Genomic DNA, 57,671 nt, shown 5'->3' with positions numbered 1-57,671 from the left:
GGACAGTCAGCCGGAGGCCGGTTGCCAGGAAAACGGCATTCGGAATGGCAGGAAACAAGGCGGGGAGGATAGCCGCCAGCCATTCGGATTCGGCGGGCAGGTGTACCATAACTGTTTTGCGGCGGATACCGGCAAAAGGCATCAGCAGGGTAGCGGCCGGTGTAAGCGGCAGAAGGGTGCGACGGATTTGTTCGCCAAAACCCGGCATCGGTTTCGGGCACAGGTTCTGTATAACCGCAGAAACAGCATTCCCGCTGCCCGCCAGCGTCTGGCCGGGACAGAGTATCAACGGGCAAAGCGCCTCATCAGCAAGGGAGACAAGCAACGTTTCCAGCCCGGCGACATCATGCTGTGCCACGGTGTATTCTTTTATCCGGCACCCTTCAACAAGCTTCGGAGCGATAAATCCGGTCAACACCGCAGCGGCCTGCCTGGTAGCAGCGGTTGTATTCTCTGAATGAATAAGGGCAATCTGTACTTGCGGGTTCATGCGATCCGGATACTGAGACACAGGTAATAAAAGACTTTTTTAGCCCCCAAATCTAAAACTTTCCGGAGCAGAAGGAGTTATTATCTTATTAATCTATTTGATCTATCGTTATGAAGAACATACTCATCATTGCCGGTCTGATCCTGGCAATAACGGCTTGCGCACCACGTGTGGCAGTCGACAAGGCAAACGTAAACTTTAACAAATACCGGACTTTTGCGTGGATGGACTCAGATGTAAAGGCCGGGCAGAACCCGCTGTATTATAACGATCTGGCTAGCCAAAACGTTGAAACTGCGGTCAATAAAGTATTAAATGACAAAGGCCTGAAACAGGCAAACCGCCGCCCTGATTTACTGATCGGTTATCACTTCTTTGTGGAAGAGAAAACCCGGACTGTTGCCAACAATACCGGCCCGCTCTACGGACCGTATTACGGCTGGGGCCGTTGGGGCTGGTCTGGCTGGGGGCCATCGTGGTGGGGCTGGGGTGGTCCGCAATACACCCAGGAGCAGTATCAGGCTGGTACGCTGGTTGTCGATATGGTTGATGCGCGCACCAAACAACTGGTTTGGCGGGGTTCTATCCAGGATGCGGTCAGTAATCCGGCACGGATCGGTGAGCAGCTGACCCGTCAGGTAAAAGACATTGTTGAGAAGTTTCCGGACCGCAGCAACAGTTAATGACAAAGGGAGCGTTTGCTCCCTTTTTTTAGGCTAGTTGGCCGTTACAAAACTGTACATCAGATCGGCGACAAACTGGTTGCCGGTATCGTTGAGGTGTACGCGGTCAGTCGTCAGAATACCTTGTTCTTTATTACCGGGGTTATTTTTCAGGTTGTAGTCCAGAAATGCCTTCCGCAGATCGCAGAGGGGCAGATTCCGGCGTTTGGCCAGATCACGGATCAGCTGACTGTACTGGTTCAGGTCGCCGTCCTGCTCATTTGAGAAATCCGTTTTTTCGCCGATAACTGCCGGTGTACACAAAATTACCCTGGCATTGGCGGCCTGCAGTTTCGTAATCAACGCTTCGTAGAAGCCGACAAATTTGTTGGCATCCGTACCGGTACCCGATGTGCGCTTGTGCCAGACATCGTTAACGCCGATGTAGACAAACACCACATCCGGTTGTTTGGCCAGTACATCGTTTTCCATCCGCAGGTACAGGTCATATATTTTGTTTCCGCCGATACCGGCGCCGATCAGCTCATAATCAGACCCTTTTCCTTTTTGTGTCAGCATATCCGTAAGGCGGGTAATATAACCACCCGGCTTAACGGCGGCCTGCGTAATGGAGTCTCCGAAGAAAACAACCCGTTTCGGGCGATTAATAAAGGCAGCTGACACCATAACCAGCGCGATAAGCAAAGCGGCCAAACGCATTAGGCCGGTAAAACGATTCGTCATCATTCGTGAAAAATAGGTATACGAGTTGGTTTTCTTCACAAAAGTAACCGGGTTGGCAAATACTACCGATTACGGAAAGGTATTTGGCTCTTTCAGGGTTTGGGCGTAAATTAGGAACGTATTGAATAACAACCTTTTTAGACCTGAAATCCAATCATCAACTACCTGACGGCATGAACACAAATTCTCCTATTTCCCGTCGTGACTGGCTCCGTTCGAGCGGTCTGCTGGCAGCCAGCCTACCCGCCCTTGCTAACCTGACGCCTGCCATGGCCAATGCCCTGCCATCAACCGAAGCATCGGCGGCAATGCCAATGGTCGATGAGTTCGCTCCGTTGCAGACCGGTGCCATGCCCAAACTGAAAGCCCGGCTGTTTGCCAACGAGAATCCGCTCGGCATTTCTCAGAAAGCGCGGGAAGCCCTCATTAAGGCCATCGATATCGGCAACCGGTATGCCTGGGAAGAGTTTGACGAAATGAAAAAACTGATCGCCGACAAAGAAGGAGTCAAGCCGGAAAATATCATGCTGACACCGGGTTCGTCGGAAGTACTCCTGATTACGGCCATGCACTTTGCGGCTAACAGCGGCACCGTTGTGACGAGCCGCCCGACCTACGACGACCTGCTGGATAAAACGGAAGTGTTTAAAGGCCGGATCGTCAGTGTTCCGCTTACAAAGACCTATCAGTATGATCTGGCCGCGATGAAGGCCAAAATCAACGCCGATACAAAGCTGGCTTACATCTGCAATCCGAATAATCCGACCGGCACCATTGTGCCGCCGGCCGATCTGGCAGCCTTTGCGCAGGAGGTATCACCGACCGTTCCGGTATTTATCGACGAAGCCTACATTGATTTCCTGGAGCCGGGCGACCGGCCGCAGCTCGGTAAGCTCGTAGCTGAAGGTAAAAACGTGATGCTGGCCCGGACCTTCTCAAAAATTCACGGGTTTGCCGGCATTCGTCTGGGATACGTTATTGCGCAGCCGGATATGCTGAAAACACTGGAAAAATACACGACCGGTGAGTTTGGTATCAGCATTGCCACCCTGATGGCCGGTATTGCCAGCTTTAAAGACCTCGACTGGCAGAACCACTGCCGGACCGAAAACGCCAGAGCCCGCGAATATACCACCAAAGCACTGACCGAAATGGGTTACGAAGTGATTCCGTCGTATACCAACTTTATGCTGTTTCCGATCCGGATGAAGCCTAAGACGTTTGAGGGCCAGATGTTTGCCAATGGCGTCGGTATTCAGACCAGAACCTTCGGCGGCCAATCGTGGTGCCGGGTTAGTATCGGGACAATGGACGAAATGAAAACGTTTGTCGATGCGTTTAAAAAAGTAACCTCATAACCTTATGTATTCCGGCAGGTAGCCTTTACGGCGTTCACCTGCCGGAATCTGTTACCTAAGGTCTCTCGATAATTCAGCGCCTTTGTCATTCTGACGCTCAAGGCTCCAGCGCCTGGTATAGGCGGTTTCGAGCCAGGTGTATCCGGATCGACGTAATACTCTGCACGGCAGCCCCATTTCATACTGAAACGCCATCTCCAGTTCGTCAACAGTCATATCCGGAACAATGTCAAAACTGTTCGGCACGGTTAACCGGCTGAGCGCTGAAAGCGGCCGGTCAATGAACGATTTATGTCCGGATTCTACGTCAAGCCGCAGATAGGGGAATAAATCGTTAAACACCTGTTGCAGGTCGCGCCATTTCATGTCTGGATATACTCGTATTGGCTGCATACACTCCTCGTTTTTCCCTCCCTTTGACTCCTCAGGGATACGCCTGATCGTTGATTCAAACTTCGTTTTTTTCCGGAACCCGAAATATGAGTTTTATCAGTCCTTTCTCTGATTTTATGGATGCAGAGTCGTAATTTTGATGGTTTGCGGGCGCATTTTATTACTTTATGACGCTTATCATACCTTCTGAAACACAAACCCTGTAAGTTGCCATGCTCCAGAACGAACCAAATTCATCCGGCTTTTCCAGCGAAATGGACATACTAAATCAGGCCGAAGCGGTGTTTCAATTTGCCACTGAGGGTATGTTGATCACTGACAACAAAGGCCAAATTGTAAAAATCAATCCGAGCGCTGAGCAATTATTCGGGTACGGTCCCGGCGAACTACTGGGTAAGGAGGTCGAAGTTTTAATACCCAATACGCATCAGGCACTTCATCGTAATCATCGTACCGAATTTTTTGCCCATGCCTCACCCCGCCGGATGGGCAAAGGCCGTGACCTGTTTGGCCAGCGGAAAGATGGCTCTGCTTTTCCGATCGAAATCAGCCTGAGTCCTTTCCAGAACTCACAGGGTAGTTTTGTCATCGCGTTTATCATCGATATTACCGTCCGGAAGCAAGCCGAAATTCACCTCCGCGAATACAACAACCGGCTCGAACAGGAGGTAGAAGACCGCACGTTGATTCTGAAAGAAGCTATTCAGAAACTCGAACATACGAAAGAAGAACTGCATCATGCGCTCCAGCGGGAAATGGATCTGAACCGCATGAAATCTAATTTTATCTCGCTGGCTTCGCACGAGTTCCGGACACCGCTTGCCACCGTCCTGTCGTCGCTTTCGCTGGTGGAGAAATACGCAGACATGCAGGAGACCGTCAAGCGCGACAAGCACATCAGCCGTATTCAGTCATCAGTAAAACACCTGAACGATATTCTGAACGATTTTCTGTCGGTTAGCAAACTGGAAGAAGGCAAAGTGGTTTGCCAGCCGGCCTGGACCAGCCTGTCAGCGGTAGTACAGCAGGTGATTCCACAAATGCAGGAAATCGCCAAGCAGGGCCAGACCTTTGCCGTATCGTATACAATCCGGCCGGAGGTCAACACCGATCAGGTTTACATTGATCCGGCTCTGGTACGGAATATTCTGTTCAACCTGCTCTCCAACGCCATTAAGTATTCGCCGCCACAGTCTGCCATAAGCTTACGGGCCGAAATCAGTACGAGTGTATTACGGATTGCCATTCAGGATCAGGGAATTGGTATACCACCCGAAGATCAGGGCCATTTGTTTGAGCGCTTCTTCCGCGCCAGCAATGCGGGTAATATTGCCGGTACGGGCCTTGGCCTCCACATTGTCGGCAGCTACGTACGGCTGATGAACGGCGGGGTTTCGTTTAACAGTCAGGTCAATGAGGGTACCGAATTTATTGTGGAGATTCCTCAGCCCGTTGCCGCTCCGAAACCGGTAGCCGAACCTGTCGACTGAACACACAAAAAAGGGCAGGAGCCATAGATCACCTACCCTTTTCATCTCCTGTTTATCTACATTTGGCTATACAGTCTGGCTGAAGAGTGTCGTCTCCGGCAGATTTTCCCACAGTCTGGCATCAAAAGCCATACAAACGTTGCGGACAAAGGAGCGGCCTTTCGGGGTTACCCGAAGCCGGTATGGTTCTACCTCAACCAGACCATCGGCTTCCAGCTCCTCAATCCGGTGCAGGCCTTCATACACACCTTCTGACTGTAGTGTTTTATCCATCCAGCTCGTCTCAAAACGACACATCAGGTTCAGGATATGTCTGCGGATCACCAGATCGTCTTCGGTCAGCAAATGACCTTTAAAGAACGGAAACTGCCCGTCGCGCAGGCGTTCGTAGTAGGCTTCCACCGATTTGGCATTCTGCACATAGGCTCCCCAGCTGTCGCTGATCGACGATGCGCCTAAACCAATCAGCAGTTTGGTCGGTGTGTCGGTATAGCCCATAAAATTCCGGTGTAACCGGCCATTTTTTTCGGCTTCGGAAAGACTATCTGTCGCCAGCGCAAAGTGATCCATCCCGATTTCCTGGTAGCCTGACAACTCCAGCCAGTTACGGCAGGTTTCATAAATGGCCAGTTTCTTCGACGCATCCGGCAGATCCTGTTCCGAGAAACGGCGTTGCCCGGGCTTTACCCACGGCACGTGCGCGTAACTGTACAGGGCCAGCCGGTCGGGTTTCAGGTTGGTGATATTCATAATGGTCTGGGTCATGGAACAGACACGCTGCTGCGGTAACCCATACACCATATCGATATTTACGGATGTATACCCGATTTCCCGCGCTTTCAGGATCAGGTGTTCAACCTGCTCATAGGTCTGATGGCGGTTGATTAATTCAAGAACGAGCGGATTGGTATCCTGTACGCCGACACTCACCCGACGGAAGCCGAGGTCGTAAAGCGTTTGCAGGTGTTCATCAGTCGTGTTGCCGGGGTGTGCTTCGAAGCTAAAACAGGCTTTTTCGTGAATTTCGGCACCTGCCAGCAGGCCTTCAATAAGCCGGCGCAGGTTTTCGGCGCTGAAAAATGTCGGTGTCCCTCCGCCCAGGTGAAGCTCACGGATTTTAGGGGTCTCACTGAAATGAGACCGGTACATGGCCCATTCCGTCAGGACAGCATAGATGTAAGGTTCTTCCACACGGTGATTAACCGTAATCCGCGTGTTGCAACCGCAATACGTACAGAGACTTTCACAAAAAGGAAGGTGAATATACAGGCTGATCCCATCCGTACTGTTGGTGGCGGCAAATGTATCGGAAACGGTTTGCAGCCACTCCCCGGCAGCAGGTGCGGTTTTATTCCAGTAAGGGACCGTAGGGTAGCTGGTATAACGTGGTCCGGGAACGTTGTATTTCTGAAGTAAGGCGGTATCCATATCTATTGATGCTTAATGGGTAACATCAAAATTAGGCGACACCGCAGGGGCGAACTATGACGAATATCAGGGTGTTGGCTGGCAGATGTCAGCGACAAGGGGATATTGTTATCTGCCAGCCAATCGTTACCTATTCTTTTTTCAGCCGCTCGCGGAGCTGGAAGAGTTCATCGCGCAGGCGGGCTGCTTCCATGAAATCCAGCTCTTTGGCCGCTTTCTCCATTTTTGACTGGGTTTCCTTGATCAGTTGTTCGAGATCATGTTTACCCATATACTGCACAACCGGATCGGCAGCTACCCGAATCTCCTCTGGTTCAACGTAATAGTGCTTATTCAGCGGTTTCACATCGGCCACTTTGGTCTGCCCCATGATCGATTCCCGCGATTTCAGGACGGTGGTTGGCGTTATACCATGTTCTTCGTTATACGCCATCTGTATCACCCGGCGGCGGTTGGTTTCCTCAATGGCTTTCTGCATCGATTTGGTGATCGTATCGGCATACATCAGTACCCGTCCGTTGGCATTCCGTGCAGCACGGCCAATGGTCTGAATCAGCGACCGGATATCACGCAGGAAGCCTTCCTTGTCGGCATCCATGATCGCCACCAGCGATACCTCAGGCAAATCGAGCCCCTCACGCAGCAGGTTTACCCCGACCAGTACATCAAAATTACCCAGACGCAGATCACGGAGGATTTCGACCCGTTCGAGGGTTTTCACTTCGGAGTGGATGTACCGCGTTTTGATACCTACCCGATCCAGGTATTTACTGAGTTCCTCAGCCATCCGCTTGGTCAGAGTCGTAACCAGTACCCGCTCCGATCGTTTCACCCGCGCGTCGATTTCTTCGAGCAGGTCATCAATCTGGTTCAGACTTGGCCGTACCTGAATTTCAGGATCTAATAAGCCTGTCGGGCGGATTAACTGTTCGACCACTACGCCCTCACTCCGCCGCAGTTCATAATCGGCCGGGGTGGCCGATACAAAAATGGTCTGGCCGGCCAGCTCCTCGAATTCCTGAAAGGTCAGTGGCCGGTTATCCAGCGCCGACGGCAACCGGAAACCATAATCTACCAGCGACTCCTTGCGGGAGCGGTCTCCGCCCCACATGGCCCGGATCTGGGGGATCGTTACGTGGCTCTCGTCGATAACCAACAGGTAATCATCGGGGAAGTAGTCGAGCAGGCAGAATGGCCGCTGTCCGGGTTTGCGCTGATCAAAATACCGCGAGTAGTTTTCAATACCGGAGCAATAACCCAGTTCCCGCATCATCTCCAGATCGAACTCGGTTCGTTCCTTGATTCGTCCGGCTTCCATTTCGCGGAAATCCTTTTCAAAATACCGGATTTGAGAGACCAGATCATCCTGAATCTCATAAATGGCGCGGTTGAGCGTATCCCGCCCCGTTACGAACAGGTTCGCCGGGAAAATAGCGACCATTCGTTCATCAGAAATTTTCTTACCGGTCGACGGGTCGATCCGCTGGATGGTTTCAATCTCATCGCCGAAGAAAATAATGCGGTACGCAAAATCGGCATAGGCTACATAGATATCGACCGTATCGCCTTTTACCCGGAAATTTCCGCGCTGAAACTCCCCTTCAGTACGGCTGTAAAGGATTTCAACAAGCCGGTGCAGGAAGTGATTGCGGCTCATGAGTTCGCCGACGCCAATCCGCACTACGTTGTTTTTAAATTCTTCCGGATTTCCCATACCATAGATACAGGAAACCGACGCAATCACAATCACATCGCGGCGGCCGCTCATGAGCGCAGACGTAGCCGCCAGCCGTAACTTGTCAATCTCTTCGTTGATTGCCAGGTCTTTTTCAATGTATGTGTTCGTGGTTGCGATATACGCCTCCGGCTGGTAATAGTCGTAATAGCTGATGAAGTATTCGACCGCATTGTCAGGAAAAAACTGCTTGAACTCGCCGTAAAGCTGGGCGGCCAGCGTTTTGTTATGACTCAGAATAAGCGTCGGCCGGTTTGTCTGAGCGATAACGTTGGCCACCGAAAACGTTTTGCCGGACCCCGTAACCCCAAGTAATACCTGCGCCGGTTCCCGTTCATTTATTCCTTTCACCAACTCCGCAATCGCCTTTGGCTGATCGCCGGTTGGCTCAAATTCTGATGTGAGTTTGAAGTTCATTAGTCGCGTTTGTAATCTGGCTAATTTACAGAAAAACGCCCTGAACGGCAAACGTGTTTTTGTTTTCCTCTATGCCGGGCCGCTTACCGGTGCCTCCTTTTCTGCCCGGTGTTTCCGTACGTATTCAGAGGGGGACACGCCATGCACCTGCTGAAAAGCTTTCCGGAAATACTTCAGGTCTTCGAGGCCGACCAGCGTACATACCTCAAACACCCTGAGTTGACTGGATATCAGCAATTTGGCGGCCCGCCGCATCCGTATATCATTGATAAACTCAACTACCGACTGCCCGGTAATGCTCTTAATTTTCCGGTAGAAAACCGACCGGCTCATCGCCATGGCCTTGACCAGTTCCTGCACCGAGAAATCCGGTTCCATCAGGTTCTTTTCGACAATAGCCATCGCCGTTTCCAGAAATAGTTTGTCGGCATCCGGAATACAGATATCCGTTGGCTCCAGCAGAATCTTTTGCTGATAATACTGCCTCATTTTCAGCCGGTTATACACCAGTGTACTTACCCTGGCCGTCAGCATATCCGGATTAAACGGCTTGCTTATGTATTCATCAGCGCCTAGCTCCAATCCTTCAATCTCATGGATAACCGCCGCTCTGGCCGTCAGCAGCACCACCGGAATATGCATGGTTTTAGGCTCCTGTTTGATTTTTTTACACAGTTCCAGCCCGTCACTTTGCGGCATCATGATATCACTGATAATAAGATCAGGCAGGAGATGAATTGCTTTTTCCCAGCCTTCCAGACCATCTGATGCCGTATGGACCTCAAACTTAGCCTCAAACAATTGAGTGATATACTCCCGCACATCGCTGTTATCTTCGACAACCAGCAAGCGCAGGGTAGCGGGTACAACCACCGTCGGATCAACAATAAAGGTATAATCGGCCGGGGAGGGCTGTGTTTGCGGTAAACAGGCTTCCTGTACGGTTAAATCGGCCGGATTCAGGTGCTGCTTCCCGAACGGCAGCCGGATGATAAATGTAGTGCCGGCATTGACCCGGCTGGTTATACGAACCTCCCCGCCATGCCGCTCAACAAACTGTTTTACCAGCGACAAACCGATGCCGGTACCGACAACCCGCATTGACGCCGAATGGGAGGCCTGATAATAAACATCAAATACCCGCTCCAGCTCTTCCGGCTTAATACCGACACCTTCATCGGCAATGCTGATTTCCAGAAAGTTGTGCTGAAGTCTATGCTGTTCATCATACCGGGCATCTTCCTCCGCATTGCCGACAACAACTACCCGCAGTTGAACACCTCGCTCAGCAGGTGTGTATTTCAGGGCATTTGACAACACATTGATAATGGCGACTTCGAGTTTATTGCGGTCAAAATATACCCCTACCGCCCCGGGCGGCACCTCAATCGTATACCGCAGCCGTTGTTCTTCGGCTTTTAGCTGAAACATCAGAAACAGCTCCTTTACAAACGGAATAATGTCGTTGCGGGAAGCCTGCAACGCGATCTGCTGCGACTCCATTTTCCGGAAGTCCAGCAACTGGTTAATGAGCGACAACAACCGGCGGGTCTGCTGGTGCACGAGCAAGACCTTGTCTTTCATGCCGTTGAACTTCCAGGCCGATGCGGCCAGTTCTTCCATCGGCCCCAGAATCAGGGTTAAAGGCGTGCGTATCTCGTGTGAAACATGGGTAAAAAATTCAAGTTTCAGATGACTCAGTTCTTTTTCCTTTTCATACTGAAAATGCTCAAAAGCCACCTTATTTTCCAGCGCCTGCTGCTTCAGTAAAATATGCCGGGCGAGCAATAAAACCGTAATCAGGAGTAGGCTATAGATACCGTAAGCCACGCCGGTTTTCCACCATGGCGGCAATATGGTCAGGCGCAGCGTGGCCGGCTGATGTGTCCAGACGCCCTCCCCGTTATCGGCTTTTACCTGAAACGTATAGTTACCGGCGGGTAAATTGGTGAAGCTAACCGTCCGCTGGTTACCCGGGAGCGGAATCCATTTGTCGTTATAGCCAACCAGCTGATAGGCATAGCGGTTTTTTCGGGGATTGGCGAAGTTCAGGCCGACAAACGAAATCGAAAAGTCATTTTCGTTATCCTTAATCTGCAGGCCCTGCGTATGGTTAAGCGACTCACGCACCAACACACGCCCGTTGATTTCCTGACCGACATGCACCGGCTGATTCTGAACGGCAAATCCGGTAATCTGCACAAAAGGAGGGTAGGGGTTCGACTGAATCAGGCAGGGTTTCAAAAAGGTGATGCCATTAATACCGCCAAAGAAGAGCGTCTCGTCATGTGCGCGGCATGCCGCTCCGATTTTAAACGAATTACTCTGCACACCATCCACTACGTTATAGCGCAGCACACGGTGCGTGGCAACGTTCACCCGGATCAACCCTTCGCTGCCTAACCACAGGTTGCCTTCGTTATCCTCCAGTATGCTTTCTACGTCGCTGTCGGGCAACCAGGAAGTACATCGTCTGACTTCTTCCTGCCCTCTTTTATTGGTAATAATCTGATGCAGGCCGCCGCCAATGGTGCCTACCCAGATAATCCCACGCCGGTCTTTCAGCAAAGGCCAGGCATAGTTAACCCTGAAGCTTCCCGGATCATGAATGTCATGTTTAAACTGACGGAGCAATTCGATTTTATCGGGTCGTACTTTCAGCTTCAGCACACCGGCATTCTGGGTGCTTGCCCAGAGAATATTTGTCGGTTTGTCATAGAGCAGAAACGTAAACCGGTTGGTAGGCAACCGGCTGTTATGCATGTTGTAGGTCGCCAGCACCTTTCCTTCGTGGTTCAGGCGCGTCAGGCCGTGGTCAAAAGAAGCGACCCAGATCGTCCCGAATTTATCTTCGACAATACTCTCTACCTCCTGAAACAGGTCATCTTTTGCCGCATACGTCGTAAAACGGGGCTGCCCATGTTGCCGCCGGAGGGAAATCAGACCATCATTTTGTGTACCAAACCAAAGCGTACTGTCTGTATCCTGAAAAATGCAGGAGACATCCATACCGGTAACGTTTCCCGGCAACGGACGGCTGAAGTAATTCTGATAGACTTTATGGGTGAGGTCATAACTGGAAATGCCGTTGCGGGTAGCAATCCAGAGCAGATTCCGGGCATCCTCCTTATAAACGGCATTGATGTAATTATTGGCTAACGTAGGATGCTGGCTCGGCTGCCGGGACAAATGGCCGAACGGCTTTTGCCGCAGGTCAATTTTGTTCAGTCCGCCTGCGGATGCAGCCAGCCAAAGTACCTGAAACCGATCTTCAAAGATGCAGTGAATACGGCCGGAGTTAATACTGAACGGATCGGTATCCAGCGGTAAATAAGTCGTGATTTTATCCGTAACGATTGGCGGCCGGCCATCCTGTAACCGGATCGGTGCCATCAACAGACCAAAATTTGTACCGATCCATAACCGGCCAAATGAGTCTCTGTGGATACAGTCGATACTCCGGAACATCTGAGGCAGAACAACCGGATCGGCAACCGGTCTTTTATGTACCATTTCATCAGAAAGCCACATCACCTGGCTATCGGTGGCTACCCAAAGCCCGTTTTGCCGGTCAGGAGCCAGGGCCATCACATTTCGTTTGGCAAACGCCGTTACTAATCCGGCAACGGCTTCAGGCTGATTGATCGATAGCCTGAAAAGCCCTTCATTAGCCGCCGCAATCCAGAGTGTTCCTGATTTATCAATAACCAGATCGGTTATGCTACAAAAGCGGCTGCGGGGCGTATCCAGTTTAACCTGTTTCAGCCACTGTACGTCTCCATCCGTACCGGCCTGCACAATAAACACCCCGTGTTGCTTCGTCCCGGCCCAGATTCTGCCTTGTTTATCGACGGCAAGCGCCACTATTTCTGACTGATTCAGTAGTTGTAACAACTCACGGCTACGCCCGCCCGGCTTCATATGGAGGCAAATAAACCGATCCTGATTCAGGTTATAGACATTCAGCCCGCCGCCTTCCGTACCAGCCCAAAGGACGCCTTCGGGGCTCACATGCAGCGCACGGACACGGTTGTTGGAAAGACCGTTTTCATTATCAATCGGCAGCAGATAGGGCTTAATTTCATAGCCGTCATAACGATCAATGCCTTTATTGGTTGCGACCCAGATGAACCCCTGCTGATCCTGTACAACCGCCATGGCATCGCTGTGCGACAGGCCTTCATTGACGGTAAGATGTTCAAACCGGAACTGAACCGGATCGGTCTGGGCATACACAGGTATACCCAGTGTGGCAAAGAGAAAAATGACAAGGAGCCTATAAGTATACACATTTTCCATATATGGTGAGCAGTCATCATTAAGGGTGAATGTAACTGATTATAAACCTACTGAATATGTAACGGCCTGCCGTTTATTTATTCAAAAAGCGACCAGAGTGGTCATTTTACCCCCCTATATTGATCATTTCACCCCTCCATGAATTGTGTTATACCAACATAAATTTGCAATAACTCCGCAACCCGGCTGATAGGCTCTGGTTAACGTACACAATCTATCCCTGTTCTTCCATCTATCCCCTCCCGAGAAAAAACCTGACAGCAAGTACCTGTAACCAACACACCCGATCCGTGAATATTCATACCGCTCTTTTGACTAAAGTTTTTTAATACCCAATACCAATTAATCAATACCAAAACAAAGCTTATGCAAAAAACATGTACATGCCAGAAGGTCTTCATGACCCGCAGAAATGGCGATCCATCACATGCCCTGGCAACCATACGGCTAATGGCACACGCTATGTTTCTGTTTTTCCTGCTTATGTCGGCCGGTGCGTTTGCACAGGGTAAAATCACCGGGAAGGTTGTCGACGCGCAGGGGATTGCACTGCCCGGAGTAAGCATTGTTATCAAAGGCACCTCAGTCGGTACCATCTCATCGGCGCAGGGCGATTACTCCCTGAACGTACCGAACCGGAATGCAACACTGGTGTTTTCGTTCATCGGCTTTACTACCCGGGAAATCCCGATGAACGGCCAGTCGGAAATCAACGTTACGCTGGCTTCCGACGACCGGATGCTGAATGAAGTCGTTGTGGTCGGGTACGGTGAGCAGAAAAAGGAAACCGTCACCGGCTCGGTAGCGACTGTCAAAGGCGGCGACCTTGTAAAATCACCGGCAGTAAACCTGAGTAACTCGATTGCCGGCCGGATGCCGGGCGTTATCGCGACGAACTCAAGCGGTGAACCGGGCTATGACGGATCGGCCATCCGTATCCGTGGGTCAAACACGCTCGGTAACAACGACGCTCTCATCGTTATTGATGGGGTCCCAGCCCGTGCGGGTGGTATTGACCGCCTCAACCCGAATGATATCGAAAGCATCTCGGTCCTGAAAGATGCCTCGGCAGCTATCTACGGATCGCGGGCGGCCAACGGGGTTATTCTGGTAACGACAAAACGCGGAAAAACCGGAAAACCGGAAATTTCATACAGCTTTAATCAGGGATGGTCTCAGCCAACGGTTATTCCCAAAATGGCAACGGCAGCCCAATATGCTGAACTGAACAACGAAATTAACCTCTATAACCTGCCGTCTCAATACTGGAAAGATGCTTCGGCTGCGTTCAGGACGACAGGTAGCTACACCCGTCCGGACAACGGGGCGATTGCCAAGGCTGCCTTCACGCCGGATGATATCAAGAAGTTTCAGGATGGCTCTGATCCGTGGGGACACCCTAACACGGACTGGTTTTCGGCAGCCCTGAAAACGTGGTCTCCTCAGACACGCCACACACTGCAGTTAGTCGGTGGCGGCGAAAACATCAAGTACCTCGCCTCGGCTAACTATCAGAATCAGGATGGTTATTACAAAAATTCGGCGACCGGCTACAAGCAGTATGACTTCCGCCTGAATCTGGACGCCAAAATCAATAAATACATCAATACTGTAGTGGGTGTTGTAGGTCGTCAGGAAAACCGCTTTTTCCCGACGGTCGATGCCGGATCTATTTTCCGGATGCTGATGCGGGGGTATCCCAACAAACCGGCTTTCTGGCCGAATGGTCTGCCTGCGCCGGATATTGAAAACGGTCAGCAGCCTGTGCTGGTGACGACCAGCGCAACCGGGTATAACAAAGACACCCGGTATTATGTGCAGAGCAATGCCAGCGTTAATATCACCAACCCATGGGTACCAGGCCTGAAGTTTACGGGTAGTGTTGCGCTTGATAAGTATATCCAGCAGGGGAAAACCTGGCAGACACCATGGTATGTTTACAGCTGGGATTACACGTCGTATGATGCCAACAAGCAGCCAATTCTGCAAAAAGTAGCGAAAGGGCCGGCGCAGGCCACCCTGAACCAGTATACAAACGACCAGTTTAACTCGCTGCTGTCGGGGATTCTCTCCTACGATCATACATTTGCGGGGAATCATGCCATCACGCTGTTAGCGGGTATTACGCAGGAGCGCGCCAACTCAAACGGCTTCTCTGCCTTCCGTAAATATTTCGCCTCAACAGCGATTGATCAGCTGTTTGCGGGCGGAAATGCAGAGAAAAACAGCAACACAACCGCCGCCTGGGAACGTGCCCGGATGAGCTATTTTGGTCGGGCAGCCTACAACTACAAGGAAAAGTATCTCGCCGAATTCCTGTGGCGTTATGACGGCTCGTACATGTTCCCGGCGGCCAGCCGCTGGGGCTTTTTCCCTGGTGTAACAGCCGGCTGGCGTATTTCCGAAGAAAGTTTCTTCAAGAAAAGCGTACCAGCTATCAGCTCGCTGAAATTACGGGCCTCATGGGGTCAGCTGGGTAATGACCAGGTCTATTTCAACGGCTCACTGCGTGAATATGATTACCTGCCAACCTACGCCTACGGTGATGTTGTCAACTCAAACTGGGGCTATGTAATGGGTGGTCAGGTGGCACAGACCTTGTACGAAAACGGGGTACCAAACACCACCCTGACGTGGGAAGTAGCCAACAACGCCGATATCGGTCTGGAAGGCTCTGCGCTGAACGGCAAGATTTTCTTCGAATTCGACGTATTCCAGAACAAGCGGTCGAACATCCTGTGGCGGAAAAGCGCGTCTATCCCACAAACGACAGGTATGACGTTGCCGGCAACCAATATCGGTAAAGTGAGCAACAAAGGGTATGAATTCCGCGTCGGTTACAACGGACAGGCGGGTCAGCTGAAATATAGCGTCAGCGTAAACGGTGGTTACGCGAAAAACCAGATTACCTTCTGGGACGAGACACCAGGTGCGCCTGAATGGCAGCGGTCAACCGGTAAACCGATCCCGACCAACGTAAACGACCCTAACCAGGCCAACGGTACGCTGATGTACCAGTATGACGGTATCTTCTCGACCCAGGCCGATATCGATGCCAACAAAGTTGATTACAGCGGTGTAGGGGCAAGTGTATTACGCCCCGGCGACATGCGGCTGAAAGACATCAACGGCGATGGTAAAATCAATGGCGATGACCGTGTGCGGGCCGACCGGAATAACCAGCCACGGTTTCAGGGTGGGCTTAACGCTAACCTGCGCTGGAAAAACTTTGACCTGAGCTTACTCTTCCAGGCATCAACCGGTGGTCAGATTTTCCTGCAGACTGAATCCGGCACAATCGGTAACTTCCTGGCCTGGAGCTATGACCACCGCTGGACAGTAGACAACCCGAGTACAAAGGATCCGCGTATTGTTGACCGGAGCAATCAGTATTTCTCAAACGGCAATACCTACTGGCTTAAGCGCACCGATTACATCCGTCTGAAAAACCTCGAACTGGGCTATACGCTGCCAACGACACTCTCCAGCCGGATTGGCCTGAACAACCTGCGGGTTTACGTCAACGGATTAAACCTGCTCACGTATTCACCGACGATGAAGGGACTTTTCGATCCGGAATCGACCAGCGGCAGTGCACAGTACTACCCTCAGTCGCGGTTAATCAACACCGGCCTATCAGTTAGCTTCTAAACGATCCATCTGAATTTTATGAAGAATATTATAATAAACTATTTTTTGCTGATTCTGGTCGTGGGCGTATCACTCAACGCCTGTAACTCAGACTTTCTGAACACCAAGCCCCTCGATAAAGTATCCGGCGATGCGGTTTGGTCAGATCAGGCGCTTTCAGAAGCCTTCATAAACGATGTGTACAACGGCATCCGGGACGGTATTCTGGATCAGATGAGTCTGGACTGCCAGACCGACAATGCTTTGTACAGCTTCGGAAAACAGGATGTCAACGAGGCCAACGTAAGCCCGTCGAACTTAGGAACGGTCAAGAATACAATGGAATGGAGCGCCATGTACCAGCGTATCCGCGCGACTAATATTGCGCTGGCTAATTTAGCGAAGCCTAAGTTTGATAATAAGACCGTTTCTGACCGCATGAAAGGCGAAATGTATTTCCTGCGTGGTTATTATTACAACCAGTTGCTGCGTTACTACGGCGGTATCCCGATCATTAAATCAGCCTATACGCTCGATAATCCGGATTTTGGCATTGCCCGGAATACCTACGAGGAGTGTGTCAATGCCATTGTCAGCGACCTGGATTCGGCCGCTCTGTTGCTTCAGGGCAAAACACTGGATGCCGGCCGGGCTACTCAGGGAGCAGCCATGGCGCTGAAAGCCCGGGTACTGCTTTACGCAGCCAGCGATCTGCACGACATCCCGACGGCAAAAACCAAATCAAGCGTTATTGCAGGCTTCAGCAAACCGGAATTACTGGGCTATACCAGCGGCGACCGCAAAACGCGCTGGCAGAAAGCTAAGGATGCTGCCAAAGCGGTTATGGACCTCAATAAATACGGCTATAAGCTGAATCTCAGCAGCCCGACCACGGCCGCCGACGGTCAGCAGAATTACATTAACCTTTATCTGTCACGCAATGGCGGCGAAACGGATGGTATCTTCCTGAAGTATTACATCCGGGCATCCCCTGATGACTGGGGTTCATGGTTCCCGCGGAATAACATGCCGAACGGCTATCATGGCTGGACATCCAGCCAGCCAACCCAGCAACTGGTTGACAGCTATGAAATGATGGACGGTACCAAATTCGACTGGAGCAACCCGACCCACGCCAGCGCGCCATACGAAAACCGCGATCCTCGTTTCTACGCGTCTATTCTGTATGACGGCGCTCAGTGGAAACCGCGTACGCCGGACGGTGCCGGTATCGATCCGGCTGGGCAAATTCAGATGGGCTTCTATGAAGTCGGAACCGGCGGCGGTGCCACAACACCGTATGCAGGTCTGGATACCCGTAACAGTACCATCGAAAACTGGAACGGTACCTGGACCGGTTACGGCATCCGGAAGTTTATGGACCCCGATCCGGCGCTGGTCGATATGAGCATCCGCCAGGAAGTGCCTTCGATCCAGATCCGTTTTACTGAAGTTGTACTGAACTATGCTGAGGCTTGTCTGGCGCTGGGCGAGGAAGCCGAGGCCAAAACATGGATCAACCGCGTTCGTTACCGCGTTGGTATGCCGGCTATTACGGAGTCGGGAGCCGCACTGGTTACCCGCTATCAGAATGAACGGAATGTTGAGATGTTGTTCGAAGATCAGCGTTTTTATGATGTCCGCCGCTGGATGACGGCGCCGACAGCACTGGGTAAACAGGCGAAAATCATTGTGATCACGGGCAAACTCAAATCCGGCAAAACGGTAAGCACCTATAAGTACAGCAAAGACAACTATACCTATAGCTACAGCGTACAGGATCTGGGAACAGGTAAGGAAAACCGGAAATGGGATGATAAAATCTATTTCCTGCCGATCAGCCGCGACGAAGTTAACCGGAATAATAAGTTAGTCCAGAACCCGGGATATAACTAATAGTAGTATATTATGGGGTGGTTGGATCAGGCATCATTTTTTTGCCTGACTCAACCACCCTATTTTTGTTGATCAGTACTATACTAAGCTCATTTCTTGTGAAAATCCGTATTTGTGCAGGCCTGCTGCTTCTTGCGTCCGGCCTCGTTGGCTGTCACTCCAGCGATCAGTCATCCGATAATACATCGCCTCTGTTTACCTCCCTGTCTCCGGAACAAACCGGTATCACCTTCGCCAACAACCTGACTGAAGGCGTAAACACTAACGTGCTGATATACGAGTATTTCTACAACGGGGGAGGGGTAGCCGTCGGTGACCTGAACAATGACGGATTAGACGATATCTATTTCAGCGGCAACATGGTCCCGAATCAGCTCTACCTGAATAAGGGCCAGATGAAATTTGCCGATATAACCAATGCTGCCGGCGTGGCCGGGCGCGAAGGACCGTGGCGTACCGGCGTTTCTATGGCCGATGTTAACGCAGACGGCCGGCTCGATATATTTGTCTGTTATTCGGGCAGCATGCCCCCTTACAAACGAACGCCCCAGCTCTTCATCAACGAAGGCAATGACTCGCAGGGTGTGCCCCACTTCTCGGATCAGACCATGGCATGGGGCCTGGCGCTGCCGGGACAAACAACTCAGGCGACCTTTTTTGACTACGACCGCGACGGTGACCTGGACTTGTTTCTGCTCAATCATAACCCACGGTTATTACCCGTTCTGGACCCTGGCCCAACGGCAGCTCTCATGCAGCGCAGCAATCCGGAAATCGGGGTACGGCTCATGCGCAACATGGGGAATCATTTTGATGACGTTACGGAAAAAGCCGGTATCAGCAGCTCGGTGTTAAGCTACGGTCTGGGCCTGGGCGTGTCGGATTTTAACGGCGACGGCTGGCCGGACTTTTATATCTCCAATGACTATACCATTCCTGATTATCTGTACATTAACAACCATGACGACCATGGCAACGGCCCTACCTTTACGAATCAGCTAAAGGCTGGCATCCGCCATACGTCGCATTTTTCGATGGGTAACGACGTGGCCGATGTCAACAACGACGCCCGCCCCGATATTTTTACCCTCGACATGCTTCCCGAAGATAACCGGCGGCAGAAACTGTTGATGGCACCGGATAACTACGACAAGTTTAACCTGGCCGTTTCGTCGGGATTCCATTACCAGCATATGCGCAATATGCTGCAACTTAACCTTGGCGCAGAACCAACGACCGGCAAGGCAACCAGTACGCCTTTATTCGCCGAAGTAGGACAGATGGCAGGCATTTCAAATACCGACTGGAGCTGGTCGCCGCTGCTGGCCGACTACGACAATGATGGCTGGAAAGACCTCTTCATCACCAACGGCTATGTCCGCGATTACACCAATCAGGACTTCCTGAAGTACATGACAGACTACATGCAGAATCGTCCGGCCAATTTCAGCCGCGAAGATGTTCTGGAGCTGGTGCATAAAATTCCGGCGTCGAACGTGCTCAATTACATGTTCCGTAACCAGGGTGCAGATTCATCGGCCCAGGTCCGCTTCGAAAATGTCGGGCAAGCCTGGGGCCTCAATCAGGCATCAAACAGTACCGGTGCTGCCTACGCTGACCTGGATAATGACGGCGATCTGGACCTGATTGTGAACAATACCAATCAGCCGGCCTTTATTTTCCAGAACGAAACCAGCCGCGAACGCAAACACCATTACCTGTCGGTCAAACTAGTGGGCCTGGGAGGCAACACCCAGGGCATCGGTGCAAAAGTAACGGCCTACCAGGCGGGGCGGCAGCAATACATTGAGCAAATGCCGATCCGTGGCTACCAGTCCAGCGTTTCTCCACGAATGCACCTTGGTCTGGGCAACAATCCGGTTATCGACTCTCTGCGGATTGTCTGGCCAAGCGGGAAACAGCAACTCCTCAAAAACGTAAAGGCCGACCAGTTGCTGACCTTGCAGGAAAAAGACGCCCGGACAGTTTATCAGGCCCTACCGGCCGTACAGCCGCTTTTCAGCGAAACTAAATCACCGGTAGCCTATACGGATCCGGTTGACCCTTCCAACGATTTCAAGCAGCAGATTCTGCTGGTTAATGCCCAGTCGTTCAACGGTCCGGCCATGACCAAAGCCGATGTAAACGGCGATGGGCTGGAGGATGTTTTTGTAGGCGGAAACGCCGGACAGGCAGGTAGTTTATTCATTCAGCAGCCGGATCATCAGTTCCGCAAACTGGCGCAACCCGCGTTTGAGGCCAATAAAGGCGGACAGGATACCGACGCGCTCTTCTTCGACGCCAATGCCGACGGATTTCCTGATCTGTACGTATGTAGCGGCGGATACGGTACCCTTCAGCCTAATGATCCGAGGCTTCAGGACCATCTGTACCTGAACAATGGGAAAGGCCAGTTTACGGCAAGCCCGAATGCCTTACCGGCCATGCTTACCAGCAAAAGCTGTATCCGCGCCGCTGATTGTAACGGCGACGGCAAACCCGATTTGTTCGTTGGCGGGCGAGTGGTGCCGGGTCGCTATCCGGAAACGCCCCGCAGTTACCTGCTGATTAATAACGGCAAAGGCCAGTTTACGGACCAGACGGCAAAACTGGCCCCCATGCTTGCCAGCATCGGCATGGTTACCGACGCCGCCTGGACCGACCTGAACAATGACCGCAAAGCCGAGCTGGTACTGGTAGGCGAGTGGATGCCGGTAACCGTCCTTGGCTGGGCCAATAACCAGCTTGCCGACCAGACAAGAACCTACTTCGATAAACCTTATCAGGGCTGGTGGAATACGCTCCTGGTTGATGACCTGAACAGCGACGGCCGGCCGGATCTGGTGGCAGGCAATCACGGCCTGAATGCGCAATGCCGCGCGAGCGATCAGGAGCCGGCCGAACTGATTTACAAAGACTTTGACAAAAATGGAAAGGTCGACCCTATTCTATGCTTTTACATTCAGGGAAAAAGCTACCCGCATCCTACCCGCGATGAACTGCTTGACCAGGTAGGTATGCTGCGTCACCGGTTTACCAACTACGACAGCTATTCGAATGCCACGATGACGGATATTTTCACCAGCGAGGAGTTAAAGGATGCGTCGAAATTAACGGCCAATGAGCTCCGGACAGTCTGTTTTATGAGCAATGGGTCCGGTAAGCTGACCGAAAAAGCGCTGCCACTTGCGGCTCAGGTGTCGCCGGTTTTCACCGCCACGTCGCTAGACTACGATCAGGACGGACACAAAGACCTGTTGTTATGCGGCAATACGAACCAGGTGCGGCTGCGTTTCGGCCGTGCCGACGCAAACTACGGGGTGCTCCTGAAAGGCGACGGGCGGGGCGGTTTTACAGCCATTCCGCAGACCCAATCCGGTTTCCGGCTAACGGGCGACGTACGGCGCGTATTACGTGTCGGCAATACGCTGCTGTTTGGTATCAATCAGCAGGCCATCCGGGCTTATCAGCCCCAGCCATCCGCGCAACGGCCGTTGCTGACGCAGGCAAAGCGATAGTGTTTTGAAAGGTTCAGATCAAGATAACAAACGCGGCTGGCAGGGATGCCAGCCGCGTTTGTTATATCCACAGCAGATCAGTCTCACTACATCGCCAGAAACGCCTTCCGGCGCTTCGGATCGAAACGTTCGATGGCGTAGCGAAGGGCCGTACGCGGCATCTGGCGGATATGATCGGTCAGAAATTCTTCCAGCGCCAGCTCATCTTTCTTACCCGCTTCGCGCAGCATCCAGCCAATGGCTTTATGAATCAGGTCGTGCTGATGGGAGAGCAGTTGTTCCGCCAGCGCAAAGGTGTCTCCGAATTGCCCCTTGCGGATAAAGGTCAGCGTAGATATGATAGCCATCCGCTGACTCCACAGACTCTGTTCGGCTGCTAATTCATATAATACCGACCGGTCATTATGAAGCAGATAGCCGCCGACGATGGTCGGGCAGGTAACATCGACCAGGTCCCAGTTATTGATATGGGCCCGGTGTTCGAGATAGCCCATGTAAATTGCTTCTTTACCGTATGAACTCGTTGCCCGGCTACGGAACTGATTTACCCAGATCACCAGCCCCACCATCCGGCACTCGTGGTATTGGTCCTTTACCAGCTTTTCCACTTCTGTGAAGGGTAAATCCGCAAACTGACGGGCAATCTCCCGTTGCTGAGGCATTGTCAGTCCCAGAAACTGATCACCCTCGCCATACTGGCCGGGGCCGGTTTTAAAAAAACGGGCGATCAATTCTGCCCGTTCCGGCTGCATCAGATCAAAAATTGTTTCTTTAACGTATTCTGCCGTCATGATTTTCCCGAACTTATTCGACAATGGCTTGTTATGAGAGCAAAAGTAACAAGTCAGGTACAGATTAATTCATAGCTTGGGGTCTTTACTGTAACATGGACAATTTTGACAGTCATCCGATTACTGATCAGACCATTCTGATTATCGTCGGAACCAACCGCCGTAATTCACTTTCACGACAAATTGCTGATTACTACCATAGCCTGCTGACGGCCTATCATGCCGATAGCGTTATTATGGACCTTAGCGGCCTTCCCGCAGATTTTACATCAACCGCCTTATATGAGCATACCGGCAAAAACCCTGCTTTTAACCGGTTTAAAGATGTTGTTGAGCAAGCCCACAAAATGGTATTCATTGTTCCGGAGTATAATAACTCCTATCCGGGTGTGCTGAAATCATTCATTGACGGTATGACTTATCCGAGCGGGCTGGCAAACAAAAAAATGGCGCTTGTCGGTCTGTCTGCCAGTCATCAGGGCGGGGCCCTGGCGCTTAGCCACCTCAATGATATTTTCAGCTATTTAGGCTCAAATACGCTGGCATTGCGTGTTAAACTGGCTCAGATCCGTGCCTACTGGAAAGATGGAAAGCTTGAACACGATTTATATAACGAGTTACTGCATTCGCAGATAAAGCAACTGATTGCGTTTTAGACTGGCTATAAAAAGAACAGGAGCCGATGCTTAACGCCCAGCTCCTGTTACCCGCTACTCTCTGTTTTACCCGCTACGTTAATCGTTATTAATCATTGAGCCGTACTCTGATCAGTTCATGATCCGGTACCAGCATCATATCGTGTAATACCACTTTATGTCTCAGATAAGCCGGCGAATCCATATCAAAGTCCTGATAACGGCCTTTGGCCTGGATAAACACGCCCAGCATTCGCTGAATTTGTTCGTTTACTTCCTGCTTTTCTTCTGACACATATATATCCGTCAGAACAGGTTCTTGTGGAACAACGTTCACTTTAGGTGCCGGTTGTGGCACATAAATAGTTGTTCCTCCGTTAGTTATTGTTGCCGGCTGTTTAACACCTGACAAATCGATAACGGGATGACCATTGACGGGCTTATGTTGCAGATTGACAGGCGAAGGCTCCTGAGCCGTAACCTGTGCAGGGGTTGACTCAGTAACAACAGCTTCTTCAAATTCAGCAACATTTTCGGGCTCCGGTTCTGGCTCCGGCTCTACAGCCGGGGTAGGCGGTGGTACCGGCAGGCTGATTTCTCCGTTTGTATCAAACCCGGCGGCAATAACCGTTACCCGCAGTTTAGGTCCCAGATTCTTGTCGAAGATGGCACCCAGTTTAAACATACGGGCTTCCGAGCCGATTTTTTCGATGATATAATTGGCAATTATTTCCTGTTCATCGACAGTTGCCTCATATTCTTCGATTTCGCTGGAAGCGATTGTCAACAGAATTCGCTTGGCACCACGGATATCACGGTCGTTCAGCAACGGCGAATTCAGGGCATTCTGAATAGCCAGCAATGCCCGGTCTTCACCTTCTGCTTCAGCAGCCCCCATTACGGATTGTCCTGCTTTTTCAAGGACTTTTTTAACGTCCATGAAGTCCGCATTGATATCACCACGGGTTGTGATAATTTCGGCAATACTTTTTACGGCCGTTGCCAGTACATTATCAGCATGCGCAAATGCCTTCCGCATAGGTAACTTACCATAAAGTTCGGCAAGTTTATCGTTAAGTACAACTAAAACTGTATCGCAGCTTTTCTTTAATGCTTCGATACCCCGCATTGCCTGTTCTTTTTTATCCAGTCCCTCGTATCGGTTAGGTGCCGTTACAACCGCAACGGTCAGCAAACCCATTTCGCGGGCCAGTTCAGCAATTACCGGAGCAGCACCAGTACCCGTACCACCACCCATACCGGCCGTGATAAATACCATTTTGATTGGCTCCCGGAGCAGGTTCCGCAATTCCTCGATACTGCTCAGTGCCGACTCTCTGCCGACCTCGGCATCCGTACCAGCTCCTAAACCCTGCCCAAGCTGAATTCTTGTCTTTACAGGGCTACTCAAAAGCGCTTGCCGGTCTGTATTACAGATGGCAAATTCAACGTCAGCTACGCCCATTTCGACCATGTGCTTGACCGCGTTGCTACCAGCGCCCCCAACCCCGATTACCTTAATAATCGGGAGATTATCATTTGGGATGTCAAATGTATATCCGTGATCCAGCATATATCAATAATGGCGTATACCCTTTATTTTAAGTGTTAATGTTCTGTCAAACATTTGACATTATCTTTCTTCTACTTGTTATTCGTAGCGATCTGAGTCCGGATTATAGTTATCACCCGTCAAAAAATCGCGTATTGCGCCAAAAAGTCCGCGCTTTGGCGGTTCTTTTGGTTTCTCTTTGGGTGCAGGTTTCGGGGTGGGCGCCGTAACTCTCGGCGGCTCCTCCACAACCACGCGGCCCGGGTCACTGAAAAAGGAAATACGCTCATCAACTTGCTTAAATCCGGCCCAGACCAGCCCTAAAGCAGTTGCATAAGCCGGATCACTGACCAGATCAGCACGGGCATTCCGTTCCAGTTGATCAGGATAGCCGATACGAATATCCATACCCGTCACACGGTTAAACACCCGCTCAATACCTGGCGTCGATGCGGTTCCTCCTGTCAGGACAATACCACCAAGCAGTTTATGCTCATAGCCTGCCCGAACAATTTCAGCCTGCACCAGTGCAGCCAGTTCCTTCAGCCGTTCTTCAATTATAATTGAGACGTTCTTGAGCAACACATCTTTGGGTGGCCGGTTTACTAATCCGGGTACGGAAACAACCTCATTGAATTTATAATCCGTCGGATCGGCTGTCCCGAATTTGGTTTTCAGTATTTCTGCCTGATTAGGCAGTACCTTACAGCCTACCTCAATATCATCGGTCAAACTCCGGCCTGCCCATGGCAATACAGAAACAAACCTGAGTACATTCCGGTGATAGATAGCAATATCAGTCGTCCCTCCGCCAATGTCAACCAGGGCTACACCTGCCCGTTTTTCATCTTCCGTCAAAACCGCCATTCCGGAAGCCAGCGGTGAAAGCAGGATCTGCTCCCGCTGTAAACCACCTGACGCTCTCTCCAAACACTTACGTATGTTAATAGCAGCAGCCACAGGAGCCGTAATTATCTGAAATTCAGCACCTAACTTCACTCCGTTTCTACCAACCGGATCTTCGACTCCGGGTTCATTATCCACGGTAAAATCCATTGGCAATACATGCACAATTTCTTTACCCGGAGAAACCGGATTCCGGTACATATCACCCAATAAATGATCAATATCCAGCGAGGTTACCTCATCTCCCGGCGAACTCCGCGTAATATTTCCATTTTGTTTACGGGCTTCAATATCTTTACCGCTAAAGCCGACATTAACCGCACCAATGTCAATATCCGATTGGTTACCGGCTTCTTCAATCGCCCGGTTAATTGCTTCAACAGTTCTGTTAATATTAACGACAGCCCCTTTTGCAACTCCTTCCGACTCCACTCTCCCAACACCTAAAACCTCAAGAGTTGCGTGATCTTTATGACGAACCATACGCCCGGCAACGGCACAGATTTTTGTGCTGCCGATGTCGAGCCCTACCACGATCTTATCATCCATCAACGTTGTCATTCGCACACAATTTGGTTACGGTATTGAACATTTACCCGCTTATATCCTTCAGCGTCCTTCAGTGAAAGAACGTGTTTATAAAATAACTTCAGTTTTTCGAGCTTCATCGGTATGTCTGTCGGCTGACCAAGTTCAAACTGCTGACTGCCGTACTGCGGCCACATAATGACATTACGTACCTCATCAACCGATACCTCAGTAATTAACGCACGCCAAAAAGGATCCTCTTTGAGTGCTATCAGCAAATCCAGTACTGGCTGACTCAACGAATCCTTTAATGTACTTCTGTGGCTAAAATACGTTCCTTTCAAAAGAGGTACTCTGGCCGTATAATTCATTGAAACCGGGAAAAACGTACCGGCTTCACTCACGTAATTTCCCTCAACATAGCCGTTACGGCCATCGAGGGTCAAAAGTCGTGCAACCGGAACGGGCTCAGTTATAGTGACTATTAAGTTTCCGAAAAGGTCACGTGATACCTGACATTTTTCTATAAATCCGTGTTGCAACAGCCGCTTTTCCAGTTTTCTAAAATCTAAGCTACTGTATGGTTCTCCAACAATAGGGTCTGTGCCCTGATTGGTCAGATACCCTTTTATGTCACGCTTTGTGATAAACCGTTTTACACTCTCATCTGTAAACTCAATAACAATGGATTTACAGGTCTTCTGCTCTTGTTTTATTTCGGTAAACGCGATCAGAAAAAAAAGTGCAATAATTCCCGCCAAAGTGAACAAATAGCCTGGTTTTAGCTTAAATGTAGAAAACATCTGTAAATAAGCTAAGTAAGGAGACCAATATTTTTATCTATTGGCTCGTTAATATATCCTTTAGATCTGGTAACATTTGATCTATATCTCCCGCACCTATTGTCACTAAAAGTGAAGGCTTTTCACTTTTTACGATCGTTAGCAACTCCTTTTTACTACATAATTGCTTCTTTTCTGCAGTAATTTCCGCAAAGATAATATTAGACGTAACGCCTTCTATTGGTAATTCTCTCGCAGGATAAATATCCAGCAAAAATACGCTGTCAGCAATAGACAGGCTTTGCGCAAACTCCGGGGCGAAATCCCGTGTTCGGGTAAATAAGTGCGGCTGGAAAACCGCCGTTAGCTCCCTGTCCGGGTATAATGCCTTAACGGATGTCAAAAAAGCGTCTACTTCTGCCGGATGATGGGCATAGTCATCAATCAGCACGTGAGCATCCGTCTCAACAATGTATTCAAAGCGTCTTTTTACACCACGATACGTACTTAACGCTTCACAGATTGTATCCGGTCCGACTCCTAATGCAAGAGCTACAGCACCAGCTGCAATTGCATTTTCTACATTATGGAACCCGGGTACAATCATTTTGATGGATGCAATGACACCGCCAGGGTACACTAAATCAAAAACAAACCGGGCATCCTCTATACGCAGATTCTTACTGAAGTAATCACCTTCGTGCAGGGAATACTCATAAACAGTTGCCTTTGTTTTATCTTTTAGCAACAAGCCTTTTTTCTGAAACAGAACACCTTCCGGCTCAATCTGGCTCACATAGGCACTGAATGATTCCAGGACGGCATTTTTATCCCCATAAATATCCAGATGGTCTGCATCCGTTGATGTTACCACGGCTATATTCGGATAAAGGGTCAGAAAAGACCGGTCAAACTCATCCGCTTCCACTACACAAACGACCGATTTTAAATCTTCTGTCGGTTCGTTCAATAAGAAATTGGTTCCGTAATTTTGGGTAATACCTCCGAGGAATGCAGCACTGTTTACCTGCGCCACCCGGAGGATATGAGCGACCATTGACGACGTCGTGGTTTTTCCATGTGTCCCGGCAATGCCTGCTGTACGCATCTGCCCTGCTAACAAACCTAATACCTGTGACCGCTTTTGAAGCGTAAATCCGTTTTCGGTCAGATATAGTAGCTCCCGATGTGTTTTCGGAATAGCAGGCGTATAAATGATCAGCGTCTCATGAGGATTAGCCAGAAAATGTTCCGGGATTAAATCAATGTCATCTTCGAAATGAATAGACATTCCTTCTTCTTGCAAGGTTTTTGTTAAAGCGGTCGGAGTCCGGTCATAACCGGCAACCTCAAATCCGTTAATACCGAACCACCGGGCTAACGCGCTCATTCCGATCCCGCCAATCCCTAAGAAATAAACATACTTTATCGTATCCAGACTCATTTGGCTAATCTGATTACCTCCTCTGCAATTTCACGTGCAGCATTTGGTTTACCTAATTGCTTAATATTATGTTTTAACTCAGCACATTTAGCATTATTTCCTAAAAGCTGAATTGCTTTATGCACTAATTCAGTACGGGCTACCTGATCTTTGACAAGTAAAGCTGCATTTCGTTCAACCAGGCTCATTGCATTTTTTGTCTGATGATCTTCGGCGGCCGTCGGCAAAGGCACCAGAATCGCCGGCCGGCCAACCAGACAGAGCTCAGAAACTGACAGAGCGCCGGCTCTTGACACTACGACATCGGCTACGGCATAAGCCTTATCCATTTCGTAGATAAAGTCAAAAGGCCTGATCAAATCCGTTTTTGCTTCAGCAACAGCCATCCGGGCACGATCAATAAAGCCGGTGCCCGTTTGCCAAAGTACCTGTATACCGGCCTTAACAAAGGCAGATATACCCTGTTCTATACTTTCATTTAATGTTCTGGCTCCCTGGCTGCCACCAATCACCAATACCGTGGGCAGGTCTGGTTTTAAGGCAAAGAACTGTCTTCCTGTATCAACCTGCTGATCGGCAAACTGAATGTCTTTACGCACCGGATTGCCGGTAAGTTTTATTTTATCGGCCGAAAAGAAAGTATCCATTTCCGGATAAGCCACACAGACTTTTTTTGCCCATCTGGCTAATACTTTATTGGTCAATCCGGCATACGAATTTTGCTCCTGAATTAAGGTTGGAATTCCGGCCAGCGAAGCGGATAATAAGACAGGTCCGCTGGCATAGCCCCCGACACCAACTACTACATCCGGCTTAAAGTCACTGACTACGGCCTTTGCTTTTAACAAACTACGCCCTAATTTGACGGGAAAAACCAGATTAGTAACAGTAAGTTCTCTTCTTATACCTACTACCGGCAATCCAATAATTGAGTAGCCTGCTTTAGGTACCTTTTCCATCTCCATTTTTCCTTCTGCGCCAACAAAAAGAATTTCTGTTGATGGATTGATTGATTTCAGTTCATTGGCAATGGCAATAGCAGGGTAAATATGCCCGCCTGTACCACCTCCGCTTATGATTACTCTCATGCAATTGCTATGCTTTTTTGCTCTGAATCAGCTGTTTAAATTTTACTCTCATCTACTTCATCCTTGCTAACGCTGATAACGATACCAATCGCGATTCCAGTAAAGATCAATGATGTACCACCCATACTCAATAACGGTAACGGTTGTCCCGTCACCGGAACTAATCCAACAGCTACAGCCATATTTACCATAGCCTGCAAAACTAAACTAAATGTTAGTCCCGCGGACAATAATCCGCCGAAAGGACGCGTACTTATTCGCATGGCGCGCATACCACGAGCCAGCAACCAGACATAGGCAGCAACGGTAAGCACTCCTCCCCACAAGCCGTATTCTTCGACAATAATGGCAAATATAAAATCAGAATAAGGGTGGGGAAGTGTATTTCGCTGATGACTGCGGCCCGGGCCCTGGCCTTGAAGCCCGCCGTTGGCTAAAGCAATAAAGGATTGGTGGCTCTGAAAAAGCTGGCGCTTCGCCTCAGCTTCATCAGCTTTGCTCCGCTTTTGCTTTTGGGTATCCCCAAAAAATGTTTTTACACGGTTTATGGCCGTTGGTAAACGTTGCCCGACAGCCAGCGCAAGCCCTCCGACTACGACGCAGAAAACAACCATGCCCATCAGGTAAGAAAAAGGTACCCGTCCGATAAACATGAGCAGAAAGCAGGTTACACCCAATAGCAAGGCTGTTGATGTATTGGTCAGGATAATCAGGGCGCAGATAATACCAATCCAGCCAATCATATTAACCAGTACCTTGGGTTCATACTTTACCCGCTGCCTTTTAGCCAGCATAGCCGCCAGATTAGCAATCAATGATAGTTTAGCCAAATCCGAGGGCTGAAAAGTCTGATTAATGATTGGGATGGTAATCCAGCGGGAAGCATCATTTGCATTTACGCCTTTGAAATAGGCCCACAAAAGCAACGGAACTGAAAGCCACATGCCAAACTTCGACAGCCGTGCATAATAGACATAGTTAATTTTATGGGCAAAATACATGCACACGAGCCCCGCCACAACCAGTGATGAGTGTTTAAACAGATACGATTCTGTATTCCCCTGCATTTTCTGAAACGCAATTGTCCCCGTGGCGCTATAGACTACCAGAACACTCATGATAGACAAAAACAGTACAATCCACCAAATCTGGCGATCGCCTTTCAGATTAATTTTTAACCAGTCTCCAATCGAGAAAGTCATATGGTTCTTGCGTTATCCAGCTCTTACGCTACTATTTAATTACTTCCCCGCACTTGCCTTGGCTGCTTTTTTGACGGCTTCTTTAAACTGGTCTCCCCGGTCTTCATAGTTTCTGAATAAATCGAAACTCGCACAGGCAGGTGATAACAACACCACATCACCCGGTACAGCCCACGTTAATGCCTTCTGAACGAGATCACTGACATCCTGTGTTTCAGTGATAGCCGGTATTTTTCCGGTATAATAGCTGATCAGTTTCTGATTATCTTTACCTAAACAGATCAATGCTTTTACTTTTTGCCGCACCGGCTCATCCAGTTGCCCATAGTCATTACCTTTATCCTGACCACCGGCAATCCAGATGGTTGGAGCCGTCATGCTTTCCAGCGCATAATACACCGAATCAACGTTTGTTGCTTTTGAATCATTAATGAATTGAACACCGTTAATTACGGCTACAGGCTCAAGACGATGCGCTGCATTTTTAAAGCTCATCAGGCCTTGTTCAATAGCATCTGGTTTCACGCCAACTGTTAAAGCAGCCAATGAAGCAGCCAGCATATTTACTATATTGTGTTTGCCTTTTAATGGCAGCAGATTTACATCAATCGTTAAGGGTGATGTACCATCAATTGATGCAACTAACGTCTCATTTACCAGGTATCCGCCGGTGGCAACTCTATTTAACAGCGAAACAGGCAGTTTTTTAACATCAACAGAACGGCTGGTAAGCCCATCTTTAATGACTTCACTGTCGTCAAAGTAGATAAAGTGATCATTCGGAGTCATATTCTGTAGAATACGGAACTTGGAATTTACATAATTTGAGAACGTATATGCATACCGATCAAGGTGGTCAGGCGTAATATTCAATAAAATTGCCGTATGCAGATGCGTTCCGAACATCCCGTCAAGCTGAAAGCTACTTAGTTCAAGAACATAATAATCGAATTGGTCGTCGATAACCTGCTTTGCGAAGCTATCGCCGATATTACCGGCTAAGCCAACATTCAAACCGGCCTCTTTTAAAAGGTGATAGGTGAGTAACGTTGTCGTAGTCTTGCCATTACTACCCGTAATACCAATCAGTCTGGCCTTCGTATACCGGGCAGCAAACTCAATCTCTGAAATTACCGGAATACCAGCCTGAACTAACTCAACTACTAACGGTACCGTATCAGGTATACCCGGACTTTTTACAACTATATCAGCTTCTAAAACGCGTGTCTTAGTATGGGTTCCTTCTTCAAAATCAATGGAAGCTTCTTCTAATGCACGTTTGTATGAATCTTTCAGAGATCCACGATCAGATAAAAACACACTGTAGCCTTTCGCTTTTCCAAGCAAGGCAGACCCGACTCCACTTTCTCCACCGCCCAGAATAACCAATTTCTGCTTTTCCATACCTGACTATACGATACACCGATGACTGTAATGCGCACTAAATAGCCGATCAGGCTAAATGCGCATCAAAATTAATGTAAATAAAAAAGCCCCGTCGAAAAGACAGGGCTTTTATCATCAGGTAATAACTACTATTCTTTCGGAGCCATTGAGTTTGATAGCCTCATTTTGTTGGCAGCCTTTACAATCAGGAAAATTACCCATGCCAGAATAACAAACTGAATTACCTGGTTGAGAAAGTTGCCATACCGTATCGCTACCTCGGCCTGGCCGTCTGCGGCCTCTTTCAGTACAACTTTCATCTCGCTAAAATCAACGTTGCCCAGAATAAGGCCCAATATAGGGTTGATAACATCCTCAACCAGCGAATTAACAATTTTTCCGAAGGCAGCGCCAATGATCACACCAACCGCCAGATCCAGCACATTGCCTTGTGCCATGAAAGTACGAAACTCTTTAAGCATAGTTTTTCAAGGTTTTAAGTTACTATGGAACGGTTGGTAAGTTATAGACTTATTTAATAAATCAGCGAAAGCAATGCTATTTTTTTCGGAATGTACTGATGTTGTAGGAAAGTCCGATTGCCAGTGTCTGCTGGATTTGTAATTTATCGGCAAAGTCTTTGTCATACAGTAAAATCAGGCCAAGTGTTGTACTCAGGTACTTACTTACCTTAGCCGTTAGTACAGCATCTAAGCGATGATCGATAGCATTTAGATTCTTATAATTTGCATACAATTGGTAGCGAGCATTGAGGCTTACATTTTCACCCAATTTTTTATTTAAAGCAACCTGCAACTGAAGTGCCAGCCACTCCATTCGTGTTGTTTTACCGGGATCGACGCCAAAAGCGGCTACATTCGGGTCCTTTACATAGATACCATTTACTTGCTTTACGCGCACATCAGCGTCATTAACTATAGTTAAACGCGGAGAAAATGGACTCAGACGAAGGGAAAACCAGTCATTCGGGCGGAAAGCAGCGCCCCAGGCAAGCGTTATCTGAGCAGGTGCCAGGAAGTTCGATACAAGTAAACGTTTCTGATCTGTTGCCAGCTTGTCATATCGATAACCGGGCGCAAAAAACGTATTAAACGTACCGGAACCGAATAACTCCATTTTTTTAGTCAGCTTATGACCTACGACCGAATTAATAAAAATCTGGTCCGCTGCTTTACGGGTATCGCCCCGCTGCGTTACGTAGCCTAACTGTAGATCAGCTGTGTTATCCCATGATGTCAGGCCTTTTTCATAAAGTGCACGGGCATTTACGACTGTACTTAGTGCGATTGAATTTATGCCTCCTCCGGTCCAGTTACTAAACGATGCCTGATTGAGATTAAGACCACCCGCAAATGACTTTTGCCAGTAGGTGGTATCTTTTCTGACACTCAATGTATCGGCAAAATTTGTTGTAATAACCGGTGATGTTTGTGCATTCGCTATAGAAGAAAGCGCAAGTATGAGTAGGGTAATTGATGGGTAAAAAAGCTTCATTTTAACAACTGTTCTGTTACGTTATCCGTTAGTTCAGGAAATATATCAACCCGTTTTGATTGGAGCGCCTGAAGCGGAAAAACCGACGTAGCTGCATCAGTCTTAAGGGTAATTGATGTATTATCCATTTTTGTGATCACTCCTTTTACGTCATCAATCTGAATGGTCTGGCCTTCGCTAAATTTATTTTTAGAGTAAAATGATGACAGGATATTGGCCATAACATCCCTTGAAGCATAGCCATAGCCGGCAGCAAACGCAAATATGATTCCACCAATCAGCAGATTAAAGCTGGACTCCAACAACTCGGTGTTGATGCCTGCCTGACCAAGTGCACTGATAATGGTAATAATCAGGAAGAAGAAAAACACAATCATTCCCAACAACTTACCAGACGCAATCCTGAATGTCTGACAAATAGAGATTACGGCCTTCTTCATGGCATCAGCCACCAGCACACCTATCTGGAGCATGATCGCTGCCGCAATTACTTTAGGTATAAAGTTTACCAGCGACAAAACCATATCTGAAATAGCTTTGACACCTAAGGTTTCTGTAGCGGCAGTGATAAATACAAGCAGAATAAAGTAATACAGCACTTTGGCAACAATCTCACTAAGCTTTATTTCTGTCTGTAGCTGTTTTATGAAGTCAATTTCATTTAGTTTATCACCTATTTTGTCAAAGCCAACACGCCCTAAGACATTCTTTACAACGATTGAGGACACTCTGGCAACTAAAACACCAATAAACAGGACGACAATAGCTCCGATTAATTTTGGAACAAAATCAACAAACTGATTAATGAGTGTACGAAAGGTATTAATTAAGATTTCTGTCAGGTTGGGTAGTTTTTCCATCTTTCAAGGCGTTTAGGTTAGGCGTCTTCCTGAGAATTTGCTAAAACAGATAAAACGCCAAAGAAGTCTCCGGCAAACAGTTCAACTACTTGCAAAGCATTCCGGATCAAATCTATTTCAGAAATGATTTCTGTTTTTAGATGGGCAGGGCAGCTGTCTTCAGGTTCCAGCTGTTTGAATACACTTTCTATCATTTTAGAACCATCGTACTGGGAACTTCGACGAAATCCATCTTAGTGTTACTAAAATTCCAAATACAACGCTTTCTAAATATCGCTTTTTCAGTTTGTCTTTTGCCCGTTTCAGACGCATTTTGACGGCACTATCTGTCAGATTGAGAATTTCAGCCATATCCCGGATTGTTACATCATCCTGATATTTGAGCAGGAGCAGGCTTCGCTCTTCAGTCGTCATTTTCTCCATAGCTTTCCGCAGGCCCTGGATTGACATCTCGGAGAGATCCAGATCATTGTCTTCATCGCTGTAGTTAAACAATCGTTCATGATCGTCATCAACCAGGACTTCAACATTTTTTTTACTTCGTACATGGTCCATACAGTGATTATAAGTTACTGAATATAGCCATGTAGAAAATCTCGACTGTTCCTTGAAGCCACCTAACTTAACAATTAGCTTCAGGAATATATCGTGTGTGAAATCTTCGGCCCTTGCAGGGTCTTTTGTAAAGGATAAGCATTTGCGATAAACTTTATCACAATAGCGGCTGTACAGCACTTCGAAATATTGATTTCGTTGTGTCTCTACGTACAGTTTTACCAGTTCTTCGTCAGTGTATGATTTCATAGGACAAGTTCTCCTATAAGACAAAAATTCATTCAAAAAGTAACGCCACGCTCCTATATTCTTTTCATAAATATTAAAAATATTAACGTTTGTCAATATTAGTTATCTCTTTTTCAAAAAGAAAGCCCGGACTGATAGTCAGTCCGGGCTTTCGTATACTAATAAAGATGTTATATTTATTTAACCGATAGCAACACGTTTGAATACAGAAACAGTCAAACCTTTGCTTGTTTTGTCAAGTAACTGAGCAATAGTCAATGAGTTATCTTTAACAAACTCTTGATTTAACAAGGTATTCTCCTTGTAGAATTTGTTCAGTTTACCCATAGCAATTTTTTCAAGCATGGCTTCTGGTTTGCCTTCTGCACGAGCCTGCTCTTTACCGATTTCGATCTCACGGCTGATGATGCTGGCATCAACGCCGTCTTTATCGATGGCAACCGGCTTCATAGCGGCTACCTGCATAGCTACGTCACGGCCTACTTCAGATACGTCTGTGCCGTTTGTATTCACAAGGCCTACCAATACACCTAATTTGCCGTTTGAGTGAATATAAGCGACCACTTGATCCGCTGATACAACCTCGAAAGAAACCACATCAATTTTTTCACCGATTTTACCCATCAGATCAGTGATGTGCTCTTGCAAAGTGCGGCCGTCGGCCTGAGTAACAGCTAATAATGCATCTTTGGTAGTAGCGCCTGATGCGGCAGCAGATTCCAGAGTCGCTTTTGCCAGTGACTGGAAATCAGCAACCTTAGAAACCGGTTCAGTTTCGCAAGCCAGAGCGACAACGATACCGCTCTTGCCATCTTCGCTTACCTGTGCTAAAACAGCACCTTCTGCCGTAGCATTGTCAGCACGCTTATCAGCGATTTTCTGACCTTGCTTACGCAGAATCTCTTTTGCTTTTTCGAAATCGCCGTCTGCTTCGGTCAGAGCCTTCTTACAGTCCATCATACCGGCTCCGGTTTCTTGCCGAAGTTTGTTAACGTCTGCTGCGGTGATTGCCATATTAAGTTTTATAAAATAATAAATTGTCGAAATTAACAATAAGCCAACAATAGGCTTTAAATTATAATGGAATAGCCCATAGCGGCTGGCTACGGGCTATTCTCAAAAGTTTACGATACAGGCATATTATTCTCAGATGCCTGTATCGGTAAACTCAGATTATTCTCCCTGCTCTGTAGCAACAGTTTCTGAACCTTCAGAAGCTTCAGCTACAGGTTGAGCAGCTTGACGAACATCTTCAGCACGTTTTGCTTCTTCTTCTTCCTGCAAACGCTGATCATCTTTATCCTGCTTACGTTCCATAAGGCCTTCTTCAATAGCCTTACCCATAGCAAGCGTGATCAGAGCGATTGACTTATAAGCATCATCGTTAGCCGGGATGGGGAAATCAACCAAATCCGGATTCGAGTTCGTATCACACATTGCAAAAACCGGGATACCCAGGCGCTTTGCTTCTGCAACGGCGATATGTTCCCGCTTCACATCAACAATAAACAGTGCCGCCGGCAAACGAGTCAGGTCGGTGATACCGCCTAATACGCGTTCCAGCTTATCTTTTTCGCGAGTCAGCGTCAAAAGCTCACGCTTTGCCATGTTACCGGCAGTCGCTTCGTCTTTCAACATTTTCTCAATAGTCTGCAGTTTTTTCAACGACTTGCGGATAGTCGCGAAGTTAGTCAGCATACCACCTAACCAACGATCCGTAACGTATGGCATTTTCAGACGACGTGCTTCTTCAGCAACGATCTCCTGAGCTTGCTTTTTCGTAGCCACAAACATCACTTTACGGCCTGAACGAACAATACCACGAATCGCGTTTTGAGCTTCCTGCAGGCTCGCGAGCGTTTTATTCAAGTCAATGATATGGATACCGTTCTTCTCCATGAAGATGTACGGAGCCATACGAGGATCCCACTTACGCGTAAGGTGACCGAAGTGCACACCTGCGTCGAGTAGGTCTTTATATTCCACTTGTGCCATTTTCTGTTAGTGAAATTGAAATTTTGAAAATTAGTTACGCAGCACCACCCGTCGGCAACATCTAAGGGCGGTCTGGACGATTTTTTAATACTTAATTCAGAATGAACAGGACCAATCTATCTGTTAAAAAGATCGTTTGCTCATTCCGGTGATTAACGTTTAGAGAACTGGAACCGGCGACGGGCCTTAGCACGACCGTATTTTTTCCGTTCAACCATACGGGAATCCCGTGTCAGGAAGCCTTCTTTCTTCAGGGCAGGACGGAACTCTGCATTTACTTCGCAAAGAGCCCGTGAGATTGCCATGCGAGTGGCTTCGGCTTGACCAGTAACACCACCGCCACGAACGTTTACTTTCACGTCGTATGCGCCCAGACCATTGATCGTAGCAAAGGGCTGGTTTGTGATGATCTGAAGAACTTCAGAAGGGAAGTACTGCTTGTAGTCTTTCCCGTTTACCGTGATGGCTCCGTTACCAGCTGTCATGTACACACGAGACACAGCTGTTTTCCGGCGACCAATGGCATTAATTCTTTCCATGTGTTTTGCGCCTGTTAGAATTTAATTTCTTTAGGTTGCTGAGCTGCATGCGGGTGTTCACCTCCGGCATAAACATACAGGTTTGTGAACAACCGGCGGCCTAAACGGTTTTTAGGCAACATGCCACGAATAGCGTGCTCAAGTACACGTTCCGGATGTTTTTCCAACAGCAGACGTGGCGTAGCAAAACGCTGACCACCAGGGTAACCAGTGTGACGTACGTACACTTTGTCTGTCAGTTTCTTGCCGGTCAGACGGATCTTGTCAGCATTGATAATGATCACGTTGTCTCCGCAGTCAACGTGTGGTGTAAAATTCGGCTTGTGTTTGCCGCGAATCATGAAGGCAACCTGGCTGGCCAGCCGACCCAGCACTTGTCCTTCTGCGTCAATCACAACCCAGTCTTTTTGCACCGTCTCTTTGTTAGCGGAGATGGTTTTATAACTGAGTGTATTCACTGTTTGTATTGATAATTGGTTGATTTCGAATTAATTGCTAAGGGCAATCTGTTCCCGCCCAAAAACGGGAGTGCAAATATAGAGGTTATTGTGCTGAAAAACAACTATTTTCAACTTTTTCAGTTAAGGGTTTGTTGTTCTGTAAAAACAACCGGTAACCTCTCCGCTGCTATGGAATTTGGAAAAACCACTAATCTGGACGCCATAAACCCCGTACTTCCGCCCGGACCGGCTTTTAATGCCAGAATCTGGACGGCTGTCGAGCGAACCAGTCATCCTGAAATTTTTATAGGTGGCCCGGTTTGGGCCAATAAGCAATATGTCGGTAAAATTTATCCCTCTACGGCTAAAGAGAAGGATTTTTTACACCATTATGTGCAGCAGTTTAATACAATTGAGCTCAATCTCACTCATTATCAGATTCCGACGGAAAGCATGATCGACAAGTGGAAAACCGAGGCCCGTACTTCACCCTTCCGGTCCGGATTTACATTTTGTCCTAAATTCCCGCAGACGATCAGTCATGAACGCATGCTGCTCGCTACTGAATTTATTACCGAAGAATTTGTCAGTGCGATTTTATCCCTTGAAGAGTTTCTGGGCATGTCGTTTTTACAGCTCCCGCCAACGTTTTCACCTGATAAATGGCCCGTTCTTGAAAGCTACCTGAAAAGTCTGCCTGACGAATTAAATGTAGCCGTCGAGTTCAGACATCCCGATTGGTTTAAACGTTCGGAGGTCTGGCAACATACCCTTGAAAAGCTACATGGCTTACACCGGCATGTGGTCATTACTGATGTCGCCGGCCGGCGCGATGTGCTGCATATGGGGCTGAGCAGTCCTGTTCTGACCTTACGCTTTATTGCCAATGAAGGCCATGAATCTGACTATACCCGAACTGATGCCTGGATTCAGCGGTTAAAAACCTGGCTCGACAAAGGCTTGCAGACAGCCTACATTTTCGTTCATGGCGGAGGCGATAATAACGATACTGCTCCTGAATTGATCCGATACTGGATCCGTGAATTAAACAAACATTGTGGGCTAACCTTAAAAGAGCCAACTTTACAACCTCAAGTTATTCAGGGAAATCTGTTCTGAACAACATTTCTCTGTAATATCGGTTAACTTTTTGCCGCGTAGATTGCGTCTCCGCGGCTTTTTGTGCGTTCGTTATCACATTAACTAAAGGTATTTTGAAACCGGAAGAATTAATTGGGCTTTATGCTGATGACAGCTTCATTCAGCTACTTGCCGAACCGCTGATACATCCTCCCGGTGAGCCCATGCGGTTACAGATTAAGGGATTAGTCGGTAGTATTGATGCCGTCCTTGCCTCAGCTATTGCCAGACTTACTACTGGAAATCAGCTTTTTATCTTAAATGACCGCGACGAAGCTTCTTACTTTTATAACGACTTACAAAACCTGACCGGAAAAGACGTTCTGCTCTTTCCCATGTCTTATAAAAAGCCTTATCAGTACGAAGAAGTTGAAAATGCAAACGTATTGATGCGGGCCGAAGTACTGAATAAACTTAATGCAACAGCCAAACAAAACCTCCTTATTGTTACTTATCCGGAGGCATTATCTGAAAAGGTAATTAACAAACGATCTCTTCAGGCAAACACGTTGACGATCCGTGTCGGAGACCGGCTGGATACGAATTTCGTTTCCGAACTTTTGCAGGATTACGAATTTGAAAAAACGGATTTCGTTTATGAAGCAGGACAGTTTTCGTTAAGAGGTGGCATTATCGACGTTTTTTCGTTTGCTACCGAGTTTCCGGTCCGGATTGATCTGTTTGACGATGAAGTAGAAAGCATCCGCTTTTTCAACCCGGAAACACAGTTATCCACAACCAGTGTCGACTTTATCAACATTATTCCCAACATTCAGACCAAACTGATTCAGGAAAGCCGGGAACCCTTCTTCGATTTTCTACCGGAAAACACGTATGTCTGGCTCAGAGATGTGGATTTCGCCCTGGATATTGTGGATAAGTGCTTCGAAAAAGCAGAACAAAGTTTCGAAGCGGTATTGGCGGGCAGTGGTGGTATAAAAGTCGTTTCTGATCCGAATCAGCTTTTTGAAACGCGCCGTTCCCTCCTTAATCAACTGAAACAATTTACGACGGTTGAGTTTGGGCGTAAGTTTTATTTTAAAACCGATACCAGGCAGCTTTATCAGGCCAAAGCCCAGCCATCATTCAATAAAGACTTTAAGCGCCTTGTTGAAAATCTGGCAGAAAATCAGTCAAAAGGATTCACCAACATCATAGCCGCTGAATCATTCAAGCAACTGGAGCGCTTGCGGACCATTTTTGATGAATTGGATCCGTTTGTCAAATTTCAGCCGCTGAATATCGGGCTGCGTGAAGGCTTTATTGATGAATCCCTTAAAATAGCCTGCTTCACCGATCATCAGATTTTCGACCGGTATTTCAAATATCGGGTTCAGGACAAATTCTCAAAATCAAAGGCACTCACGCTCAGAGAATTAAAAACGCTGCAACCTGGTGATTATGTGACGCATATTGATCATGGGATAGGGCGTTTTGCCGGCCTGGAAAAAGTAGACGTCGGCGGTAAAATGCAGGAAGCGATCCGGCTTATCTACCGGGATAATGACGTTCTGCTGGTCAGTATTCATAGCTTACACAAAATTGCCAAGTATAGTGGCAAGGAAGGTGGTCCGCCGACGATGAGTAAACTGGGTTCGCAGGAATGGGAGCTCAAAAAATCACGGGTTAAGAAGCAGGTAAAAGATATTGCGAAGGAGCTTATTTCGCTCTATGCCAAACGTCGGCAGGCGCCGGGCTATGCATTTAGCCGCGACAGTTTCCTGCAGGCCGAACTCGAATCTTCGTTTATTTACGAAGATACGCCGGATCAGGCCAAAGCAACCGCCGATGTCAAGGTCGATATGGAGCAACCACATCCGATGGACAGGCTGGTATGCGGTGACGTTGGTTTTGGTAAAACCGAAGTAGCTATACGGGCAGCGTTTAAAGCCGTTTCTGATAATAAACAGGTAGCCGTTCTGGTGCCGACTACGATTCTGGCGATGCAGCATTACCGGACGTTTTCCGAACGTCTGTCTGATTTTCCGGTTAAGATTGAGTATATCAACCGGTTTCGTACAGCAGGTCAGATCAAAGACATTCTGAAAGAAACGGCCAATGGCCAAATCGGCATTCTGATCGGGACACACCGCATTGTCAATAAAGACATTAAGTTTAAGGACCTGGGCCTGCTTATTATTGATGAAGAGCAGAAATTTGGTGTAAAAACAAAGGACCGGCTCAAAGAAATGCGGGTAGAAGTGGATGTTCTGACGCTGACGGCCACCCCAATTCCTAGAACACTGCACTTCTCGCTGATGGGTGCCCGCGACTTGTCTGTCATTGCCACGCCGCCGCCTAACCGTCAGCCGGTTACTACAGAAGTGCATACATTTAGCGAAACCGTCGTGCGGGATGCTATCAGTTACGAATTGCGCCGTGGCGGACAAGTCTTTTTTGTACACAATCGGGTAGGCGATATTGAATCAATCGGGAATCTGATTTTACGGCTGGTTCCGGATGCCCGCGTGTGTGTGGCACATGGTCAAATGGAAGGAGAGAAGCTGGAAAAGGTCATGACCCGATTCATAGAAGGTGATTATGATGTACTGGTATCGACGAATATTATCGAGTCGGGCCTGGATATTCCTAACGCCAATACTATTCTGATTAATACAGCCCATATGTTCGGGATGTCGGATCTCCATCAGATGCGGGGTAGGGTAGGGCGTTCCAACCGAAAGGCCTTCTGTTATCTGCTGACTCCTCCGCAGTCATCACTGACATCGGATGCCCGCAAGCGCCTGCAAACGCTGGAAGACTTTTCTGATCTAGGGGAAGGGTTCAAAATTGCCATGCGTGATCTTGATATCCGCGGGGCCGGAAACCTGCTTGGAGCCGAACAAAGCGGATTTATCAACGATCTGGGCTACGAAATGTATCACAAAATTCTTGATGAGGCCGTACAGGAACTGCGTGAAAACGAGTTTAAAGACCTATTTTTACCAGATTCAAATCCATTTAAGGCGGCCGTTCCGGATACCGTTATCGAAACCGATTTACAGGTTGTGATTCCTGAAAAATACGTATCGAATATATCGGAGCGTTTGTCGTTATATACTCGGTTAGATAATATCCGGAATCAGGAAGAACTGGCTGCCTTCCGCAAAGAAGTTGAGGATCGGTTCGGACCGCTGCCGGAAGAAGTTGAAAACCTGATTAAGATGGTGAACATTAGGTGGAAAGCCGAAAGCCTTTACCTCGAAAAACTAACCCTGAAGAATAATATCCTGAAGGGGTACTTCGTTTCTTCCGAGAATGGTTCCGGAACGGCGGAACGTTTCTTTCAGTCAGAGCAGTTTGGCAAAGTTATTGATTACATCAAACTGAATCCACTCAAGTGCTCGCTGAAAGACGTCAAAAACCGGCTGATTTTTACGCATAGCAACGTTTCTTCGGTCGTACAAATGGATGAAGTGCTGACAGCATTAACGGATTAGTTATCAATATTACATACTTTTGCAATTCCGACTTACACAGATACAGCGATGATTAAAACGTATCACTTGCAACGAGCGGCTTATGTCCTGCTGGCTACCTTGGCACTAGCAGCTTGTAGTAAACAAAAACACCCGACCAGCGTGAAGCCAGGGAAGAAGAGTACGGCTACGGGTATAGCATACAACCAGAAAGAAGGTTTTCAGGTAAAATCCTTCAAAGCACCGAATGGTGGTCCGAACCTGGTTTTCATCGAGGGTGGCCGTTTTACAATGGGTGCTTTGGAAGAGGACGTCATGAACACGCGTGATAACCGCGAGCGTACAGTCAGCGTACAGTCATTCTACATGGACGAGACAGAAATGGCAAACGTTCACTACTTAGAATATCTGGATGCACTTAAGCGTGATTCCTCGGAGGAAGTAGTTCGTGCAGCCCTGCCGGATACAACTGTCTGGGCTAATCCGCTCTCGTTTAACGACTCTTATGTTACCCAATATCTGCGTTATCCTGCTTTCCGTTATTATCCTGTTGTTGGTGTTTCATGGGTTCAGGCCAATGACTATGCTGCATGGCGGACAAATGCTGTTAATGCAGAGTTAGCTAAAGGTGGTACCAGCACAAAGAAAAAAGGAGGAGGATTCTCGCTGAAGCGTAAATCGAAGAAAGATGATGCCGCCGCGGCAGCTGTTGCTGAAGCGTCAACATCATCAGCTCGTCCGGGTATTGAAAGTGGTTTAGTATTACCAGAATATCGTTTGCCAACAGAAGCCGAGTGGGAATATGCAGCGAAAGCCATGATAGGTACGCAGTATGTTGACGAAAATCAGGCAAACCAGCGTATCTATCCGTGGGATGGTTCATCTGTCCGTAATCCTAAAAAAGGGCGTAAGCAAGGCCAGATGCTTGCTAACTTCAAGCGTGGCCGCGGTGACTACGCTGGTATTGCAGGCCGCTCTAACGATAAAGCTATCATTACAGCTGAGATATGGGAGTATCCGGCCAATGATTTTGGTCTTTATAATATGGCTGGTAACGTAAATGAGTGGGTATATGACGTTTATCGTCCGCTGTCTTATCAGGACGTAAGCGATTTGAACCCGATCCGCCGGAACGGTTATTTAGATGATGCTAAAAACTATAATGCCAAAGAATCACTGGTAAATGATAAGCTTCGTGTTTACAAAGGCGGATCATGGAATGACGTAGCTTACTGGCTTTCACCAGGTACACGCCGTTTCCTCGATCAGGATTCTGCAACCGCCGCAATTGGCTTCCGTTGTGCCATGATCGGTCTGGGGCGTAATAAATAACTGATTAATAAAATAAAAAGCGGCCGTTCTGAATAAGAGCGGCCGCTTTTATTTTGTCACAGCTAAGGTAATGACAGCAACCGAAGAACATCCTGCCTCTAACAAGGTATGCGCACACGCTTCCAGGGTTGCCCCCGTGGTCAGTACATCATCGACCAGAATAACCCGTTGCCCCGAAAGTCTGTTATTGGCGGCTACCGAAAAAACAGACCGTACGTTCTCCCACCGCTCTACCTTACTCTTTTTTGTCTGAGATCCCTGAAACGCATGCCGTTTCAGCAAATCCGTAGAAAAAGGTATATGCAAGGCCTCTGATAAGCCCTCTGCAATCCAGTCTGCCTGATTATATCCCCGTTGTTTTAAACGGCTCGTATGCAGCGGAACTCCTATTAATAAATCACTTTCCCGAATCAGATCCGATTCACTTTTCAGGACCTTTCCGTACCAGTAACCTAACTGCCGGGCAGCTTCTTTTTTTCCCCGGTACTTAATCTGGTGGATCAGTTTTTGCGCAATACCTCCTTTAGTGAAATGTAAATAAGATACTGAAAAATCGACCGGCACTTTGCCCGTAAACTTTGTTATAACAGAAGGAACAACATGCAGGTTTGTTTCAGGTAAATGCAAGCGGCATGATGTACAAAGCAACGCTTCGCTTGTTTCCAGCGTCTTTAGACAAGCAAGACATGAACGTGGCAGTAGCAGGTCAACAAAATCAATTAGTGCCTGGCGTAGTAATCGAATCATACAAAATATTCGTTATTAATTAACTTATATGTTGTAACTTAGAGAGTCTATGGATACATCAGAAGAACTGACGGCTAAAGCATTAGACGCAAATTGGGAGAATTTGATAGGGCAGCTGGAAAAATTTATCGGCAAGCGTCCGGCAGATCTTAACAGTGTCTTATTTTTAATAGGCATGCAGGAGCTTGGCCGTGGTCCTAAGCGCTTTACCAAAGAGCAAAAGCAAGATCTCCTTCACATAGCAACGTGCAGTGTACTCAGCCTTCGGGGCTATTACCGGTTTGATGGATTTGATCTGGACGGATGGCCGCAGTACTCATTGCAAAAGCCTGTTCCCCGACATGATCTATCAGAACAGGAAGTTTTTTTAAAGGAGCATGTGATTTTATACTTCGAACATCATCAGCTAATCTAAACAGCATTTATCGATACACCTTTGACAACCGTTTTTCTATATGGAATCATACAATATTCTGCTGCAACGGCTCGAAGAATATAAAAAACGCTTTTACTTAAATCAGTTGGTAAAAGGGAGTCTATTCTTCTTTGCCATTTTAGGCACCTTATACCTGTTGATTAATACTGCCGAATTTGTCGGACGGTTTAGTTCAGCGGGCCGTGGTATCTTATTCTTTTCTTTTGTACTGACGAGTTTAGCCAGCCTTTTTATTTTTATCATTAAGCCCTTACTAAGCTTATATGGCCTTCGTAAATCGCTTACGGATGATGAAGCAGCAGCACAGATTGGCCGTTTCTTTCCTGAAGTGGGCGATAAGCTACTGAATACGCTTCAGCTTCGCAGGATCAGTCTTTCCGAGAGTGACCTTCTACAGGCTAGTTTGCAGCAACGTTCTCAACAACTGCTGATTAACCGGTTTGCTAATGCGATTCAAATTGATAAAAACCGGCAGTTTTTGAAGTATGCGGTTCCGCCACTTGCGCTGATTCTGTTTATTTTTCTGGTGAACCCGGCATTCTTTTCAAAACCATCGGCACGGATTGTTAACTACAATAAAGAATTTGCTGAGGAAGCGCCGTTTAAGTTTGTCATTCAGAATAAATCGCTGAAAGCATTTCGTAATGAAGATTTCCCGCTTACGGTTAAGTTAACCGGTGATGCACTGCCACAATCTGTTTATCTGGTTGCCAACGGGACACGGTTTAAACTAGACCAATCAAACGGGCTTTATCAATATACATTTGATAATGTGCAGCGTGATCTTGACTTTCATCTGGAAGCGTCAGGGTTTAATTCCGATCAGTACACACTATCGCTGATTGACCGCCCGTCGGTATTGAACTTTGACGTTAAGCTTACTTATCCTGCCTATCTTAATAAACCTGCGGAGCAGTTATCAAATGTAGGCAACCTGCTGGTTCCTCAGGGAACGGTAATTGACTGGAATTTTACCGCCGATCATACAGATTCGTTAGGCTTACGATTTAACACAGAATCCGCGATTGCCTGGAGTAAATCTGCAGAAACCAATGAGTTTGCGATTTCCCGACGCGTAATGCAAAATGCGGTATACACAGTTTCCCTGAAGAATAAAGAGGTGGCAACTCCCTCCAACATTCAGTATAATATTCAGGTAATACCGGACCGGATTCCAACCATATCCGTTGAGCGGATACAGGATACAGTGACTTATAATTACATTGCTCTATCCGGGTTAATTTCAGATGACTATGGGTTTACGAAGCTAAAGCTCAATTACCGTATTCAGAAGGGTGGAAAATTTTCGCCGATGTTTTCAAAGGATATTCCTGTTAACAAGAATACAACGTCGCAGAACTATTCCTATAACTGGTATCTCGATAGTCTGCAGTTGGGGCAGGAAGATCGTATTGAATACTTTGTTCAGGTTTGGGATAACGACGGCGTTAACGGCCCTAAATCAGCACGTTCTAATCCGTTAAACTTTGCCATTCCATCGAACCGCGAAGTTCAGAAGCAGATTGATGAATCTGCTAAGAAGACAGAACAGCAGATTGATGAGGCGCTGAGCAAAACGCAGAATATCAAGAAAGAGCTGAATCAGATGGAAGATCGTTTACGGACAAAGAAGACATCCGATTTTCAGGACAAGAAACAGTTGAATGAAGTTCTTCAAAAACGGGAAGAACTTTTGAAAGAAATTCAGCAACTACAGGAGCAATTTCAGAAAACGAACGATACACAGCAACGCTTTAACCAGAAAGACCAGCAGCTGCAGGAAAAAATGCAGCAACTGCAAAAGCTTTTTAACGAGCTGCTGGACCCTGAGTCGAAAAAATTATATGATGAGCTAAAGCAGCTTCTGGAACGTAAGCAAGATGATAAAGCATCTGAGATGCTGGATCGCCTGAGTCGTAAGGAGCGGAATATGGAGCGTGATTTAGAGCGTGCGCTTAAGTTATTCAAACAAATGCAGTTGGAACAGAAAATTTCAAACACGCTGGAAGAGCTGGAAAAACAGGCACAACAACAGGAGAAAGAAGCTCAGGAAAATAACAAGGACGGAAAGCAGGATAAGCAAGACGGAAAGCAGGATAAGCAAGACGGAAAGCAGGATAAGCAAGACGGAAAGCAGGATAAGCAGGACGGAAAACAAGATAAGCAGGACGGAAACGATCTGGAGCAGCAAAAGAAAGATCAGGAGAAGGCCATGGAAGACTTTAAGAAGCTTCAGGAGCAGCTTAAAGAAATTCAGAAACAGGCCGAGAAAGATAATCTTAAAATGCCGGATCAGCAGCAGGATGAACAGCAGGACATTGAGCAGCAAATGCAGGATGCAAAGCAACAACTGAATCAGAAAAAGAGTAAGAATGCATCGTCATCGCAAAGCAAAACAGCTAAGGCAATGCGAAAAATGAAGCAGCAGATGCAGGAAGCGATGGAGTCAGCTGAAATGGAAGAAGCTCAGGAAAATATTGATGATCTGCGTAACATTCTGGAAAACCTCATCACACTCTCGTTCTCTCAAGAACGAATCATGAAGGATTTTAAGGGTATGACCTTGCAGGATCCACGTGTTATTAAGTTATCACAGGAGCAACTCAAATTACAGGATGACGCCAAAGTAATCGAAGATAGTTTGAATTCGCTTGCCAGTCGTGTTGTGCAAATCCAGTCCTTCGTGACCCGTGAGGTAAATAATATGAAAGGCTATATGGATGAAAGTGTGCTACAGATTCGTGAACGTCGGCTGAATCAGGCCGCCTCCAAGCAACAGTATGCAATGACATCCATGAACAATTTATCCTTGATGCTGAGTGATGCATTGAAAAATATGCAGCAGCAGATGAATGCCATGGCTATGCCTGGTGCCAGCGGAAAAGGCAAAAAAGGCCAGAAACCTGATGGCAACATGGGAGAGATGCAGAAACAACTGAACGGTAAAATGCAGAAAATGCAGCAGGGCGGGCAGTCTGGCAGAGCTTTATCAGAAGAGCTTTCGCGTTTAGCTGCGGAACAAGCCATGATCCGGAATATGCTTAAACAACTTCAGGAGAAGAGCAAAGGTACTGAGGCTGGCAAGCAGATGGAAAAGCAGGTTAATGAGCTAATGGAAAAAATGGACGAGACAGAAACCGATCTTGTGAATAAACGCGTCAATCAGAATACGATTAATCGCCAGAACGAAATCATGGTTCGTTTACTTGAATCTGAAAAGGCACTGAAGCAGCAGGAAGAAGACCCTAAGCGTCAGGCAGAGACCGCAAAATCAGCTAAACGAAGCACACCTCCGTTTTTTGACTCGCTAACGAATAAACAACAGGTAAAACAGGTCGAGGTTTTACGGTCTGTTACCCCTAATTATAATTCTTTTTATAAGAAAGAAGCTAATCAGTATTTACAAAAAGTATCTAAGTAATTGATCATTAGCTTTTTTCATGAGGTGTCACCTAAGCAGTGGCACCTTTTTTTTATGGCTATTGTTCCAGAATAGTTCTTTTAATTTCTATGAATTCACCAACTTTGTAAAAGTTTCCACGTGAAACATTTTACAAAAACCGCAAAAATGTTCGCTTCATACGATATCATAGTAGTAGGTGCAGGGCACGCAGGATGTGAGGCAGCGCATGCAGCAGGGGTAATGGGTTCAAAAGTTTTGCTCATTACTATGAATATGCAAACGATAGCCCAGATGTCATGTAATCCTGCAATGGGGGGAGTAGCTAAAGGGCAAATTGTTCGGGAGGTTGATGCGCTGGGTGGTATGTCTGGCATCATCAGTGATAAAAGCATGATACAGTTCAGAATGCTGAACCGGTCGAAGGGACCTGCTATGTGGAGCCCGCGTTGCCAAAGTGACCGGATGCTGTTTGCCAATGAATGGCGGATGACGCTGGAACAAAATAAAAACGTTGATTTCTGGCAGGATACCGTAAATGAAATCCTTGTTGAGAACGATCAGGTAACGGGCGTTAAAACAAGTATGGGCATTACGTTCCACGCTAAAGCAGTTGTATTAACAAACGGAACGTTCCTCAACGGACGGATTTTCATTGGTGAAAAAATCTTTGGCGGAGGCCGGACGGCAGAAAAAGCAGCCACAGGTTTGACAGAGCAATTGATTAGTCTTGGTTTTGAATCAGGCCGGATGAAAACAGGAACACCTCCACGGGTCGATGGCCGGAGCCTTAACTATGCCGCTATGGAAGAGCAAAAAGGCGATGAAGATCCGGACAAGTTTTCGTATATGGATACACCGGCGTTAACCAAGCAGCGTAGTTGCTGGATTACATATACCGATCAGCATGTTCACGATATACTTAAAACCGGATTTGAAAAATCTCCGATGTTTACAGGCCGGATAAAAGGCCTTGGTCCCAGATATTGTCCGTCCATTGAAGATAAAATCAATCGTTTTGCAGATAAAGACCGGCACCAGATTTTCGTTGAACCAGAAGGTTGGGATACTGTCGAAGTCTATGTAAATGGTTTTTCAACCTCTTTACCGGAAGACGTCCAATACGAAGCGCTGCGTAAAATCGCCGGTTTTGAACAGGTGAAAATGTTCAGGCCCGGTTACGCTGTGGAATATGATTTCTTTCCACCGACGCAGTTAAGCAATACGCTTGAAACTAAACTAGTCCATAATCTTTTCTTTGCAGGTCAGATAAACGGAACAACCGGGTACGAAGAAGCTGCTTGTCAGGGACTGATTGCCGGTATAAATGCACATCAGAATGTAGTGGAAAAAGATCCGTTCACCATTTCACGGTCTGAAGGATATATTGGTGTACTGATTGATGACCTGATTACCAAAGGCACAGAAGAGCCATATCGCATGTTTACGTCGAGAGCCGAATACAGAACGCTTTTACGACAGGATAATGCAGATTTGCGGCTTACAGAAAAAGGTTATTCAATCGGGCTGGCAAGTGAAGAACGTTATCAGAAACTACAAGCCAAACGAGCCCTGGTCGCTAGTCTGATCGATGATGTTAAAGCGACTAAAGTCAAACCTGATGAAATTAATTCATGGCTGACCGAAAAAAGCAGTGCCGCTATACGCGAAAAAAGCCCGTTATATACGCTGATTAAACGGCCGGAGATCGGCTTTGATGACGTTGCTGAGTTGTTGAAATGGTTACCGGAAAACCAATATTATACAGAAATCCCCCAAAAAGCCGTTGAACAGGTAGCTATTGAAATTAAGTATGAAGACTACCTGAATCGCGAAAGGCTGAATGCCGAAAAGATCACCCGCTGGGAAGGTCTGGAAATAAATCCGGCATTTGACTACGATCGTATACACGCGCTTTCGTTTGAAGGACGTGATAAACTAAAACGGTTGCGGCCGGCTACCATCGGTCAGGCAATGCGGATAAGTGGTGTAAGCCCGTCTGATATTTCAATTCTTCTGGTTTACCTGGGCCGATAGTATAAAAAAGAATATTCCCCTGATGACAGCATTATACCTGTTATCAGGGGATTTTTGTAACATATTGATTTAACTTTTTTATGAGTACAGAAACTTTAACCGCCTGTCCGGTTTGCGGATCAAGCCAACTCAGCCATTTTCTCACTTGCAAAGATTATCTGGTTAGCCAGTCTGATTTTACCATTCAGGAATGTACGGAATGCAGCTTTCGATTCACTAATCCCAGACCAGATCAGCATTCAATAGGACAGTTTTACAAATCTGAACAATATGTTTCGCACAATGACGAGAGTAAGGGATTTATCAACTTTCTATACCGGACAGTTCGTCAGTACACGCTGAAAGGAAAAGTGAATCTGATCAATGACTTAAATAAAGGAACGGGAAGTATTCTGGACATTGGGTGCGGTACAGGTAGTTTTTTAGAAGCATGTAGTAAACGTGGATGGGTCATTCAGGGAATGGAACCCGACTCTGATGCCCGGAAAATCGCATCGGAGAGATTAAACAGTAGGATAGGGGAGAGCTTGCAGGAATTTGATCCGGATAAAAAGTATGATGTTATCACGTTGTGGCATGTTCTCGAACATGTCGCAGAACTTGATCAGGTAGCTTATAAGCTTAAGCAATTATTGAAGCCCGAAGGCACATTACTTATTGCGGTTCCGAACAATGTATCTGCTGACGCAATACATTACAAGCAGTATTGGGCGGCTTATGATGTACCGAGACACCTGCATCATTTTACACCCGCTACTATTAAACGACTAATGGCAACGCACTCCCTTACGTTAAAAGACCAGCAGCCCATGTACTTCGATTCGTTTTACATTGCCATGCTCAGCACTAAGTATCGGGATGGGCGAACGAATCTGGTAGAAAGTTTTATACAAGGCCTGAAATCTAACCTGTCTGCCCGCAACTCCGGAAATTATTCCAGCGTGATTTACATCTTTCGCCATCAATAGTATTAAGCCGGTTTAACTAGTTTTCTGTATGGTAATCCACAGGGGTACGAGCGTTTTCAGTCGTCTGGATAAAAGGTCAATGTAAAATTAAAAAAGTGAAAGTTTTTTGTGGACAAGGCTGTGAATAACTCCATAAACCCTGTGGATAACTATCAGCTCACCAGCCGACAGAATGTGAATAACTGTATAGATATTCACTTTCAGACTTATCCACATTCAGGTTTCAGGAAAAACTACATGTCATAAACATAGAAGACACACGTTATACGCATAGTCGTCCTGTGGATGTTTTGACTTGGTGGATTTGTGCATAAACATTTCACCTAAATGTGGACAACATGTTAATTCACTTTAAAACAAGCGATTACACGTGGATAGGTAATGTGCAAAAAGGGGATAACTATGTTGATTACTATTTGTTAAATGTGTATAATGTGTGCATAGTCTGGTAATACACATTTCCACACAGCTAAATCTTATAATAATGTTCTTTAAAAAAGATATTTATAAAATGAAAAATAGGGTTGTTAATAATTTGTTAGGGTTGTTGATGCTTGTGAGTGGTGTCGCAGCAGGGCAGTCTGTGTCAGATGAGCTGGCGAATGAGTATTACAAAAAGGAGGAGTATACAAAAGCTGCTGCTGAATACGCAAAGGTCTTGAAAGAGAAAACCAGCTGGCCTGTGGGGTTTCGTTATGTGAATAGTTTGTTGAAAACTAAACGGGAAGATGAAGCCTTGAAGTTTTTGAAAAAGCAAACGCGTTCAGACGACGTGAACGCGCCAATCTTTGAAGTGTTAACCGGGATGGTATACAACCAACAGGGAGACACAACAGAAACGCAAAAACATTTTCAGGCAGGTCTGGATCTGGCCAAAAAATCGCAGGCGAAGCTCGAGCAGGTTACTATCGCGTTTAACGACATCGGAGAAAGCCGGTGGGCTATCAAGGCACTCGAAATGGCGCGGATACAAAGTGGGACACCGAATGCCTACAGTGAAGAGCTAGCCAGGCTCTACAAGGGAACCGGCCAGACAGAAAAGTGGATTAATGAATTAATATCCCTGAACCGGCAAATTGATAAAAAAGAGGTTGTTCTAGCAGGCTTGCAGGGACTTATCAACACCAAAGAAGAAGAGTTGTTGGAAAAAGTACTTTACAGCCGAATCCAACAAGAGCCGATGGAATTAGGGCATAGCGAACTCTTAACCTGGTATTTTGTACAGAAACAGAAGTTCAGCCGTGCGCTATTGCAGGAAAAGGCGACTGATAAACGATTGAAGCTAAGTGGAAGCCGTGTATATGACCTGGGAGTAATTGCGCTCAATAACAAAGAATACAAAACGGCTGCAGATGCGTTTGACTATGTAGCCACAACTTATCCACAAGGACAGTTATATGCCTTTGCACGGCGGATGGTCATAAACGCCCGTGAAGAGCAAGTGAAGAACACATACCCTGTTGATAAATCAGAAATCAGGAAATTAATAACCGACTACCAGAAAATGCTTCAGGAAGTAGGGACAAGCGCCAAAACGCTTGAAGCATTACGCAGTACGGCAAACTTATATGCCAATTACCTGGATGAAAAAGATACGGCATTAACCGTGCTGGATCTGGCAATCAACTTAAGCAAAGGCGATAAAAACTTTATTGATCGCTGTAAAATCGACAAGGGAGATGTTTATCTGTTAAAAGCAGAACCTTGGGAGGCTACGCTGCTATATGCACAAGTAGAGAAATCACAGAAAGAAGAACCGCTGGGCCATGAAGCAAAGCTAAAAAATGCTAAACTGCATTACTACAGCGGAAACTTTGCGGTAGCCAAAGACATTCTGGATATCCTCAAGCTGGCAACATCCAGAGAGATTGCTAATGACGCCGAATCGCTGAGTCTGCTGATTCTGGATAATACAGGCCTTGACAGTAATGAAACAGCTTTGCGGGAATATGCTGCTATAGAATTAATGCTCTTTCAGAACAAAACAGATGAGGCTGTGGATAACCTGACAGAAATGTTGAAAAAGTATCAGAACCACATGCTGGCCGATGAAATTCTTTGGTTACGGGCAAATACATACCTCAAGCAAGGCAAAACAGATGAGGGGCTGGAAGATCTGAAACAATTGCTAAACCAGTATGCACAGGATATTCTGGGAGATGATGCATTATTTCTGGAAGCAAAAATTATAGAAGAGCGTAAGAAAGACAAAGCGGCAGCAATGGCATTATATCAAAAGCTTCTGACTGATTATCCGGCCAGTATTCACGGAGCCGAAGCCAGAAAGCGCTTCAGGGCATTGCGAGGAGATGTGTTAAACTAAAAATAAAAGAGGGCCGGATTAAATCTCCGGCCCTCTTTTGTCAGATAGTGGCAAGTAATGCTTCTTTGAAACTTCCGTAATCCGGATCAATCAGATACGATTGTTTTTTACGCGTTGCCAAAACTGCGAGCCGCTCAGGAACGTCAACGTCAATATTCAGCACCTGCTCAACAAGTGGTTTGAATTTAGACGGATGGGCCGTGGCCAAAGCAATATGATAAACATCCTGAGTAGATCTGATTTTATCTTGCTGAGCCCCCATAATGCCGATAGCAGTGTGTGGACAAGCGACATAGCCATACTGACTGTAAATTTGCTGCATTCCGGCTTCAGTGGATGGATCGTCAAAGTAATATCCCTTAACATGTTCTGCAACCGTATCAAACTGATCACCATAAAGGTGCGTAAGGCGCACAAAATTGCTGGGGCTGCCAACATCCATGGCATTTGAAATCGTTGCTACTGACTCTTTAGGGGCATAAGTGCCGGTGTGTAAATAGTCAGGAACGACATGATTTAAGTTCGTAGAAGCAATAAAATGGTGAACAGGTAAGCCCATTTTACTTGCCAGGATACCAGCACTTAAGTTTCCGAAATTGCCACTTGGCGTTGAGAACACAATTGGTTTACCAACCCGTTTCGACTGGCCATATGCACTCACGTAATAAAAGCTTTGTGGGATCAACCGGAAAATGTTAATTGAATTAGCCGATGAAAGCGCTATGCGGTTCGTTAACGAAGTATCCAGAAATGCTTGCTTAACAAGAGCCTGACAATCATCAAATGACCCCTTTACCTCAAAAGCCTGCACATTTCCGCCAAGGGTGGTTAACTGCTTTTCCTGTAAATCGCTTACACGTCCGGTAGGATACAGGATTGATACCCTGACCCCGGGAACGTTATGGAACCCCATGGCAACGGCTCCGCCGGTATCACCGGATGTAGCAACGAGTATATGGACCTCCTGATCTGACTTGCCGGAAAAATAAGACATCAGACTGGCCATAAAACGGGCACCTACATCTTTGAAGGCAAGCGAAGGTCCGTGAAACAGCTCAAGAACGCCCAGCGCGCCATCTTCAAGAGCCACGACCGGCGTTTCAAACGGAAAAGCCTGATGAGTAATTTGCTGAAGGTCAGCATCAGCTATTTCACCTGCAAAAAGTGCCTTGCAAATTTCGTAGCCAACATCAGCAAGTGAACCACCTGCAATCTTATCAAAGAATGAAATATCCTGATAAGGAATCGACACAGGCATATAGAGGCCTTTATCCACAGGCATACTGTGGAAAAGTGCTTGTTTTGTGGAAACCCTTGAAGAGTTATTATTCGTACTGTAAAACTGCATGATGATTAACGAAAACGTCGGCAAGTTACAGGAAATCACCCAAAAGGCCCTCTTATAAAAGTAATTAGCCCAAAACGGTGTGCTGATAGTGTGATGAAAAAGTAGGAGGATATACTAAATTTGAAAAAAAAAGCACTTCGATTATGTCTTACGGAATCAGTAAAGTTCCAACTCCAGCAAACGAGCCTGTAAAAGAATATCGCCCCGGCTCTCCGGAACGTGAAGCACTCAAGGAGGCGATCAAAGAATTACGTTCTAAAGAGGTTGATATTCCGATGTACATTGGCAGTGAGCAGGTGTTTACCGGAAATAAAATTCGTTTATCTCCGCCACACGATCATCAGCATACACTGGGTTATTTTCATGAAGGAGAGGCTGCTCACGTCCATCAGGCAATTAAGGCTGCTTTGAGTGCACGGGATAGCTGGGCAAATTTGTCATGGGAAAGCCGGGCAGCCATCTTTTTAAAAGCAGCCGATCTGATTGCCGGTCCATACCGGGCTAAGATTAATGCGGCAACCATGCTGGGTCAATCAAAAAATGCGTATCAGGCTGAGATAGACTCTGCATGTGAATTAATAGATTTCCTGCGGTTCAATGTGAGTTATATGACGCAGATTTATCAGGAACAGCCAAACTCTGCCCCTGGTATCTGGAACCGCCTTGAATACCGTCCGCTGGAAGGATTTGTATTTGCATTGACACCATTCAATTTCACAGCAATTGCCGGAAACCTGCCTACATCAGCGGCGTTAATGGGGAATGTTGCCGTATGGAAGCCAGCCTATACGCAGGTATACTCGGCACAGGTGATTATGGAAGTATTGCAGAAAGCTGGTTTGCCTGATGGAGTGATTAACCTCATTTATGTAGATGGGCCGGTTGCAGGCGATATTATTTTCAGTCATCCTGAGTTTGCCGGTATTCACTTTACAGGCAGCACAAAGGTATTCCAGCAGATTTGGTCGACGATTGGGGCCAACATACATAAATACAAATCATACCCGCGTATCGTAGGTGAAACCGGTGGGAAAGACTTTGTTTTAGTGCATCAATCTGCAAATGTGGACGAAGTAGTCACAGGCTTGCTACGTGGTGCATTCGAATACCAGGGGCAGAAATGTTCGGCTGCCTCAAGAGCGTATTTACCAGAATCATTATGGCCAGAAATTGAAGCGAAACTTAAAGAACAGGTGGCAGGGCTAAAAATGGGCGGTACTGAAGATTTTTCAAATTTTATCAATGCTGTCATAGATGAACGCTCCTTTAGAAAAATAGCCGGCTATATTGATGAGGCAAAGCAAAATCCGGCAGTAACGGTGATAACAGGTGGTCACTATGATAGCAGCGTTGGCTATTTTATTGAGCCAACAATCTTAAAAGTTGAGGATCCATCTTACCGTACAATGTGTGAAGAGATCTTTGGTCCGGTACTTTCGATATACGTGTATAATGATGAGGCTTTTGATGATGTGATAAACATTATCAACACAACCTCCCCATATGCATTAACAGGCTCTATCTTTTCAAAAGATCGGTATGTGGTTGAAAAGGTCACAAAAGCACTGGAAAATGCAGCCGGTAACTTTTATATCAACGATAAACCAACAGGGGCGGTAGTAGGCCAGCAGCCATTTGGTGGGGCGAGAGCATCAGGAACAAACGACAAAGCAGGCTCTCTGCTAAATTTATTTCGCTGGATTTCAGCAAGAACAATAAAGGAAACCTTCTCACCACCAATAGCTTACGGATATCCATTTTTGCAACAGGAATAAAATTTTAATTTTTTTTGACAAAGGTATTGACAAACGCAAAAAATGCCCCTACCTTTGCAGTCCCAATCAACAACAACGGGCTAACAAACGGTTAGCCGCCATCCTGAAAAGGAACCAGTTCTTTGACGTATTGATATCAGTTATAAAGCACTAAATCTTGGCTATAAGATTGTAATCTTCGGATTACGCAAATTATTTACGATGGAGAGTTTGATCCTG

At 47.1% G+C, this 57,671-nt stretch carries 41 protein-coding genes (1 of these 41 running past the window's edge); 16 read left to right on the top strand and 25 right to left on the bottom strand.

All coding sequences use genetic code 11. The features are described from left to right. Positions 1 to 490, bottom strand: partial view of a molybdopterin-binding domain-containing protein gene (locus BLX24_RS20830; protein ID WP_071505135.1) — the 5' portion only. The gene continues 8 nt to the left of window position 1, outside the view; 490 of the gene's 498 nt are visible here — the first part of the coding sequence; the start codon lies at positions 488 to 490; the stop codon falls past the left edge of the window. Between the two features lie 110 nt (positions 491 to 600). Here BLX24_RS20830 and BLX24_RS20825 point away from each other — a divergent pair, with 110 nt between their 5' ends. After that, on the top strand, positions 601 to 1,173 hold the full coding sequence (locus tag BLX24_RS20825; RefSeq protein WP_071505134.1) for a DUF4136 domain-containing protein: 573 nt from the start codon (positions 601 to 603) through the stop codon (positions 1,171 to 1,173). Positions 1,174 to 1,206: 33 nt separating this feature from the next. Here BLX24_RS20825 and BLX24_RS20820 read toward each other — a convergent pair whose 3' ends face one another. Continuing rightward, complete coding sequence (locus BLX24_RS20820; protein WP_071505190.1) at positions 1,207 to 1,872, bottom strand: SGNH/GDSL hydrolase family protein; 666 nt, start codon at positions 1,870 to 1,872, stop codon at positions 1,207 to 1,209. 197 nt (positions 1,873 to 2,069) lie between these two features. On the opposite strand from BLX24_RS20820, the gene BLX24_RS20815 reads away from it, so the two are divergent. Then, complete coding sequence (locus BLX24_RS20815) at positions 2,070 to 3,254, top strand: pyridoxal phosphate-dependent aminotransferase (RefSeq protein ID WP_071505133.1); 1,185 nt, start codon at positions 2,070 to 2,072, stop codon at positions 3,252 to 3,254. Positions 3,255 to 3,305: 51 nt separating this feature from the next. On the opposite strand, the gene BLX24_RS20810 is transcribed toward BLX24_RS20815, so the two are convergent. Beyond that, positions 3,306 to 3,647, bottom strand: coding sequence for a hypothetical protein (locus BLX24_RS20810; protein WP_143092741.1), 342 nt, complete (start codon positions 3,645 to 3,647; stop codon positions 3,306 to 3,308). 212 nt (positions 3,648 to 3,859) lie between these two features. Between BLX24_RS20810 and BLX24_RS20805 the strand changes: the two genes are divergently transcribed. After that, positions 3,860 to 5,137: a PAS domain-containing sensor histidine kinase gene (locus BLX24_RS20805; RefSeq protein WP_083422092.1), complete on the top strand. Its 1,278-nt coding sequence runs from the start codon at positions 3,860 to 3,862 to the stop codon at positions 5,135 to 5,137. A 66-nt stretch (positions 5,138 to 5,203) separates the two neighbouring features. Here the strand turns inward: BLX24_RS20805 and hemN are convergent, their stop codons facing one another. The 3 genes from hemN to BLX24_RS20790 form a co-directional block, all read right to left on the bottom strand. Then, entirely contained in the window at positions 5,204 to 6,565 is a 1,362-nt protein-coding gene (gene hemN, locus BLX24_RS20800) for an oxygen-independent coproporphyrinogen III oxidase (protein ID WP_071505131.1), read from the bottom strand. Positions 6,566 to 6,695: 130 nt separating this feature from the next. Further along, the gene (gene uvrB, locus BLX24_RS20795; RefSeq protein WP_071505130.1) at positions 6,696 to 8,717 is read right to left on the bottom strand and encodes an excinuclease ABC subunit UvrB; all 2,022 of its coding nucleotides are present in this window, start codon (positions 8,715 to 8,717) and stop codon (positions 6,696 to 6,698) included. Between the two features lie 69 nt (positions 8,718 to 8,786). Next, entirely contained in the window at positions 8,787 to 13,016 is a 4,230-nt protein-coding gene (locus tag BLX24_RS20790) for a hybrid sensor histidine kinase/response regulator transcription factor (protein ID WP_071505129.1), read from the bottom strand. Positions 13,017 to 13,466: 450 nt separating this feature from the next. On the opposite strand from BLX24_RS20790, the gene BLX24_RS20785 reads away from it, so the two are divergent. The 3 genes from BLX24_RS20785 to BLX24_RS20775 all read left to right on the top strand — a co-directional run bounded on the left by BLX24_RS20785 (position 13,467) and on the right by BLX24_RS20775 (position 22,060). Next, positions 13,467 to 16,667 carry a SusC/RagA family TonB-linked outer membrane protein gene (locus tag BLX24_RS20785; RefSeq protein WP_374755014.1) on the top strand — a complete coding sequence of 1,067 codons (3,201 nt, stop codon included), beginning with the start codon at positions 13,467 to 13,469 and terminating at the stop codon, positions 16,665 to 16,667. Positions 16,668 to 16,685: 18 nt separating this feature from the next. Then, positions 16,686 to 18,542 carry a RagB/SusD family nutrient uptake outer membrane protein gene (locus BLX24_RS20780; protein ID WP_071505127.1) on the top strand — a complete coding sequence of 619 codons (1,857 nt, stop codon included), beginning with the start codon at positions 16,686 to 16,688 and terminating at the stop codon, positions 18,540 to 18,542. Between the two features lie 98 nt (positions 18,543 to 18,640). Next, positions 18,641 to 22,060 (top strand): VCBS repeat-containing protein, encoded by a 3,420-nt coding sequence (locus BLX24_RS20775; RefSeq protein ID WP_071505126.1) that lies wholly within the window; start codon positions 18,641 to 18,643, stop codon positions 22,058 to 22,060. Between the two features lie 86 nt (positions 22,061 to 22,146). Here the strand turns inward: BLX24_RS20775 and BLX24_RS20770 are convergent, their stop codons facing one another. Then, the gene (locus BLX24_RS20770; protein ID WP_071505125.1) at positions 22,147 to 22,851 is read right to left on the bottom strand and encodes a DNA alkylation repair protein; all 705 of its coding nucleotides are present in this window, start codon (positions 22,849 to 22,851) and stop codon (positions 22,147 to 22,149) included. A 95-nt stretch (positions 22,852 to 22,946) separates the two neighbouring features. Here BLX24_RS20770 and BLX24_RS20765 point away from each other — a divergent pair, with 95 nt between their 5' ends. Beyond that, positions 22,947 to 23,507, top strand: coding sequence for an NADPH-dependent FMN reductase (locus BLX24_RS20765; RefSeq protein WP_083422091.1), 561 nt, complete (start codon positions 22,947 to 22,949; stop codon positions 23,505 to 23,507). 88 nt (positions 23,508 to 23,595) lie between these two features. Here the strand turns inward: BLX24_RS20765 and ftsZ are convergent, their stop codons facing one another. From ftsZ to rplM, 16 genes are all read right to left on the bottom strand, one after another. Continuing rightward, positions 23,596 to 25,059: a cell division protein FtsZ gene (gene ftsZ, locus BLX24_RS20760; protein WP_071505124.1), complete on the bottom strand. Its 1,464-nt coding sequence runs from the start codon at positions 25,057 to 25,059 to the stop codon at positions 23,596 to 23,598. Positions 25,060 to 25,137: 78 nt separating this feature from the next. Beyond that, complete coding sequence (gene ftsA, locus BLX24_RS20755) at positions 25,138 to 26,505, bottom strand: cell division protein FtsA (protein WP_177225883.1); 1,368 nt, start codon at positions 26,503 to 26,505, stop codon at positions 25,138 to 25,140. Then, on the bottom strand, positions 26,502 to 27,275 hold the full coding sequence (locus tag BLX24_RS20750) for a cell division protein FtsQ/DivIB (RefSeq protein WP_071505123.1): 774 nt from the start codon (positions 27,273 to 27,275) through the stop codon (positions 26,502 to 26,504). Before BLX24_RS20750 ends, ftsA begins: the two co-directional genes overlap by 4 nt. Positions 27,276 to 27,312: 37 nt before the next feature. Then, entirely contained in the window at positions 27,313 to 28,698 is a 1,386-nt protein-coding gene (gene murC / locus BLX24_RS20745) for a UDP-N-acetylmuramate--L-alanine ligase (protein ID WP_071505122.1), read from the bottom strand. Continuing rightward, positions 28,695 to 29,786: an undecaprenyldiphospho-muramoylpentapeptide beta-N-acetylglucosaminyltransferase gene (murG, locus tag BLX24_RS20740; RefSeq protein ID WP_071505121.1), complete on the bottom strand. Its 1,092-nt coding sequence runs from the start codon at positions 29,784 to 29,786 to the stop codon at positions 28,695 to 28,697. The genes murC and murG overlap by 4 nt, the downstream gene beginning before the upstream one ends. A 35-nt stretch (positions 29,787 to 29,821) precedes the next feature. Next, positions 29,822 to 30,988 (bottom strand): FtsW/RodA/SpoVE family cell cycle protein, encoded by a 1,167-nt coding sequence (locus BLX24_RS20735; RefSeq protein ID WP_071505120.1) that lies wholly within the window; start codon positions 30,986 to 30,988, stop codon positions 29,822 to 29,824. 39 nt (positions 30,989 to 31,027) lie between these two features. Next, positions 31,028 to 32,392 (bottom strand): UDP-N-acetylmuramoyl-L-alanine--D-glutamate ligase, encoded by a 1,365-nt coding sequence (gene murD, locus BLX24_RS20730; RefSeq protein ID WP_071505119.1) that lies wholly within the window; start codon positions 32,390 to 32,392, stop codon positions 31,028 to 31,030. A gap of 131 nt (positions 32,393 to 32,523) precedes the next feature. Further along, positions 32,524 to 32,856 carry a large-conductance mechanosensitive channel protein MscL gene (gene mscL, locus BLX24_RS20725; RefSeq protein ID WP_071505118.1) on the bottom strand — a complete coding sequence of 111 codons (333 nt, stop codon included), beginning with the start codon at positions 32,854 to 32,856 and terminating at the stop codon, positions 32,524 to 32,526. 76 nt (positions 32,857 to 32,932) lie between these two features. Beyond that, positions 32,933 to 33,889 carry a DUF3078 domain-containing protein gene (locus BLX24_RS20720; RefSeq protein ID WP_071505117.1) on the bottom strand — a complete coding sequence of 319 codons (957 nt, stop codon included), beginning with the start codon at positions 33,887 to 33,889 and terminating at the stop codon, positions 32,933 to 32,935. Then, entirely contained in the window at positions 33,886 to 34,749 is an 864-nt protein-coding gene (locus BLX24_RS20715; RefSeq protein WP_071505116.1) for a mechanosensitive ion channel family protein, read from the bottom strand. The genes BLX24_RS20720 and BLX24_RS20715 overlap by 4 nt, the downstream gene beginning before the upstream one ends. Before the next feature lie 17 nt (positions 34,750 to 34,766). After that, positions 34,767 to 34,943 (bottom strand): hypothetical protein, encoded by a 177-nt coding sequence (locus BLX24_RS32770; RefSeq protein ID WP_177225882.1) that lies wholly within the window; start codon positions 34,941 to 34,943, stop codon positions 34,767 to 34,769. A gap of 1 nt (position 34,944) precedes the next feature. Then, the gene (locus BLX24_RS20710; RefSeq protein ID WP_071505115.1) at positions 34,945 to 35,553 is read right to left on the bottom strand and encodes an RNA polymerase sigma factor; all 609 of its coding nucleotides are present in this window, start codon (positions 35,551 to 35,553) and stop codon (positions 34,945 to 34,947) included. Positions 35,554 to 35,733: 180 nt separating this feature from the next. Next, positions 35,734 to 36,567 carry a translation elongation factor Ts gene (gene tsf, locus BLX24_RS20705; RefSeq protein ID WP_071505114.1) on the bottom strand — a complete coding sequence of 278 codons (834 nt, stop codon included), beginning with the start codon at positions 36,565 to 36,567 and terminating at the stop codon, positions 35,734 to 35,736. 159 nt (positions 36,568 to 36,726) lie between these two features. Then, the gene (gene rpsB / locus BLX24_RS20700) at positions 36,727 to 37,548 is read right to left on the bottom strand and encodes a 30S ribosomal protein S2 (protein ID WP_071505113.1); all 822 of its coding nucleotides are present in this window, start codon (positions 37,546 to 37,548) and stop codon (positions 36,727 to 36,729) included. Between the two features lie 152 nt (positions 37,549 to 37,700). Then, positions 37,701 to 38,087: a 30S ribosomal protein S9 gene (rpsI, locus tag BLX24_RS20695; RefSeq protein WP_071505112.1), complete on the bottom strand. Its 387-nt coding sequence runs from the start codon at positions 38,085 to 38,087 to the stop codon at positions 37,701 to 37,703. A 14-nt stretch (positions 38,088 to 38,101) separates the two neighbouring features. Then, positions 38,102 to 38,545 carry a 50S ribosomal protein L13 gene (gene rplM, locus BLX24_RS20690; protein WP_071505111.1) on the bottom strand — a complete coding sequence of 148 codons (444 nt, stop codon included), beginning with the start codon at positions 38,543 to 38,545 and terminating at the stop codon, positions 38,102 to 38,104. Between the two features lie 171 nt (positions 38,546 to 38,716). Between rplM and BLX24_RS20685 the strand changes: the two genes are divergently transcribed. The 3 genes from BLX24_RS20685 (at position 38,717) to BLX24_RS20675 (ending at position 44,418) form a co-directional block, all read left to right on the top strand. Further along, on the top strand, positions 38,717 to 39,646 hold the full coding sequence (locus BLX24_RS20685; protein ID WP_071505186.1) for a DUF72 domain-containing protein: 930 nt from the start codon (positions 38,717 to 38,719) through the stop codon (positions 39,644 to 39,646). A 95-nt stretch (positions 39,647 to 39,741) separates the two neighbouring features. Continuing rightward, on the top strand, positions 39,742 to 43,107 hold the full coding sequence (gene mfd, locus BLX24_RS20680) for a transcription-repair coupling factor (protein ID WP_071505110.1): 3,366 nt from the start codon (positions 39,742 to 39,744) through the stop codon (positions 43,105 to 43,107). A gap of 48 nt (positions 43,108 to 43,155) precedes the next feature. Then, entirely contained in the window at positions 43,156 to 44,418 is a 1,263-nt protein-coding gene (locus tag BLX24_RS20675; protein ID WP_071505109.1) for an SUMF1/EgtB/PvdO family nonheme iron enzyme, read from the top strand. A gap of 48 nt (positions 44,419 to 44,466) precedes the next feature. Here the strand turns inward: BLX24_RS20675 and BLX24_RS20670 are convergent, their stop codons facing one another. Then, a complete protein-coding gene (locus BLX24_RS20670) occupies positions 44,467 to 45,165 on the bottom strand; it encodes a ComF family protein (protein WP_071505108.1) in 699 nt (232 codons plus the stop codon). 49 nt (positions 45,166 to 45,214) lie between these two features. Between BLX24_RS20670 and BLX24_RS20665 the strand changes: the two genes are divergently transcribed. From BLX24_RS20665 to BLX24_RS20645, 5 genes are all read left to right on the top strand, one after another. Then, on the top strand, positions 45,215 to 45,580 hold the full coding sequence (locus BLX24_RS20665) for a hypothetical protein (protein WP_071505107.1): 366 nt from the start codon (positions 45,215 to 45,217) through the stop codon (positions 45,578 to 45,580). Between the two features lie 40 nt (positions 45,581 to 45,620). Next, positions 45,621 to 49,022, top strand: coding sequence for a DUF4175 family protein (locus BLX24_RS20660; RefSeq protein WP_071505106.1), 3,402 nt, complete (start codon positions 45,621 to 45,623; stop codon positions 49,020 to 49,022). Between the two features lie 147 nt (positions 49,023 to 49,169). After that, a complete protein-coding gene (mnmG, locus tag BLX24_RS20655; protein WP_071505185.1) occupies positions 49,170 to 51,038 on the top strand; it encodes a tRNA uridine-5-carboxymethylaminomethyl(34) synthesis enzyme MnmG in 1,869 nt (622 codons plus the stop codon). An 80-nt stretch (positions 51,039 to 51,118) separates the two neighbouring features. Then, positions 51,119 to 52,006, top strand: a complete 888-nt coding sequence (locus BLX24_RS20650) for a class I SAM-dependent methyltransferase (protein ID WP_071505105.1) — start codon at positions 51,119 to 51,121, stop codon at positions 52,004 to 52,006. 484 nt (positions 52,007 to 52,490) lie between these two features. Then, entirely contained in the window at positions 52,491 to 54,329 is a 1,839-nt protein-coding gene (locus BLX24_RS20645) for a tetratricopeptide repeat protein (RefSeq protein WP_229201857.1), read from the top strand. Positions 54,330 to 54,369: 40 nt separating this feature from the next. Here BLX24_RS20645 and thrC read toward each other — a convergent pair whose 3' ends face one another. Then, positions 54,370 to 55,677, bottom strand: a complete 1,308-nt coding sequence (gene thrC, locus BLX24_RS20640) for a threonine synthase (protein ID WP_071505104.1) — start codon at positions 55,675 to 55,677, stop codon at positions 54,370 to 54,372. A 143-nt stretch (positions 55,678 to 55,820) separates the two neighbouring features. Here thrC and pruA point away from each other — a divergent pair, with 143 nt between their 5' ends. Further along, positions 55,821 to 57,452 carry an L-glutamate gamma-semialdehyde dehydrogenase gene (pruA, locus tag BLX24_RS20635; RefSeq protein ID WP_071505103.1) on the top strand — a complete coding sequence of 544 codons (1,632 nt, stop codon included), beginning with the start codon at positions 55,821 to 55,823 and terminating at the stop codon, positions 57,450 to 57,452. Positions 57,453 to 57,671: the final 219 nt, after the last annotated feature.

It is taken from the genome of Arsenicibacter rosenii, from assembly GCF_001870735.1.
Lineage (GTDB): Bacteria > Bacteroidota > Bacteroidia > Cytophagales > Spirosomataceae > Arsenicibacter > Arsenicibacter rosenii.
Note: the sequence above shows the minus strand (reverse complement) of the source record. Positions and strands in the feature narration are given on the sequence as shown.

Excerpts from the sequence above, each read along its gene's own strand:
- BLX24_RS20825 (WP_071505134.1), top strand. The coding sequence starts at position 601 with ATGAAGAACATACTCATCATTGCCGGTCTGATCCTGGCAATAACGGCT.
- BLX24_RS20820 (WP_071505190.1), bottom strand. The coding sequence starts at position 1,872 with ATGCGTTTGGCCGCTTTGCTTATCGCGCTGGTTATGGTGTCAGCTGCC.
- BLX24_RS20815 (WP_071505133.1), top strand. The coding sequence starts at position 2,070 with ATGAACACAAATTCTCCTATTTCCCGTCGTGACTGGCTCCGTTCGAGC.
- BLX24_RS20810 (WP_143092741.1), bottom strand. The coding sequence starts at position 3,647 with ATGCAGCCAATACGAGTATATCCAGACATGAAATGGCGCGACCTGCAA.
- BLX24_RS20805 (WP_083422092.1), top strand. The coding sequence starts at position 3,860 with ATGCTCCAGAACGAACCAAATTCATCCGGCTTTTCCAGCGAAATGGAC.
- hemN (WP_071505131.1), bottom strand. The coding sequence starts at position 6,565 with ATGGATACCGCCTTACTTCAGAAATACAACGTTCCCGGACCACGTTAT.
- uvrB (WP_071505130.1), bottom strand. The coding sequence starts at position 8,717 with ATGAACTTCAAACTCACATCAGAATTTGAGCCAACCGGCGATCAGCCA.
- BLX24_RS20790 (WP_071505129.1), bottom strand. The coding sequence starts at position 13,016 with ATGGAAAATGTGTATACTTATAGGCTCCTTGTCATTTTTCTCTTTGCC.
- BLX24_RS20785 (WP_374755014.1), top strand. The coding sequence starts at position 13,467 with ATGGCACACGCTATGTTTCTGTTTTTCCTGCTTATGTCGGCCGGTGCG.
- BLX24_RS20780 (WP_071505127.1), top strand. The coding sequence starts at position 16,686 with ATGAAGAATATTATAATAAACTATTTTTTGCTGATTCTGGTCGTGGGC.
- BLX24_RS20770 (WP_071505125.1), bottom strand. The coding sequence starts at position 22,851 with ATGACGGCAGAATACGTTAAAGAAACAATTTTTGATCTGATGCAGCCG.
- BLX24_RS20765 (WP_083422091.1), top strand. The coding sequence starts at position 22,947 with ATGGACAATTTTGACAGTCATCCGATTACTGATCAGACCATTCTGATT.
- ftsZ (WP_071505124.1), bottom strand. The coding sequence starts at position 25,059 with ATGCTGGATCACGGATATACATTTGACATCCCAAATGATAATCTCCCG.
- ftsA (WP_177225883.1), bottom strand. The coding sequence starts at position 26,505 with ATGACAACGTTGATGGATGATAAGATCGTGGTAGGGCTCGACATCGGC.
- BLX24_RS20750 (WP_071505123.1), bottom strand. The coding sequence starts at position 27,275 with ATGTTTTCTACATTTAAGCTAAAACCAGGCTATTTGTTCACTTTGGCG.
- murC (WP_071505122.1), bottom strand. The coding sequence starts at position 28,698 with ATGAGTCTGGATACGATAAAGTATGTTTATTTCTTAGGGATTGGCGGG.
- murG (WP_071505121.1), bottom strand. The coding sequence starts at position 29,786 with ATGAGAGTAATCATAAGCGGAGGTGGTACAGGCGGGCATATTTACCCT.
- BLX24_RS20735 (WP_071505120.1), bottom strand. The coding sequence starts at position 30,988 with ATGACTTTCTCGATTGGAGACTGGTTAAAAATTAATCTGAAAGGCGAT.
- murD (WP_071505119.1), bottom strand. The coding sequence starts at position 32,392 with ATGGAAAAGCAGAAATTGGTTATTCTGGGCGGTGGAGAAAGTGGAGTC.
- mscL (WP_071505118.1), bottom strand. The coding sequence starts at position 32,856 with ATGCTTAAAGAGTTTCGTACTTTCATGGCACAAGGCAATGTGCTGGAT.
- BLX24_RS20720 (WP_071505117.1), bottom strand. The coding sequence starts at position 33,889 with ATGAAGCTTTTTTACCCATCAATTACCCTACTCATACTTGCGCTTTCT.
- BLX24_RS20715 (WP_071505116.1), bottom strand. The coding sequence starts at position 34,749 with ATGGAAAAACTACCCAACCTGACAGAAATCTTAATTAATACCTTTCGT.
- BLX24_RS32770 (WP_177225882.1), bottom strand. The coding sequence starts at position 34,943 with ATGATAGAAAGTGTATTCAAACAGCTGGAACCTGAAGACAGCTGCCCT.
- BLX24_RS20710 (WP_071505115.1), bottom strand. The coding sequence starts at position 35,553 with ATGAAATCATACACTGACGAAGAACTGGTAAAACTGTACGTAGAGACA.
- tsf (WP_071505114.1), bottom strand. The coding sequence starts at position 36,567 with ATGGCAATCACCGCAGCAGACGTTAACAAACTTCGGCAAGAAACCGGA.
- rpsB (WP_071505113.1), bottom strand. The coding sequence starts at position 37,548 with ATGGCACAAGTGGAATATAAAGACCTACTCGACGCAGGTGTGCACTTC.
- rpsI (WP_071505112.1), bottom strand. The coding sequence starts at position 38,087 with ATGGAAAGAATTAATGCCATTGGTCGCCGGAAAACAGCTGTGTCTCGT.
- BLX24_RS20685 (WP_071505186.1), top strand. The coding sequence starts at position 38,717 with ATGGAATTTGGAAAAACCACTAATCTGGACGCCATAAACCCCGTACTT.
- BLX24_RS20675 (WP_071505109.1), top strand. The coding sequence starts at position 43,156 with ATGATTAAAACGTATCACTTGCAACGAGCGGCTTATGTCCTGCTGGCT.
- BLX24_RS20670 (WP_071505108.1), bottom strand. The coding sequence starts at position 45,165 with ATGATTCGATTACTACGCCAGGCACTAATTGATTTTGTTGACCTGCTA.
- BLX24_RS20665 (WP_071505107.1), top strand. The coding sequence starts at position 45,215 with ATGGATACATCAGAAGAACTGACGGCTAAAGCATTAGACGCAAATTGG.
- BLX24_RS20660 (WP_071505106.1), top strand. The coding sequence starts at position 45,621 with ATGGAATCATACAATATTCTGCTGCAACGGCTCGAAGAATATAAAAAA.
- mnmG (WP_071505185.1), top strand. The coding sequence starts at position 49,170 with ATGTTCGCTTCATACGATATCATAGTAGTAGGTGCAGGGCACGCAGGA.
- BLX24_RS20650 (WP_071505105.1), top strand. The coding sequence starts at position 51,119 with ATGAGTACAGAAACTTTAACCGCCTGTCCGGTTTGCGGATCAAGCCAA.
- BLX24_RS20645 (WP_229201857.1), top strand. The coding sequence starts at position 52,491 with ATGTTCTTTAAAAAAGATATTTATAAAATGAAAAATAGGGTTGTTAAT.
- thrC (WP_071505104.1), bottom strand. The coding sequence starts at position 55,677 with ATGCAGTTTTACAGTACGAATAATAACTCTTCAAGGGTTTCCACAAAA.
- pruA (WP_071505103.1), top strand. The coding sequence starts at position 55,821 with ATGTCTTACGGAATCAGTAAAGTTCCAACTCCAGCAAACGAGCCTGTA.